At 62.2% G+C, this 56,783-nt stretch carries 53 protein-coding genes and 8 tRNA genes (1 of these 61 running past the window's edge); 16 read left to right on the top strand and 45 right to left on the bottom strand.

The window, feature by feature from the left end; translation table 11 throughout:
- The first annotated feature begins 80 nt into the window (after positions 1–80).
- Positions 81–1,505, top strand: a complete 1,425-nt coding sequence (gene dbpA, locus CBW66_RS14940; RefSeq protein WP_086138845.1) for an ATP-dependent RNA helicase DbpA — start codon at positions 81–83, stop codon at positions 1,503–1,505.
- Here dbpA and CBW66_RS14935 read toward each other — a convergent pair.
- The 4 genes from CBW66_RS14935 to CBW66_RS14920 all read right to left on the bottom strand — a co-directional run bounded on the left by CBW66_RS14935 (position 1,492) and on the right by CBW66_RS14920 (position 5,413).
- On the bottom strand, positions 1,492–2,043 hold the full coding sequence (locus CBW66_RS14935; protein ID WP_086138846.1) for a hypothetical protein: 552 nt from the start codon (positions 2,041–2,043) through the stop codon (positions 1,492–1,494). The two genes, dbpA and CBW66_RS14935, sit on opposite strands and share 14 nt — an antisense overlap.
- Positions 2,036–2,605: a hypothetical protein gene (locus CBW66_RS14930; protein ID WP_139841679.1), complete on the bottom strand. Its 570-nt coding sequence runs from the start codon at positions 2,603–2,605 to the stop codon at positions 2,036–2,038. The genes CBW66_RS14935 and CBW66_RS14930 overlap by 8 nt, the downstream gene beginning before the upstream one ends.
- A 42-nt stretch (positions 2,606–2,647) precedes the next feature.
- Positions 2,648–4,024, bottom strand: coding sequence for a cysteine--tRNA ligase (gene cysS, locus CBW66_RS14925; protein ID WP_086138906.1), 1,377 nt, complete (start codon positions 4,022–4,024; stop codon positions 2,648–2,650).
- A gap of 237 nt (positions 4,025–4,261) precedes the next feature.
- Positions 4,262–5,413, bottom strand: a complete 1,152-nt coding sequence (locus CBW66_RS14920; protein WP_205701158.1) for an MFS transporter — start codon at positions 5,411–5,413, stop codon at positions 4,262–4,264.
- Positions 5,414–5,641: 228 nt separating this feature from the next.
- Here CBW66_RS14920 and CBW66_RS14915 point away from each other — a divergent pair, with 228 nt between their 5' ends.
- Positions 5,642–6,469, top strand: coding sequence for a helix-turn-helix domain-containing protein (locus CBW66_RS14915; RefSeq protein ID WP_086138849.1), 828 nt, complete (start codon positions 5,642–5,644; stop codon positions 6,467–6,469).
- Between the two features lie 85 nt (positions 6,470–6,554).
- Here CBW66_RS14915 and aqpZ read toward each other — a convergent pair whose 3' ends face one another.
- The 12 genes from aqpZ to lhgO form a co-directional block, all read right to left on the bottom strand.
- Entirely contained in the window at positions 6,555–7,244 is a 690-nt protein-coding gene (aqpZ, locus tag CBW66_RS14910; protein WP_070223703.1) for an aquaporin Z, read from the bottom strand.
- Positions 7,245–7,464: 220 nt separating this feature from the next.
- Positions 7,465–7,875, bottom strand: a complete 411-nt coding sequence (locus CBW66_RS14905; RefSeq protein ID WP_086138850.1) for a GNAT family N-acetyltransferase — start codon at positions 7,873–7,875, stop codon at positions 7,465–7,467.
- Positions 7,875–8,333 carry an Ivy family c-type lysozyme inhibitor gene (locus tag CBW66_RS14900; protein WP_205701159.1) on the bottom strand — a complete coding sequence of 153 codons (459 nt, stop codon included), beginning with the start codon at positions 8,331–8,333 and terminating at the stop codon, positions 7,875–7,877. The genes CBW66_RS14905 and CBW66_RS14900 overlap by 1 nt, the downstream gene beginning before the upstream one ends.
- Before the next feature lie 65 nt (positions 8,334–8,398).
- Positions 8,399–8,809 carry a hypothetical protein gene (locus CBW66_RS14895; RefSeq protein WP_139841680.1) on the bottom strand — a complete coding sequence of 137 codons (411 nt, stop codon included), beginning with the start codon at positions 8,807–8,809 and terminating at the stop codon, positions 8,399–8,401.
- A gap of 35 nt (positions 8,810–8,844) precedes the next feature.
- Positions 8,845–9,984 carry an amidase family protein gene (locus tag CBW66_RS14890; protein ID WP_086138853.1) on the bottom strand — a complete coding sequence of 380 codons (1,140 nt, stop codon included), beginning with the start codon at positions 9,982–9,984 and terminating at the stop codon, positions 8,845–8,847.
- A gap of 159 nt (positions 9,985–10,143) precedes the next feature.
- Positions 10,144–10,719: an elongation factor P gene (locus CBW66_RS14885; RefSeq protein ID WP_070223695.1), complete on the bottom strand. Its 576-nt coding sequence runs from the start codon at positions 10,717–10,719 to the stop codon at positions 10,144–10,146.
- A gap of 135 nt (positions 10,720–10,854) precedes the next feature.
- Entirely contained in the window at positions 10,855–12,024 is a 1,170-nt protein-coding gene (gene earP, locus CBW66_RS14880) for an elongation factor P maturation arginine rhamnosyltransferase EarP (RefSeq protein ID WP_086138854.1), read from the bottom strand.
- A 95-nt stretch (positions 12,025–12,119) separates the two neighbouring features.
- Positions 12,120–12,195: transfer RNA gene (locus tag CBW66_RS14875), tRNA-Glu, on the bottom strand.
- Between the two features lie 70 nt (positions 12,196–12,265).
- Positions 12,266–12,341: transfer RNA gene (locus tag CBW66_RS14870), tRNA-Glu, on the bottom strand.
- Positions 12,342–12,465: 124 nt separating this feature from the next.
- Positions 12,466–12,541 (bottom strand) — tRNA-Glu (locus CBW66_RS14865).
- A 297-nt stretch (positions 12,542–12,838) separates the two neighbouring features.
- Positions 12,839–14,152 (bottom strand): MFS transporter, encoded by a 1,314-nt coding sequence (locus CBW66_RS14860; RefSeq protein WP_230492199.1) that lies wholly within the window; start codon positions 14,150–14,152, stop codon positions 12,839–12,841.
- Positions 14,153–14,255: 103 nt separating this feature from the next.
- On the bottom strand, positions 14,256–15,461 hold the full coding sequence (gene lhgO, locus CBW66_RS14855) for an L-2-hydroxyglutarate oxidase (protein WP_086138856.1): 1,206 nt from the start codon (positions 15,459–15,461) through the stop codon (positions 14,256–14,258).
- Positions 15,462–15,665: 204 nt separating this feature from the next.
- Between lhgO and CBW66_RS14850 the strand changes: the two genes are divergently transcribed.
- A complete protein-coding gene (locus CBW66_RS14850; RefSeq protein ID WP_086138907.1) occupies positions 15,666–16,601 on the top strand; it encodes a LysR family transcriptional regulator in 936 nt (311 codons plus the stop codon).
- A gap of 484 nt (positions 16,602–17,085) precedes the next feature.
- Here the strand turns inward: CBW66_RS14850 and CBW66_RS14845 are convergent.
- The 7 genes from CBW66_RS14845 to CBW66_RS14815 form a co-directional block, all read right to left on the bottom strand.
- Positions 17,086–17,161: transfer RNA gene (locus tag CBW66_RS14845), tRNA-Ala, on the bottom strand.
- A gap of 53 nt (positions 17,162–17,214) precedes the next feature.
- Positions 17,215–17,290 (bottom strand) — tRNA-Glu (locus CBW66_RS14840).
- A 36-nt stretch (positions 17,291–17,326) separates the two neighbouring features.
- Positions 17,327–17,402: transfer RNA gene (locus CBW66_RS14835), tRNA-Ala, on the bottom strand.
- Positions 17,403–17,536: 134 nt separating this feature from the next.
- Positions 17,537–17,612 (bottom strand) — tRNA-Glu (locus CBW66_RS14830).
- A gap of 54 nt (positions 17,613–17,666) precedes the next feature.
- Positions 17,667–17,742 (bottom strand) — tRNA-Ala (locus tag CBW66_RS14825).
- Positions 17,743–17,878: 136 nt separating this feature from the next.
- A complete protein-coding gene (gltX, locus tag CBW66_RS14820; RefSeq protein WP_086138857.1) occupies positions 17,879–19,285 on the bottom strand; it encodes a glutamate--tRNA ligase in 1,407 nt (468 codons plus the stop codon).
- A gap of 70 nt (positions 19,286–19,355) precedes the next feature.
- Entirely contained in the window at positions 19,356–20,267 is a 912-nt protein-coding gene (locus CBW66_RS14815) for a LysR family transcriptional regulator (protein WP_086138858.1), read from the bottom strand.
- Between the two features lie 158 nt (positions 20,268–20,425).
- Between CBW66_RS14815 and lysA the strand changes: the two genes are divergently transcribed.
- Positions 20,426–21,676 carry a diaminopimelate decarboxylase gene (gene lysA / locus CBW66_RS14810; RefSeq protein WP_086138859.1) on the top strand — a complete coding sequence of 417 codons (1,251 nt, stop codon included), beginning with the start codon at positions 20,426–20,428 and terminating at the stop codon, positions 21,674–21,676.
- A 62-nt stretch (positions 21,677–21,738) separates the two neighbouring features.
- Positions 21,739–23,310: a phospholipase D family protein gene (locus CBW66_RS14805; RefSeq protein WP_086138860.1), complete on the top strand. Its 1,572-nt coding sequence runs from the start codon at positions 21,739–21,741 to the stop codon at positions 23,308–23,310.
- Between the two features lie 96 nt (positions 23,311–23,406).
- Here the strand turns inward: CBW66_RS14805 and CBW66_RS14800 are convergent, their stop codons facing one another.
- From CBW66_RS14800 to apbC, 3 genes are all read right to left on the bottom strand, one after another.
- A complete protein-coding gene (locus CBW66_RS14800; protein WP_086138861.1) occupies positions 23,407–25,086 on the bottom strand; it encodes an alkaline phosphatase family protein in 1,680 nt (559 codons plus the stop codon).
- A 138-nt stretch (positions 25,087–25,224) separates the two neighbouring features.
- Positions 25,225–25,632 (bottom strand): DUF4399 domain-containing protein, encoded by a 408-nt coding sequence (locus CBW66_RS14795; protein ID WP_086138862.1) that lies wholly within the window; start codon positions 25,630–25,632, stop codon positions 25,225–25,227.
- A 145-nt stretch (positions 25,633–25,777) separates the two neighbouring features.
- Positions 25,778–26,866 (bottom strand): iron-sulfur cluster carrier protein ApbC, encoded by a 1,089-nt coding sequence (apbC, locus tag CBW66_RS14790; RefSeq protein WP_086138863.1) that lies wholly within the window; start codon positions 26,864–26,866, stop codon positions 25,778–25,780.
- Between the two features lie 160 nt (positions 26,867–27,026).
- Here apbC and metG point away from each other — a divergent pair, with 160 nt between their 5' ends.
- The 5 genes from metG to panC all read left to right on the top strand — a co-directional run bounded on the left by metG (position 27,027) and on the right by panC (position 31,843).
- On the top strand, positions 27,027–29,183 hold the full coding sequence (gene metG / locus CBW66_RS14785; RefSeq protein WP_086138864.1) for a methionine--tRNA ligase: 2,157 nt from the start codon (positions 27,027–27,029) through the stop codon (positions 29,181–29,183).
- A gap of 19 nt (positions 29,184–29,202) precedes the next feature.
- Positions 29,203–29,682: a GNAT family N-acetyltransferase gene (locus CBW66_RS14780; RefSeq protein ID WP_070219744.1), complete on the top strand. Its 480-nt coding sequence runs from the start codon at positions 29,203–29,205 to the stop codon at positions 29,680–29,682.
- 107 nt (positions 29,683–29,789) lie between these two features.
- Positions 29,790–29,999 carry a DUF3460 family protein gene (locus CBW66_RS14775; RefSeq protein WP_086138865.1) on the top strand — a complete coding sequence of 70 codons (210 nt, stop codon included), beginning with the start codon at positions 29,790–29,792 and terminating at the stop codon, positions 29,997–29,999.
- A gap of 17 nt (positions 30,000–30,016) precedes the next feature.
- On the top strand, positions 30,017–30,949 hold the full coding sequence (locus tag CBW66_RS14770) for a ScpA family protein (RefSeq protein WP_139841681.1): 933 nt from the start codon (positions 30,017–30,019) through the stop codon (positions 30,947–30,949).
- 54 nt (positions 30,950–31,003) lie between these two features.
- Entirely contained in the window at positions 31,004–31,843 is an 840-nt protein-coding gene (gene panC, locus CBW66_RS14765; protein WP_070219724.1) for a pantoate--beta-alanine ligase, read from the top strand.
- A gap of 161 nt (positions 31,844–32,004) precedes the next feature.
- Here the strand turns inward: panC and CBW66_RS14760 are convergent, their stop codons facing one another.
- The 15 genes from CBW66_RS14760 to flhD all read right to left on the bottom strand — a co-directional run bounded on the left by CBW66_RS14760 (position 32,005) and on the right by flhD (position 45,682).
- Complete coding sequence (locus CBW66_RS14760; protein WP_139841682.1) at positions 32,005–32,457, bottom strand: hypothetical protein; 453 nt, start codon at positions 32,455–32,457, stop codon at positions 32,005–32,007.
- A 237-nt stretch (positions 32,458–32,694) separates the two neighbouring features.
- On the bottom strand, positions 32,695–33,093 hold the full coding sequence (gene cheY / locus CBW66_RS14755; protein WP_026132837.1) for a chemotaxis response regulator CheY: 399 nt from the start codon (positions 33,091–33,093) through the stop codon (positions 32,695–32,697).
- A 147-nt stretch (positions 33,094–33,240) separates the two neighbouring features.
- A complete protein-coding gene (locus tag CBW66_RS14750; protein ID WP_086138867.1) occupies positions 33,241–34,311 on the bottom strand; it encodes a chemotaxis response regulator protein-glutamate methylesterase in 1,071 nt (356 codons plus the stop codon).
- 171 nt (positions 34,312–34,482) lie between these two features.
- Entirely contained in the window at positions 34,483–35,091 is a 609-nt protein-coding gene (gene cheD, locus CBW66_RS14745; RefSeq protein ID WP_034758343.1) for a chemoreceptor glutamine deamidase CheD, read from the bottom strand.
- 9 nt (positions 35,092–35,100) lie between these two features.
- Complete coding sequence (locus tag CBW66_RS14740) at positions 35,101–35,973, bottom strand: CheR family methyltransferase (RefSeq protein ID WP_086138868.1); 873 nt, start codon at positions 35,971–35,973, stop codon at positions 35,101–35,103.
- 71 nt (positions 35,974–36,044) lie between these two features.
- Positions 36,045–37,766: a methyl-accepting chemotaxis protein gene (locus CBW66_RS14735; RefSeq protein ID WP_086138869.1), complete on the bottom strand. Its 1,722-nt coding sequence runs from the start codon at positions 37,764–37,766 to the stop codon at positions 36,045–36,047.
- Positions 37,767–37,953: 187 nt separating this feature from the next.
- The gene (locus tag CBW66_RS14730; RefSeq protein ID WP_034758356.1) at positions 37,954–38,460 is read right to left on the bottom strand and encodes a chemotaxis protein CheW; all 507 of its coding nucleotides are present in this window, start codon (positions 38,458–38,460) and stop codon (positions 37,954–37,956) included.
- Positions 38,461–38,490: 30 nt separating this feature from the next.
- On the bottom strand, positions 38,491–40,692 hold the full coding sequence (gene cheA, locus CBW66_RS14725; protein ID WP_086138870.1) for a chemotaxis protein CheA: 2,202 nt from the start codon (positions 40,690–40,692) through the stop codon (positions 38,491–38,493).
- Positions 40,693–40,735: 43 nt separating this feature from the next.
- Entirely contained in the window at positions 40,736–41,101 is a 366-nt protein-coding gene (locus tag CBW66_RS14720; RefSeq protein ID WP_034758362.1) for a response regulator, read from the bottom strand.
- 83 nt (positions 41,102–41,184) lie between these two features.
- Positions 41,185–41,733, bottom strand: coding sequence for a hypothetical protein (locus CBW66_RS14715; protein ID WP_034758366.1), 549 nt, complete (start codon positions 41,731–41,733; stop codon positions 41,185–41,187).
- A gap of 46 nt (positions 41,734–41,779) precedes the next feature.
- Positions 41,780–42,757, bottom strand: a complete 978-nt coding sequence (gene motB / locus CBW66_RS14710) for a flagellar motor protein MotB (protein WP_086138871.1) — start codon at positions 42,755–42,757, stop codon at positions 41,780–41,782.
- Between the two features lie 58 nt (positions 42,758–42,815).
- Positions 42,816–43,676 (bottom strand): flagellar motor stator protein MotA, encoded by an 861-nt coding sequence (gene motA / locus CBW66_RS14705; RefSeq protein ID WP_070219712.1) that lies wholly within the window; start codon positions 43,674–43,676, stop codon positions 42,816–42,818.
- Positions 43,677–43,894: 218 nt separating this feature from the next.
- Positions 43,895–44,656 (bottom strand): class I SAM-dependent methyltransferase, encoded by a 762-nt coding sequence (locus CBW66_RS14700; RefSeq protein WP_086138872.1) that lies wholly within the window; start codon positions 44,654–44,656, stop codon positions 43,895–43,897.
- 106 nt (positions 44,657–44,762) lie between these two features.
- Positions 44,763–45,323: a flagellar transcriptional regulator FlhC gene (flhC, locus tag CBW66_RS14695; protein ID WP_070288862.1), complete on the bottom strand. Its 561-nt coding sequence runs from the start codon at positions 45,321–45,323 to the stop codon at positions 44,763–44,765.
- A gap of 41 nt (positions 45,324–45,364) precedes the next feature.
- Positions 45,365–45,682 (bottom strand): flagellar transcriptional regulator FlhD, encoded by a 318-nt coding sequence (gene flhD, locus CBW66_RS14690; RefSeq protein WP_010396649.1) that lies wholly within the window; start codon positions 45,680–45,682, stop codon positions 45,365–45,367.
- Positions 45,683–46,288: 606 nt separating this feature from the next.
- Between flhD and kynU the strand changes: the two genes are divergently transcribed.
- The 5 genes from kynU to CBW66_RS14665 all read left to right on the top strand — a co-directional run bounded on the left by kynU (position 46,289) and on the right by CBW66_RS14665 (position 52,320).
- Positions 46,289–47,539, top strand: coding sequence for a kynureninase (gene kynU, locus CBW66_RS14685; protein ID WP_086138909.1), 1,251 nt, complete (start codon positions 46,289–46,291; stop codon positions 47,537–47,539).
- 53 nt (positions 47,540–47,592) lie between these two features.
- Positions 47,593–48,435: a tryptophan 2,3-dioxygenase gene (gene kynA, locus CBW66_RS14680; protein ID WP_086138910.1), complete on the top strand. Its 843-nt coding sequence runs from the start codon at positions 47,593–47,595 to the stop codon at positions 48,433–48,435.
- A 136-nt stretch (positions 48,436–48,571) separates the two neighbouring features.
- On the top strand, positions 48,572–49,117 hold the full coding sequence (locus tag CBW66_RS14675; RefSeq protein WP_086138873.1) for an alpha/beta hydrolase: 546 nt from the start codon (positions 48,572–48,574) through the stop codon (positions 49,115–49,117).
- Positions 49,118–49,186: 69 nt separating this feature from the next.
- On the top strand, positions 49,187–51,292 hold the full coding sequence (locus CBW66_RS14670) for a toxin-antitoxin system YwqK family antitoxin (RefSeq protein WP_086142879.1): 2,106 nt from the start codon (positions 49,187–49,189) through the stop codon (positions 51,290–51,292).
- A 2-nt stretch (positions 51,293–51,294) separates the two neighbouring features.
- Positions 51,295–52,320, top strand: coding sequence for a hypothetical protein (locus CBW66_RS14665; RefSeq protein WP_086138875.1), 1,026 nt, complete (start codon positions 51,295–51,297; stop codon positions 52,318–52,320).
- Between the two features lie 15 nt (positions 52,321–52,335).
- On the opposite strand, the gene CBW66_RS14660 is transcribed toward CBW66_RS14665, so the two are convergent.
- The gene (locus CBW66_RS14660; protein WP_086138876.1) at positions 52,336–53,373 is read right to left on the bottom strand and encodes a hypothetical protein; all 1,038 of its coding nucleotides are present in this window, start codon (positions 53,371–53,373) and stop codon (positions 52,336–52,338) included.
- A 143-nt stretch (positions 53,374–53,516) separates the two neighbouring features.
- Between CBW66_RS14660 and CBW66_RS14655 the strand changes: the two genes are divergently transcribed.
- The gene (locus CBW66_RS14655; RefSeq protein ID WP_086138877.1) at positions 53,517–54,248 is read left to right on the top strand and encodes an alpha/beta fold hydrolase; all 732 of its coding nucleotides are present in this window, start codon (positions 53,517–53,519) and stop codon (positions 54,246–54,248) included.
- Here CBW66_RS14655 and CBW66_RS14650 read toward each other — a convergent pair.
- From CBW66_RS14650 to CBW66_RS14640, 3 genes are all read right to left on the bottom strand, one after another.
- Entirely contained in the window at positions 54,213–54,590 is a 378-nt protein-coding gene (locus CBW66_RS14650; RefSeq protein ID WP_086138878.1) for a hypothetical protein, read from the bottom strand. The two genes, CBW66_RS14655 and CBW66_RS14650, sit on opposite strands and share 36 nt — an antisense overlap.
- Positions 54,591–54,713: 123 nt before the next feature.
- Positions 54,714–56,633, bottom strand: coding sequence for a molecular chaperone HtpG (gene htpG / locus CBW66_RS14645; protein ID WP_076570740.1), 1,920 nt, complete (start codon positions 56,631–56,633; stop codon positions 54,714–54,716).
- 89 nt (positions 56,634–56,722) lie between these two features.
- Positions 56,723–56,783: the 3' portion of a PLP-dependent aminotransferase family protein gene (locus tag CBW66_RS14640; protein ID WP_230492198.1), read on the bottom strand. Its footprint extends 1,358 nt past the window's final position; the window shows 61 of its 1,419 coding nt (coding positions 1,359–1,419); the start codon falls outside the window, past its right edge; the stop codon is at positions 56,723–56,725.

Below are 56,783 nucleotides of genomic sequence, written 5' to 3'. Positions count from 1 at the left end.
TCCACACCACCATCCGCACAAGGGCGTAGAACGCCTGTAGACTGTGCCCATCCACCCGCTTTTTACCGGCTCCGCCCTTTATGAACACCACCTCCGCCACCACTTCCTTTTCCAGCCTGCCGCTGACGCCCGCCTTTTTGGCCAACCTGGATTCGCTCGGCTACCACGAGATGACCACCATCCAGGCGCAAAGCCTGCCGGCGGTGCTCGATGGCCGCGACCTGATCGCGCAAGCGAAAACGGGCAGCGGCAAGACCGCCGCCTTCGGCATCGGCATCCTGCACAAGCTCAATCCGGCCTGGTTTGCCGTGCAAGGCCTGGTGCTGTGCCCCACGCGCGAACTGGCCGACCAGGTGGCCAATGAATTGCGCCGCCTGGCCCGCGCGGCCGGCAACATCAAGATCCTGACCCTGACGGGCGGCGCGCCGATGCGTCCGCAAATCGCCTCGCTGGAACACGGCGCCCACATCGTCGTCGGCACGCCGGGCCGTTTGCGCGACCACCTGGGCCGCGGCACCATCAACCTCAATCACGTGCAGACGCTGGTGCTCGATGAAGCGGACCGCATGACGGACATGGGCTTTTACGAGGAAATCGCCGGCATCGTCAGCGCCTGCCCGGCGCGCCGCCAGACCCTGCTGTTCTCGGCCACGTACCCGGAAGATATCCGCCGCGCCACGGCATCGTTCCTTGTCAATCCGCTGGAAGTGACGGTCGAAGCGCAGCATGACAACGACAAGATCGAGCAGCGTTTCTACGAAATCGGCTTCGACGAGCGCAACAGCGCCGTCGGCAAGCTGCTCAAGCACTTCAAGCCGGAATCCACGCTCGCCTTCTGCAACACCAAGGTGCATTGCCGCGAACTGGCCGAAGAATTGCGCCAGCAAGGCTTTTCCGCGCTGGCCCTGTACGGCGAACTGGAACAGCGCGAGCGCGATGAAATCCTCGTGCTATTCGCCAACCGCAGCTGCTCCGTGCTGGTGGCCACCGACGTCGCCGCGCGCGGCCTCGATATTTCGGACCTGGGCGCCGTGATCAACGTCGACGTCTCGAAAGACACGGAAGTGCACATCCACCGCATCGGCCGCACGGGCCGCGGCAGCAAGAAGGGCCTGGCCCTGTCGCTGTGCGCGCCGAACGAGAAGAAATGGGTCAAGCTGATCGAGCAGTACCAGAACAGCGCCGCCGAATGGCACGACCTGAAGGAACTGGACGAGGACGATGGCGCCGAGGCGCTGCCGGCGCCGATGGTCACCCTGTGCATCATGGGCGGCAAGAAGGACAAGCTGCGCCCGGGCGACTTGCTGGGCGCACTGACGGGCGACGCGGGCCTCGCCAAGGAACAGGTGGGCAAGATCAACGTGTTCGAGTTCATGACCTACGTGGCGCTCGACCGCAAGGTAGCCGAAGCGGCCTTCAAGCGCCTGAACGCGGGCAATACCCTGGGCCGCGACTTCGGCAACATCAAGGGCCGCAGCTTCAAGATGCGCTTTATCGAGGCGTAAGCTGCTGTAATGCACGCAGGGCCGCCATGGTCCTGCGTCCCGGATAGTCCGCCCACACGGGGTATTGTTCGCGGTAGTAGCAGCTCCAGTAACTGATGCTGCGCCGCTCCAGCGTCGCCACATACGCCGGGTTCTCGCGCAGGTAGCGCGCCAGCGCATCGGCATTCCAGGCCGGCAGCGCCGCGCCAATGACCTCGATAATCTCCAGCACGTATTCGCCGCACAGGTGCACGACGAAGGGCACCGTCCACGCCCGCTGCTGCAGCAACAGCTGCTTTGCACACGCTTCGCGCAGATGGCCGTCGTGGTGGCGCGTGCCCAGGCACAGGGCGATCACGCCCGCGTCGCCTGCTAGCTGCGTACAGGCCAGCAGCCGCTCGCTGTCGTAATAGGTGCGCGAAGGGATCCGCAAGGCCTCGCCATCCTGGCACACCGAAAACGGCCACACGGGCGCATGCGACTGGCCATCTGCCAACACAGGCAGCAGCTGCGCCACGGTGCCGGCCAATGCGGCCGGAAAGGCATCCGCTTCAGCCATCGCGCCCCTCCCGGCACACCTTGCGCACGCCCAGCGCAGGCTTATCCATCTTTTCAAAGATCACATTCGAATACCATTCCACAGGGTCGCCTTCGGTGGGCTTGCCCAGCGAGATATAGTAGCCGCCACCGGTGAACAGGGCCGTGGTTTCCTTGCCCGGCCTGGCGGCTTGCAGGAAGACCGGCCAGGCCGCCTTGTCGACTTGATTGAAACGCGCGGCCAGCAGCGCCAGCAAACGCGCGTGCGTGGCCGGCGCATACGGGAACAGATACAGGTATTCGACCAGTTCGCCGCCATCGGCCAGGCGCGTGACGGCCGCCGTGGCCGCATCGACCTCGCCGCCAAAACGGCACAGGGTGCCGCCGCTGTAGGCGAAGTCGATGATGGTCGCCGGCGCGCACGCCTGCCGTTCGCGGTCGACGCCGACGGGCGGCAGCGCGCGCACTTGCGCCAGCAGCGCTTCGCCGGATGCGGCCAGCACGGGAAAGCCCGGACACTCGCTGGCCGCCCGCGCGGCAGAAAAAATCAGGCAACAACTCAATAGCAGCACACGTCGCTTCACGGCATCTCCAGTGTCATCAGGCGGCCATTATGCCGGACATCTTCACAAAGGCCGCGCCTGTTGCCCCTGCGGCGTATCGTCGATGTCGTAGCCGGCCGCGCGCGCCAGTTCGCGCAAGCGGTCCGCCTCGGCCCACTGGCGCTGCGCGCGGGCGCTGGCCCGCTGCGCCAGCCACGCCTGCACCGGCTGCGGCACGGCCACCTGCGCCGGCTGCCAGGCCAGCAGATCGAGCCCCAGCGCCATATCGAAGCGGGCCATGGTGGCCTTCTTCGCGCCATCGGGCAGCGCGCTTTTCAGCAGCTCCCAGGCCACGGCCAGCGCGCGCGGAAAGTTCAGGTCATCGTTGACCTGCGCCGCGAAACGCGCCAGCCATGCGGGATCGGCCTCGCCATCCGCCTGGCCCAGACCATGTACGCTGACGCGCAGGCGTGCCAGGCCGCTGCTGGCGGCGCGCAAGGCTTCATCCGTGAAATTGAGACTGCTGCGATAGTGCGCGCCCAGGCACAGGTAGCGGTAGGCCAGCGGATCGAAGCCCTGCTCCGCCAGACTTTGCAGACGCAGGAAGTCGCCCGAGGATTTCGACATCTTCGCCTCCTGCGTTTTCAGGAAGGCGCCGTGCAGCCAGAAGTTGGCCAGGCGCGTGCCGTGGCGCGCTTCCGTTTGCGCGATCTCGTTGCTATGGTGGACGGCCACATGGTCTTCGCCGCCGCAATGGATGTCGAAATACGCGCCCAGGTGCTTTTCCGCCATGGCCGAGCATTCGATATGCCAGCCGGGGAAGCCCAGGCCCCACGGGCTGTCCCACTCCATCTGCCGCTGGCCCGGCACGCCGCTGAACTTCCACAGCGCGAAGTCGCAGATATCGCGCTTGTCGCCCAGCTCCACGCGTTTGCCCGCCTGCAGGCCGTCGCGGTTCAGGCGCGCCAGCTTGCCGTAGCTGCTTTGCCGCGTGGTGTCAAAGTAAATGCCGTCGTCCGTGCGGTAGGTATAGCCCTTCGCTTCCAGGTCGGCGATGAAGGCGATCTGTTCCGCGATGTGGTCGGTGGCGCGGCACCAGACGGTGGGCGGCAGGATATTCAACGCACGCAAATCGCTTTCGAATGCGCGCGTGAATTCCGAAGCGATATCCCAGGCCGACTTGCCGCTGCGGGCACTGCGCGCCTCGATCTTGTCGTCGCCGCTGTCCGCGTCCGACGTCAAATGGCCCACGTCCGTGATGTTCATCACGTGGCGCACCTGCAAGCCGTTGAATGCGAGCGCGCGGCGCAAGCCGTCGACGAACAGGTAGGTGCGCAGGTTGCCGATGTGCGCGTAATCGTAGACGGTGGGGCCGCAGGCGTACAGGCCCGCCTGGCCCGGGGCGATGGGTTCAAACGGGCGCAGGCTGCGCGCATAGGTATCGTACAGATGAAGAGTCATGCCGAGGCTTTCATTAACGCTGCGGAAAAAGAAAATGGCCACAGGTTTTTCAACACTGTGGCCATCGAATGAGGAGTAAAACGCTAGCGGCGCGTAGCCGCATCCTCACGGGGCCAGGCGCACGGACACAGCGCAGCAGCGGCGCCGGATGCAGAAACTGGAGGGAGGATGAAAGTGATCATGGGACGACTATCGCATGTACGCGGGCGGGCCGTCAAGCCCTCCCGCGTTACCCGCTTATTTTTTCGCCTGCTCGATATGCGGCAGCAGCACCGTCAGGATGCCCAGCAGCGGCAGGTAGGAGCAGATTTTGTACACATAGGCGATGCCGGAGATATCGGCCAGGTGGCCCATGGCGGCGGCCGCGATGCCGGAGACGCCGAACATCAGACCAAAGAAGATGCCCGCGATCATGCCCACCTTGCCGGGCACCAGTTCCTGCGCGAAGACGACGATGGCGGAAAACGCGGACGAAATCACGAAGCCGATGATCACCGTCAAGACGGCCGTCCAGAACAGGTCGACATATGGCAGCAGCAAAGTAAATGGCGCGGCGCCCAGGATGGAAATCCAGATCACGCGCTTGCGGCCGATGCGGTCGCCGATGGGGCCGCCCATGAAGGTACCGGCCGCCACGGCGGCGAGGAAGAGGAACAGGTACAGCTGGGCATCGCCGAGCGACAGGTGGAATTTGTCGATCAGGTAAAACGTGTAATAGCTCGACAGGCTGGCCATGTAGATGTACTTCGAGAACACCAGCAGCGCCAGCACGCCCAGCGCCCCTATCACCTTGTTGCGCGACAAGTTCGGGCCATGGCCGCCCGCCTTCGGCTTGAAGCTGGCCAGGTGGCCGCTATACCAGTGGCTGACCTTGTACAGCACGCCGATGGCCAGCACGGCCAGCAAGCTGAACCAGGCGACGTTGCCGTGGCCACGGTTCACGATGACGGCCGCCGCCAGCAGCGGCCCCAGCGCGGAACCCACGTTGCCCCCCACCTGGAACAGGGACTGGGCAAAGCCGTAGCGCCCGCCCGAAGCCATGCGCGCCACGCGCGACGCTTCCGGGTGGAAAGTCGAGGAACCGACGCCGATCAGGCCGGCGGCGAGCAGCAGGGTCGGGAAGGTGGTGACGACGGACAGCATCAATACGCCGGCCAGGGTAAAGCACATGCCCACCGGCAACAGGAAGGGCAGCGGACGGCGGTCCGTGTACAAGCCGATCCAGGGCTGCAGCAACGATGCCGTGCACTGGAACGTCAGGGTTATAAGGCCGACCTGGGTAAAACTGAGTGAAAACTCGGCTTTCAGCATCGGATAAATCGACGGCAATAATGCCTGGATCAAGTCATTGAGCAAATGCACGAAGGCGACGGCGCCCAGGATGTGCATGGCCAGACCGGATTGTTGTTGGGAACTATGAAGCGAGGGAGCCGCCGGCACGGACTTGGCCAATGCCGGGGCAGTTGTGGTTGTGTGCATGTGTCATCCGCAATAATCGGGCTCGGCGGGCGGCCCGTCAAAGAAGCCAGTATAGTATGGTCACTGAACTGATAACTTCCAATAATCGTCGCTTAAGTGACAACCGAATGACAATCAGCTGATAATCCAACGGCCCCTATGTACACCCACCACCCCGCCCAGACCCACCCCGATGGCGTGCCCTTCAGCCGCAGCACCAGCTCGCACGATTACCAGCATGTGCCGCGCCCCGTGACGGCCATGTCCAGGCAATACGCAGCCGGCGACTACACGGCGCCGCACAGCCACGTGCGGGCGCAACTGCTGTATGCGACGGAAGGCGTGATGCGCGTCTCCACCGGGCACGGCGTGTGGATCTTGCCGCCCCGGCGCGCCCTGCTGATCCCCGTGGGCGTCGTGCATGAAGTCCATATCTTGAGCGAACTGAGCATGCGCACCGTGTACATCGATGCGCAAGTGGCGGCCCCGTATGGCGCCGATTGCAAGGTGCTGGAAGTGAGCCGGCTGTTGCGCGAGCTGATCCTGGCCTTGCTGGCCGAGCCGATCGAATATGCGCTGGCGGGGCGCGGCGACTGGCTGGCGCATTTGATCCTGTCGGAACTGGCGGCGGCCGATACCGTGCCCCTGGCCATCCCCTGGCCACGCGACCGCCGCCTGGTGGCCGTGTGCTCGGCCATCATGGACGCGCCCGGCAGCCGGCGCAGCATCGAGGATTGGGCGCAGGATGCGGGCGCCAGCGCGCGCACCCTGATCCGCTTATTCCCGAAGGAAACGGGCTTGCACTACCGCCAATGGCTGCAGCAAGTCCACCTGGCCGAGGCCTTCTGCCGCCTGGACCGGGGCGAAGGCGTGGCCGCCATCGCCTATGCGCTGGGCTACGCCAGCCCCAGCGCCTTCAGCGCCATGTTCCGCCGCATCCTGGGCCGCACGCCGCAGCATTACCTGAGCGAGTGGCGCGCGGCGTAGGTCGGCTTGGCGTGGCAAGGCCGCGCGTAAGCCGACAAGCTGCGCTGCCGGCAGCGTCGGCTTACGTCCTGCGGGCTAAGCCGACCTACTCTTTTTCGCCCGCGATCAGGCGGTATGCCAGCGCGCCCAGCAAGGCGCCGATGATCGGGGCCAGCCAGAACAGCCACAACTGGCTGGTCGCCCAGTCGCCCACGTACAACGCCACGCCCGTGCTGCGGGCCGGGTTGACGGAGGTATTGGTGACGGGGATGCTGATCAGGTGGATCAGGGTCAGCGCCAGGCCGATCGGCAGCGGGGCGAAGCCGGCCGGCGCGCGCTTGTCGGTGGCGCCCAGGATGACGATCAGGAAGAACATCGTCAGCACGATTTCAATCACCAGCGCCGACAGCATCGAATAGCCGCCCGGCGAATGGGCGCCGAAGCCGTTCGAGGCAAAGCCCTTGCTGACGTCGAAACCGGCCTGGCCGCTGGCGATCACGTACAGCACGCCGCCGGCCACGATGGCGCCCAGCACTTGCGCGATGATGTAAGGCAGTAACTGGCTGGCGGGAAAGCGGCCGCCGGCCCACAGGCCGATCGACACGGCGGGATTCAAGTGGCAACCCGAGATGTGGCCAATGGCGTAAGCCATGGTCAGCACCGTCAGGCCAAACGCCAGCGCGACGCCGGCAAAGCCGATGCCGAGGCCGGGAAAGGCGGCGGCCAGCACGGCGCTGCCGCAACCGCCCAGCACCAGCCAGAATGTGCCGAGAAATTCGGCGCCATATTGTTTCATGATGTATTCCTTTAAAGTAAAGAGACCACGTGCCAGGGACGACCAATCGGACCGCTCACCACCTTTGTCCACGCCCGGAGGCGACGACAAAGCACAACACCAGCAACGCACTGCACGCTGCAAAGCGCGCATAATGACACGACGTCATTATCAATGCAACATTATTGCGTACAATAATGCTAATAGTTCTCTTGACACTCAAAGGTTGTTTTGATAATTCTCATGGCGCGGGGCGGCGCATGTACTTTTCCGGCGCCTCCAGCGGCGCAAAGCCAAAGCCCGCATACAGACCATGCGCGTCATCGGTGCCCAGCATCCAGGCGACATCGCGCAAGCGCGCATCGCCAAGCACGGCGGCGACCATCTGCCTGCCATAGCCGCGCCCCTGGTACAGCGGCAGCACGAACACGTCGCGCAGGTAGGCAAAATCCGTGTAGTCGGTGATGACCCTGGCGAACGCTACTTGCTGGCCGTCCACATAGCCGCCGAAACACAGTGCGTTGGCAATCCCCTTGCGCACCGTTTCGATCGCCACGCCGCGCTTCCAATATGACTGCTCGCTCAGGTAGCGGTGGATCATGGGCACGTCCAGCTCGCCGCGTTCGCTGGAAATGCGTAGCGGCGCGTGCATCAGTTCTTGTACAGCAAGTCGGCTTCGGCGATGCTGGGCTCGCCGAAATACACGGCACGCAAGCCGCCCTTGGCATCGCTGCCCATGTACACGCCCGTCATGCTGCGCGCGACGGGGTCGTACAAAATGGAATAGTGGTGGCCGCAATTGTGCGGTTCGCAGACGCTGCTCAGCAGGCGTGCCTTGCCGTCGATCTCGACGGGCTTGAGCGGGCTGGCCACACCATTCGGCACCCAGCGCTGGCGCTTCAGGCCCGCCTTTTTCAAGCCCACATTGAAGGCCTGGCGAAAAGCGTAGTCCGCCTTGTAGACATCGGGGAAATACGGGCAGGTATGACCGCCATCGCAGCTTTGCGCCTGCTCGATCAGCGACAGTTTGGGCGTACGCGCTTGTGCCGGCACGGCGGCCAGCGTCACAGCGGCGCCCAGGAACACGGGTAAAAGCAACCGTACAGACATGCAATCTCCTAAAAGCATAGTGTAATGCCGGAAGCATAGCAGATTGGCATGCTGGTGCGCGTGCCTCAGGGAGAACAGCGGATGCCGACCACGCCGTTGACCTTGCCTTCCGGCCAGCCCGTCTCGCGCCAGCGGTACACGCCGGGCGCGACGATGATCAACTGCCATTCCACCAGTTTTCCTGCGGCATTGAGGCGGGTTTCATTGTCATAGCGCAAAGTCAGGCTGTGTTCCGTTTCCGCCACCACCGTCGCGGCAAAGCGGTTGGTTTCGCCCAGCTTGCTTTTCCACGTACGGTCGTTGAAGATCGCCAGTCTTTGACGATCGTCAGACAGCTGCATGCGCGTAAAGTGCCGCGCTTCTTCGCACACACTATTCGTATTCACGCTGTCGGACCAGCTGCCGGACAGTTGCTCGGCATCGAAAGGAGTCGGGGTGGCGGCCACGGCCGCGCTCAACAGCAAGTTTGCAAGCATAGTTTATCGATGGGAAACGAAAAGTATCATCATGGTCAACGCAGCGCCAGGGTGATGCTCGATGGCAGTGCGGGCGTGCGCCGGTGCAAGGTTGCCTGCTCGTAGGCATACGCCATCGCAATGAGCGGCATGTCGCCGTGGGCAGGGCCGATGAAGGACAAGCCGACCGGCAAGCCCCCGACCATGCCGGCAGGCACCGTAATATGCGGCAAGTCGGACTGCGGCGATACGCCATGGCAGGTCGGCCCCACCAGCGCATCGAGCGCATGCGAACGCAGCAGCGTTTCAATGCCGCCAGACCCGGACGCGGGCGGCTGCTCGATCAGTTCGGCGCCCTGTTCGCGCAACACCAGCAGCGCCTGCTCGATCACGGCATCGGTCCCGGCGCACAGGCCGAACAGGCTGCGCGCCACGCCGATGCGGCGCCCCTGCAAGCCGGCGAGGTCGAGCGTCAAGCCATCGGCCAGGCGCTCGCCCGTCAGGGCGGCGAGCAGCCAGGCAGCCTCGCGCACGCTGGGCGCCATCGGTCCTGCCGTGGCTGGCTCACCGCCCTGCCCGCCAGCGGCCCTGCCGGTGGGCTTGATGGCGACCAGGCCGCAATTTGAAGCAGGCGCGACGATGGAACCGTCCGCCGCGCTGTCGACGGCCAGGATGGTCAGGCCAGCCCAGCTGGCACTGGCATGCGGCACGCTGACGGCGGCCCACTGGCGCAAATTGCTTTTGCCGATGATGACGGCGCCGGCCGCGCGCAAGCGCGCCGCCACAAAGGAATCGCAGCTGGCATGCGTGGCCAGGGGTGCCTGCGTGCGCGTCTTCATGCGGTCGCCCGTGGCGATATTGTCGCGCAAGACGATGGGGATGCCATGCAAGGGGCCACGCACTTTGTACACCTGCCGCTCGCGGTCCATTTCCAGGGCAATTTTCAGCGCGTCGGGATTGATTTCAATGCCGGCATAGGCCCGCGCGCCGATGCTGCACAGGGAGCGGATACGCGCCAGGTACTGCGACGTCAGCGCATGCGAACTGAGTTTGCCTGCCTGCATCATCTGCTGTTGCGGCAAGACTCCTGCGTCGAGCAAATGGGCCATGGGACTGGCGGGCGCCGTGGCACGGGCCAGTACGGGGCGCGACACGCCCCGGGACGCGCCACTGCGTAACATCTGACTGCGCTGCATCGTATCTCCAGGAAACCTCAGTGTTTCTAACGCAATAATGTGCTAGCCGTAGCATAGCAGTCCTTGCAACACAATTGTTGTTGAAAGGAATTATTTTTCAAGCAAAAAAAAAACGCCGCCCGAAGGCAGCGTTTCTTGATGGTCAAGCACTGGCGCAAATCAGTTGCGCACGACACGCTTGTATTCGTTGGTACGGGTGTCGATTTCGATGACGTCGTCCTGTGCCACGAACAGCGGCACTTGCACGGTGTGGCGGTGCGCGTCGATGGCGTTTTCGATCTTGGCTTCTTTCAGGACGTTGCCCGAGGTGTTGCCCTTGACCGCAGGCTCCGAGTACACCACTTGACGGGCGATGGTCGTAGGCAGTTCAACGGAGATAGCTTTGCCGTCGTAGAAAATGGCTTCGCATTCCATGCCATCCTTCAGGTAATGCAGTGCATCGCCCAGGTTTTCTTCTTCGATTTCGTACTGGTTGTACTCGGTGTCCATGAAAACGAACAGCGGGTCGGCGAAGTACGAATACGTCACTGGCTTTTTATCCAGAACAACCACGTCGAACTTGTCGTCGCCGCGGAACACGTTTTCCATCGGGGTGTTCGTCAGAAGATTTTTCATCTTCCATTTGTAGGTGAAGCCCGTGCGGCTCGAACCGTTGACATCAGAACGCAACACGATCATTGGCTTGCTGTCGACCATGATGATATTGCCAACACGAATTTCTTTTGCGGGTTTCATAGGAATGTACGTAAAAAGTGGGTTGCATGAAGACCATCTGCCGCCTGTGCGCCATCAGCGCCGCAAGCTTGCGTTTGATCGGTTAAAAATACGTTAGAAATAACCGGGCATTTTACCTTAATTTTGGGCAAGCGCCTATCTCGTCGCGCCGGCGAACGCCAGCAAGTTACTTGCCAGATCGCCATTGGCCTGCATCTGCCGCTGCCATGCCTGCGCGCGCGCGCGGATGCGCGGCAGATCGGCCTGCAAGGCGGACCACAGCTGCGACCACGGCAAGGTGTCCGCACTGGCGCCATTCCAGGCCAGCGCCGCCTGCACCAGGCTGTCAATGGTGCCGTCCGCGTCCACAGCATAGCGCTGCAGGAAGGCGCGCAATTTCACGTGATGCAGGTTTTCATCCTGCAAGTAGATATGCCAGAGAAACGGCTGGCCCGCCCATTGCGCGCGCACGAAGGAATCCTCGCCGCGCACGAGATTGACGTCGCAAGCCCACAGCAGGCGGTCGTAATCGTCCTGCGGCACGAAGGGCAGCACGCGCACGGTGAGCGCGCCGCGCGTGCGCGCCGCACCAGACGCCGCCGCATCGTCGCCGATAAACGCTTGAACGGCGTCGAACGCGACGCCTTCCGGCACCAGGCAGGTCACCGGCCCATCGCCTGACTGCCAGGCGGCGAACAGCTCGGCGACGGGAGCCGATGGATAGCAGAACAGCGACACCTTCAAGGCCGGCATCTCCGCCGCCGTCACGCCGAATTGCCCGAGGAATGCCGCCATGGCGGGCGCATCGGCCTGAAACGCCAGGCGCCGCTCGTCGAGTGCCGCTTCGCGCAGCAGGCCGCCCGTTTTATTCGTAAAACCGGGAAAGAAGAAATGCTTGATCATGCCGTGGCGCGGCGACGTCAGCGCGTGGCAGCCCTCGACCCACTCTTCCGCCGTCAGTCCCTCCAGATTCAGCCACACGGGCTGCGGCGAACACTGCGCCATGGCGGCGATATAGCCAGGAGGAATGTCGCAGGCAAAAAACTCGATGACGATGTCGGCGACGTCGGCGGGCGCAAACGCGCCATCCTCGCCACGCCAGTGGCGCACCGCAACGCCGGACACCTGCTGGGCCTCGGCCGCCACGTCGATTTCAGGGCAGATGCGCCGGAAACTGGGCAAATCGTCGACCCACAGGGTGACGGCCACGCCATGCTCGCCGCTCAACTGCCGCGCGAGGCGCCAGCAAATACCGATATCGCCGTAGTTGTCGACGACTTTGCAGAAGATGGCAAGAGATGGCGCGCGATCGGTAGGTAATGGCATAGTCAACGGGAAGAGAAAAACGTGGGCATGGCGGCCAATAACAAAAAAGCCGCGCTGTTACCAGGCGGCTTTGTTGTTGGCTGATTCAGCCGGTCTGGCGTCCCCAAGGGGATTCGAACCCCTGTACTCACCGTGAAAGGGTGATGTCCTAGGCCTCTAGACGATGGGGACAGAAAATCTGTCCTGGATGCGTTGCTTTGCATCCCGACCTGTTACTTTACTTGCTCACTGCTTGCGAATCTGGCGTCCCCAAGGGGATTCGAACCCCTGTACTCACCGTGAAAGGGTGATGTCCTAGGCCTCTAGACGATGGGGACAGAAATCTGTCCTGAATGCACTACTTTGCATCCTGACCCGGTACTGCAGCAATATCGCAGAAACAAAAAAAGCCTGACTCGTCAGGCCCGTTCAGCACTGCACTCTTACTTTACAACGAAATGCTGGCGTCCCCAAGGGGATTCGAACCCCTGTACTCACCGTGAAAGGGTGATGTCCTAGGCCTCTAGACGATGGGGACCTGTGCTGGCTTTACTCTCAGCGGACTCTTCGTTGAAGGCTTTGCTTAGCCCCTCAAAAAAGCGTGCGCGAAGTATAGCATGGGGTGATTCACGAAATCAACTGCCGGGAGTTTTATTTTCCATCTTATGCCACTTCCCTCTTCCCATGAAAAAGAGCGCAGGAAAGCCATGTAGAAAACCGTTCCCGGCGGTGATTGTGCAATGTGCAATCGATCGGCCGCGCGGGCGAGGTGAGGCTCTCAGCAACAGCAGCCAGACTAGCAAAAGGAAAGCCTCATGCCCCGCCGCCTTGAGCATCAGTTCTTGTAATGGCTGAAGCGATAACCTTGATCGAAGTATGCCGCCAATGCGACGATCACTCCGGAGCACGTGAGCATCAAGGCCACTGCGCTCGTATCACGAGTCGCAGACTGGGCAACCATTGATAACGCCCACAACGGGGCAATACCGCCGGCGATGGCAGTGCCGATTTCACGCCCCGAACCGACCCCCGTCGAGCGGTTTTGCACGGCAAACTGGCGACTGAGGAAAGAGCCTTGTGGGGCGAACATCATCGGCGCCAGCACCCCGGTGCCGATGATCAGCGCCAGGTAAATCAGCCTGTTCTCGCCGCTGTCCAGCAACTGCATGAACGGGTAAGCGAACAATGCTGACAGCAGGCCGCCGGCGATCAGCAGTTTCTTGCTGCTGAACTTGTCGCACAGATAGCCGAAAAGCGGGACGGTAAAGATTGCGACCAGACTGGCCAGTGTCACCGATAGCGATGTCACGCTGGCCGAAATACCTTTGAACTGGGTCAGGTAGGCCAGCGAGAAGGTCTTGAAGACATAGCTCAGTGCGTTGTAACCGATGGCGACAAAGAAGACGACGCCCAGGCCCTTCAGATTGGTTTTCCACAATTCGCGGAACGGCCGCTTCTGGCGATGACTTTCCTCGCAGTGGTGATACTCTGGCGTTTCCGGCAGACTCCCACGCACCCAGAGCCCAACCAGTACCAGCACGAAACTGAGGATGAAGGGAATGCGCCAACCGCCGGCAAGCAAAAACTTGTCGCCGTTGATGGTCAGCAGATAAACGGTCAGCGACGATAGCAACAGGCCAAGGTTCAGCCCCAATGCAGGCCACGCACCTTGTCGCCCCTTCTTGTTGTCGGCCGCATGTTCGTAGGAAGTTACCGCCGCCCCCGCCAGTTCAGCACCGGCGCCCAGGCCCTGCACAATGCGGATCAGCACCAGGCACAGGGGGGCCCAGACGCCGATGCTGGCGTAGGACGGGACCAGGCCAATGGCGGTCGTGCACAAGCCCATCATACAGAAAGTCACGAACAACATTTTCTTGCGCCCGTAGCGGTCGCCGAAGTAGCCGAAGAACAGGCCGCCGATCGGTCGCGCCACAAAGCCGATGGCAAAGGTGGCAAAGGCTTGCAGCGATGCAGTCGCCGGGTCCGAGGTATCGAAGAAGACCTTGCTGAAGACAATCGACGCCATCGTCGCGTAAAGATAAAAGTCATACCACTCCAGCATTGAGCCGACGATGGTCGCTGCCGCCACTTTGCGCAAACGACTTTTTGTCTGTGCCGGGGTTTCCTGTTCCGTTTTTTGAATGTTCAAAATGTCTCCTTCATGAATTAATTTTTTTCTTTTTCGCCTAGAGCGTTCGAGTTGGGGCCGACTGGGGAGCGACAGACAACCGCACGTTGTCCGCCACGCAAACTTAGCGCCTCATCACTTCACGCACGATGTATTCGGCAATGGCTAGCGACGATGTCGCCCCTGGTGACGGTGCATTGCGGATGTGGGTAATGTTGCCGTGTTGGCGAATCACGAAATCGTCAACCAGCGCACCATTGGCCTCCATTGCCTGGGCACGGATCCCACGAACCGCCGGAACAATACCGACCGAGGCAAGCGTCGGCACATAGCGCGCCGCCTCGCGGACAAAGCTCGCCTCGCTGACCACAGTCTTCAGCTCCCGAAGCGTCGCCGGCAGGTTACGGGCAGCAAACTTCCAAAAGCCGGGGTAGCTGGCAAAATTGAAGATGTCGGCCAGGTTCATGCTGCGGCCGTCATAGTTCTCGCGACCGAAGGATATGAAGGCATTCGGGCCGATCGTCATCTGTCCGTCGATGCGCTTTGTGAAATGCACCCCGAGGAAAGGAAAGCGCGGGTCCGGCACCGGGTAGATCAAGCCTTTGACATGCGACTTGAAAGCCTCGTCGATCACGTAATACTGGCCGAAGAACGGTACGATGCGTGGCGTGTCCTGATCGCCCGAACGCTCCGCCAGGCGATCCGACTGCAAACCCGCGCAGGCAATTGCCTGATCGAATACCGTATCGAAGACCTCTCCGTCTGCAAGTTCGACCCGTACTTCGCCGCCTTGCTCAAGCAGGCGCCCAACCGGCGAATTCAGACAAATGCGCCCGCCACGTTCCCTGATTTCATCGGCGATTCGGGCCGCGATTTGACCGTAACTGACAATCGCCGTTTTCGGTGAATGCAAGGCGCCCAGGCCGATGCAGTTGGGTTCGATTTCGCGCAGCTCATTCGAGCCGATCAGCCGCACGCCAGGCACACCGTTGGCCTGCGCTTTCCGGTAAATCGCTTGCAGGCGAGGCAACTCTTCCTCTTGTAGCGCGACGACAACTTTGCCGCACTCGTCGTAGGGAATCGCATTGTCGCGGCAATAGTTGCCAATCAATTCGCCCCCGCGCCTGCAAAGCCGCGCCTTGAGCCCGCCCGGCTCATAGTACAGACCGGCATGGACCACACCCGAATTGTGGCTGGACTGATGACTGGCGACACTCGCCTCCTTTTCGAACAGCACCACCGTGGCTTCGGGAAAATCCAACAATAACTGACGTGCGACTGCGAGGCCATTAATCCCCCCGCCGATAACTGCATAACGCTTCTTGTTCATTGCGCCTCTCAAAAAATAGCAAACTCGTCATTTCACTGCTACCAGCATCACTTTGGCGAAGGACGAGGGCCTGCATAAGCCGCCCCACCCAGCGCCTGGCACCGACGCGATTTGCCCTGTCAAGCATTTTTGATCAAGCGCAATTTAGATAAAAGCGAAAAATTATGTACAATTAAGTTCGAAAAAAGAGAACAAGTGATGTCGATGACTTTAAAGCAGCTCGAAGCGTTCTACTGGGCCGCCACCTGCGCCAACTTTGCGATCGCCGCCGAACGCCTGCATTTGTCCGTATCGTCTCTCTCCAAGCGCATTTCAGAACTGGAGGAAGCGCTTGGCATCAATCTGTTCGACCGGAGTGGCCACCGCGCCGTACTCAGCGATGCAGGCCAGGCATTGCTGCCGCGCGCGCTGGCGCTGCTCGATGACGCCGCCGCAATACGTACCGCCTTCGCACCTTCTGCCGGGCTCGTTGGCCGCTGCACTTTTGGTGTTGGCGAACTCAGCGCGCTGACCTGGCTACCGCAGTTCATTGCGCAAGTGCGGGCACTGCACCCCAAATTGACGCTCGAACCCTATGTCGACGTGGGGTCGGTTCTGGAAAGCCGTGTCACCAAGGGCGAGCTCGATTTTGCGATCATTGCCGGACGCTCATCGCACCACGGCATCCTGTCGCAACCAGTCAGCCAAGCGCAATTCATCTGGCTTGCCGCGCCGACCCTGGCTGTATCTGACAGCCCGCCTGGCCTGCGTGGTGCCGCCGATTTACTTGGCGCTGGACAGCCTATCGTTGCCTTGCCGCCGTCAGCTGGCACCACGCGACTGATTGATGACTGGCTACTGGCTCACGGCATCGCTGCCGTTGAGCGCATAAGTTGCAATAATTGGGGGGCCATTGCCGGCATGCTGATTGCCTCTGTCGGGATCGGCATACTGCCCACTGGCTGGAGTCAAAAGCTGGTTGATCAGGGTCTGCTGCTCCCGCTCGCCGCCGCCGAACTGCCAGCGCCGGTAATCTATTCTTTTCAGTGGCGGCGCGGCGACAACCGTCCACTGCTCGACCAGCTACGCGGGCTTTCCAGCCAATATGTCGACTTCACTGCCGATCTGTCGCGACCGCTGGGCAGCATAAGAGAACGCTGACAGATGCCGGCCATGCGCCGCCCGCTGTCCACCTCGACTTCCAGCAACCCCTGCATGGACATCAGCGCGAGCCAAGCGCTGACGTCTTGCATGCCATGCCAGCGCGCTCACAGCTTGGCCACACTTCCCGAGGAGTATGGCGAAAAGCAACCCACAAATAAAAAAAGCCGCTCGAGGCGACTTTGATGAGCACGTGATTTCTGCGCTGTTGGTGGAGGCGGCATGGATACGGATGCTGGCTTCAGAAGATGGTGCTGTCGGATTACGCTACGCTAATCCGACCTACGCCACACTCCCCTGTCGGGTATGGCGATAGGTACCCCGGAAGTAAAAAAGCCGCTCGAGGCGACTTTGATTTATTCACTGCCTGTTTCTGCGCTGTTGGTGGAGGTTTGCGGGAGCTAACCCCTGGCGAAGAAAGCGCTGACGCAAATAAAAAAAGCCGCCCAAGGCGACTTTGATCATCACGTGATTTCTGCGCTGTTGGTGGAGGTAAGCGGGATCGAACCGCTGACCTCTTGCATGCCATGCAAGCGCTCTCCCAGCTGAGCTATACCCCCCGGGCGCAGAAACACTGCTACTACTTTTTACTACTCACAACACCAGCCGAAACTGGCGTCCCCAAGGGGATTCGAACCCCTGTACTCACCGTGAAAGGGTGATGTCCTAGGCCTCTAGACGATGGGGACCTTGGCACTGCATTTACTTCTTTACCTCTGCGCTGTTGGTGGAGGTAAGCGGGATCGAACCGCTGACCTCTTGCATGCCATGCAAGCGCTCTCCCAGCTGAGCTATACCCCCCCGGGCGCAGAAATAATAAAAGCCGCACTTGGCGACTTTGTTCCACTACTTGCTTTCCATTCAGATTCCGTTTTTACGGGCCTGAACTTACAACAATCAGTACAAACAACTGCCACTACTATACCACAACTACCTGGCGTCCCCAAGGGGATTCGAACCCCTGTACTCACCGTGAAAGGGTGATGTCCTAGGCCTCTAGACGATGGGGACCGCAGAACTTCCTAACAACATCTGCACCACTTCAACAAGCAACATCGTTGCTGCTGGTGGAGGTAAGCGGGATCGAACCGCTGACCTCTTGCATGCCATGCAAGCGCTCTCCCAGCTGAGCTATACCCCCGTTGGTGCAGAAACAAGAGTATAGCAAAGAAGTTTCACTCTGCAAATACCCTTTTTCGTCTATGAGCAACTTTTCATAGGAGCGGTTTCCGCACGCTATTTTTACGGCTATTCCAGCGCGTATTTCAGAGCAGCGATTACAGCCACTTTGCCAGGCGCGCCAGCACGGTTTCGCGGCCGAAGATCACCACCACCTGGTCGATGGCCGGCGTCTGCAACTGGCCCGTCAGAATCAGGCGCAAAGGCATGGCCAGCAGCGGCATCTTGATGGTGTTGGCGGCCAGCACTTCCTTGATCATGGCGGCTACGGCTTCCTTGCTCCACTCCACCGTGGCGATGCGCTCGGCGAACTGCGCCAGCACGGGCTTGATGGCATCCGTGATGTGCTGCGCCGCCAGTTCCGCCTCCGGCTGCGGCTCGCGGAAGAACAGCATCGAAGCGGCAGCCAGCTCATTGACCGTGTTTGCGCGCTCTTTCATCATGCCCAGCACTTGCGCCAGGTCCGGCGCGCCTTCGAAGACGGCGCCGGCGGCGACCATTTGCGGGCGCGCCAGGTCGGCCAGGCGCGTATTGTCGGCCTGCTTGATATAGTGGTTATTCAGCCAGGCCAGTTTTTCATTGTTGAACTGGGCCGCCGATTTCGACAGGTGGTTCAGGTTGAACCACTCGCAGAACTGCTCGGTCGAGAACACTTCATCGTCGCCATGGCTCCAGCCCAGGCGCGCCAGGTAGTTCAGCATCGCTTCCGGCAGGAAGCCCTGCGCCGGGTAATCCATCACGCTGACGGCGCCATGGCGCTTCGACAGCTTCTCGCCGTCCGCACCGAGGATCATCGGCAGGTGACCGTACAGCGGCAGCGGCGCGCCGATGGCGCGCAGGATGTTGATCTGGCGCGGGGTGTTGTTGACGTGGTCATCGCCGCGGATCACGTGGGTGATCTGCATGTCCCAGTCGTCGACGGCGACGCAGAAGTTGTAGGTTGGCGTACCGTCCGGGCGCGCGATCACCAGGTCGTCCAATTCGCGGTTCGAGATCGTGATCGTGCCCTTGACCACGTCGTCCCACGTCACGTCGCCATCGAGCGGATTCTTGAAGCGCACGACGGGCTTGCGGTCCGCTGGCACGGCAGGCAGGGTCTTGCCCGGTTCCGGACGCCAGGTGCCGTCGTAGCGCGGTTTTTCACCGGCGGCGCGCATACGCTCGCGCATCGCTTCGACTTCTTCCGGCGACGAGTAGCAATGGTATGCCGTGCCTTCGGCCAGCATCTGCGCCACCACTTCGCGGTAGCGTTCCATGCGCTGCATCTGGTAGAACGGGCCTTCGTCGTGGTCCAGGCCCAGCCACTTCATGCCTTCGATGATGGCTTGCACGGCTTCCGGCGTGGAGCGCTCCACGTCCGTGTCTTCGATGCGCAGCACGAAAGTGCCGCCGAAGTGACGGGCATACGCCCAGCTGTATAAAGCGGTGCGGGCGCCGCCCAGGTGCAGGTAGCCGGTCGGGCTGGGAGCGAAACGGGTGCGGACGGGAGTAGCGGTTGTGGTCATCGAAGTAATCAGGCCTGAATAAGTAAAACGCCATTTTACTCTGTTGACCGCCGCCGCTCCACATGCGCCGTCACAGCTGCAGCAAGCGCCTTTTCACCTCGTCCGCCTGCGCATGCAGCGCCTGCTCGAACAGGGTCACCAGCTGCGACAAGGGCCGGTGCAAGGGTTTCACGAGATTCACCGTGAACGGCAGGGACACGGCAAAGCGGCGGATCTGCAAGCCCTGCCCCGCATAATCGAGGGCCGTGAGCGGATTGACGATGGCCAGGCCCACGCCTTCGCGCACCATGGCGCAGACGGAGGCGGCGCTGTGCGTGTCGAGCGCCATGCGCCGTTCCACACCCGCTTGCGCGAAAATGGCGTCGATCTGCTGGCGGTAAGGGTCGACGGCGGCCAGGCTGATGAAAGACTGGCCCGCGAAATCGGCCGGCTGCAGCGCCGCCTTGCCGGCGAGCGCATGACCGTCGGGCAGCACGCAGACTTCATCGACGGACATCAAGGTGGCCAGCGCGGTGCCCGGCGGCGCATTGCCCACTTCCGTCAGGCCGATATCGTGGCGCTGCGCCGACAGCCATTCTTCCAGCAGCGGCGACTCCTGCGGCGTGATGCTGATGCTCACCTTCGGAAAATCGCCGACGAAGCGCTTGCACGCCTGCGGCAGCAAGGATTGGGAAAACACGGGCAGGCAGGCGATCGACAACTGCCCCTGGTCGAACTGGCGCAGGGCCGCGGCCGTGCTGACGATGCGCTCCAGGCCGAAATACGCGCGCTGCACCTCCTCGAACAGCTGCAACGCCTGGGCCGTCGGGCGCAGCCGCCCCCGTTCGCGCTCGAACAGGGTCAGGCCCGTCAAGTGCTCGAGGCGTGCCAGCTCGCGGCTGACGGTGGGCTGCGAGGTGTGCAACATGGCGGCGGCAGCCGTCACGCTGCCCGTCGTCATGATGGCCCGAAAAACCTCGATGTGGCGCAATGAGATGGTCATACCCATATCATAAATGAATAAGGTCAGCTTAAATGGATATTTTATGTTTACAAAGAAAACCCGCATCATACTCGGCACGCAGGTTGGATTAGCGGGCAAAGCCCGCGTAATCCGACACCACCGCCGACACCACCCATCACATAATAAAGACCACCACCATGAAACCAGTGCCAGACGCCACCCTCGCCCAACTCGCCCAGGAACACGGCACACCTTTGTGGGTGTATGACGCCGCCACCATCCGCGCGCGCATCGGGCAGCTGGCGCAATTCGACACCGTGCGTTTCGCGCAAAAAGCCAATTCGAACATCCATCTGCTCGCACTGATGCGCGAAGCGGGCGTGCACGTGGACGCCGTCTCGCTGGGCGAGATCGAGCGCGCGCTGCAGGCTGGCTTTACGCCGGCGCAGACGAATGGCGCCGCCGGCGTGGTCTTCACCTGCGACCTGTTCGACCGCGCCACACTGGCGCGCGTGGCGGCGGCAAAAATTGAAGTCAACTGCGGCTCCGTCGACATGCTGCGCCAGCTGGGCCCCGTTTCGCCCGGCCACCGCGTCTGGCTGCGCATCAATCCCGGCTATGGCCATGGCCACAGCAACAAGACCAATACGGGTGGCGAAAACAGCAAGCACGGCATCTGGCATGAAGAGCTGCCCGAAGCGCTGGCCGTCATCCGCGCGCATGGCCTGCACCTGGTGGGCCTGCACATGCACATCGGCTCGGGTGTCGACTACAGCCACCTGGAAACCGTCTGCGGCACCATGGTCGACCTGGTGAAAAACATGGGCCACGACCTGGAAGCCATTTCCACCGGCGGCGGCCTGTCCGTGCCTTACCGCGAAGGCGAGCAGCCCGTCGACACGGACCACTATTTCCAGCTGTGGGATGCGGCGCGCAAGCAGATTGAGGCGCACCTGGGCCACCCCGTGCACCTGGAAATCGAACCGGGCCGCTTCCTCGTGGCCGACGCGGGCCTGCTGGTGGCCGAAGTGCGCGCCACCAAGCAAATGGGCGGCAACCACTTCACCTTGCTCGATACGGGCTTCAATGAACTGATGCGCCCCGCCATGTACGGCAGCTACCATGAAATGTCGGTGATCGCACACGACGGCCGCGCGCTCGATGAGCAGCGCGCCACCGTCGTCGGCGGCCCCCTGTGCGAATCGGGCGACGTGTTTACCCAGCGCGATGGCGGCGTGGTGGAAACCCGGCAGCTGCCGGCAGCGCAGGTGGGCGACTACGTCGTCTTCGAAGGCGCGGGCGCGTATGGCGCGTCGATGTCGTCGAACTACAACAGCCGTCCGCATGCGGCCGAATACCTGGTCGATGGCGCCGATGATCAACACCCGTCGCGCCTGATCCGCCGCCGCCAGACCGTGGCCGAACTGATCGCGCTGGAACAACTCTAAAACCGCGCCGCGTGCGGGCATGCGCATCTGCTAACATCGGGGCAACTCGATGAAAGCCCGCCATGCCCGCCCAAGTACTTCCCTTCCGCAGCGCCACCCGGCTGCTGCCGCTCCTGCCGCTGCTGCTGTCCGCCGCCCTCGCCGGCTGCGCTTCCCTGCCCTCGCTGGACGGCCGCATCCCCTCCAGCGTCATCGCCGACACAAAGCACACCCAATTGGCCACGGCCATCGCGCCCATGGTGGCGCAGCACCCCGGCGTATCCGGCATTTACCCGCTGGTCGACGGGCGCGATGCCTTTGCCGCACGCGCCCTGCTGGCCGCCGCCGCCCAACGCAGCCTGGACGTGCAGTACTACATCTGGCACAAGGACATTACGGGCACACTGCTGTTCGACGCCCTGCGCCAAGCGGCCGAACGGGGCGTGCGCGTGCGCCTGCTGCTCGACGATAACAACACGGCGGGCCTGGACCAGACCCTGTCCATGCTGGGCAAGCAGCGGAATCTGGAAATCCGCCTGTTCAATCCCTTCGTGCCCCGCGCCCCGCGCGCGCTGGCCTTTGCCGCCGATTTTTCGCGCCTGAACCGGCGCATGCACAATAAATCGTTCACGGCCGACAACCAGGCCATGATCGTCGGCGGGCGCAATGTGGGCGATGAATACTTCGGCGCGGCCGGCGACGTGCTGTTTGCCGACCTGGACGTGCTGGCCATCGGCCCCGTCGTCGGCGAGGTCTCGCACGATTTCGACCGCTACTGGAACAGCGCCTCGGCCTACCCGGCCGCACTGCTGCTGACCAGCCCTGTCGAGGGCGACGCGGCCACCATCGCCGCCGAGGCGGACCGCATCGACGACACCAAGGCGGCCGAAGAATACGTGCAGGCGCTGCGCACCTCGCCCTTCGTCAAACAGATGATGGAACGCACCCTGCCCTTCGAATGGGCGCGCACGCGCATGGTCAGCGACGACCCGGCCAAGGTGCTGGACCAGGCACGGCCAGGCACGGGCGTGGCGGAAAACCTGCAAAACCTGCTGGGCGTGCCGGAAAAGGAAGTGGATCTGGTGTCGCCGTATTTCGTGCCCGGCAAGGCCGGCACGCAAGCCTTTGCCGACCTGGCGAAAAAAGGCGTGGGCGTGCGCATCCTGACGAATGCGCTGGAAGCGACCGACGTGGCGGCCGTGCATGCGGGCTACGCAAAGTGGAGGAAACCGCTGCTGGAAGCGGGCGTGCTGCTGTACGAGTCGCGCCGCTCATGGGAGGCCGGCGACGCGCGCGAGCAGACGGGCCGCTTCGGCAGCTCCGCATCGAGCCTGCATGCGAAGACCTTTGCCGTCGACGACCAGCGCATCTTTGTCGGCTCGTTCAACTTCGACCCGCGCTCGATCGAATTGAATACGGAAATGGGCCTCGTCATCGACAGTCCCGCGCTGGCCAGCCAGCTGGGGCAAGCCATGCGCACCACCATCCCGCAGCGCGCCTATCAGGTGCTGCTGGGCGACGACGGCGCGCTGTACTGGATTGCCCGCGATGCCAGCGGCGCCACCACGCGCTACGACACGGAACCTGGCGCCAGCATGTGGAAGCGCATGGGGGTGGCGATTCTGTCGCTGCTGCCGATAGACTGGCTGCTGTAAGCGGTTTTGCCAGCGATGGTGTCGGATTACGCGGGGCTGTGCCCCGCTAATCCGACCTACACTCTTCGTAAGCCGACAACACCACAGACAGGATCGTTACCGCACCGCTTCCATCAAAATACGCCCTTCCGACGCGGACGGCTGGCGGATGCGCAGCAGATGCGCCAGGGTCGGCGCGATGTCGACCACTTCCGCGTACTGGCCATAGGCGCCCGGCTTGATCCAGCGGGGGCCGAACACCATCAGCGGCACGTTGGTGTCATACGTGTACGGCGTGCCGTGCGAGGTGCCGCCGACGCCCTTGCCGAAGTACCAGGCCGGTTTTGTGACGACCATCAGGTCGCCCGACAGCTGGCGGTTCCAGGCGCGGCGCATCAGGGTATCCATGCGCGTGGCGACGGCCCCCGTTTCCATCTGCGTGCGCGTATAGACTTGCGCCAGGCCGTCCTGCTGCTGCAGGAAGCGGGCCGCCGCGTCTTCCAGTGCGGCGCGATGGACGCCGCCCTTTTCCGCCAGCGCGTAATCGAGGTAGATATTCGGCAGCGACGACGTCGTCACCAGCTTATCGATGCCCAGGCTTGTGGCCAGGTGCTGGTTCAGGCTTGCGACCAGCTTGTCGCCGTCGATGCGTTTGGCCGTAAAGCCGCCGCGCGCTTCCGTAAATTCCGGCACGTTGGCAAAGCCATGGTCGGCCGTCAGCACCACCAGTACATTGTCCATGCCGACTTTTTTATCGAGATCGGCAAAGAAGCCGGCCAGCATGCGGTCCAGGCGCTGCAGGTGGTCGTGCGACATCTTGCTTTCCGGGCCGTAGGCATGGTTCACATAGTCGTGCGCGGACAGACTCACGCCGAGAATATCGGGCACGCCGGCCGGATTGCGGCCCAGGTGCTCGCCGTCGATGGCGGCACGGGCAAATTCCAGGGTCAGTTCATCGAGGAAGGGACCGGACTTCAAGCGGCTGTAGTACTCGCCATCGAGCTTGCCGCTGTCGCTGTAATAGGCGAACGGGAAGGTGTTGCGCGTGCCCGGCTTGGCCGCCACCAGATCATCACGCGCATCGTTGACATAAGCCCCGTCGGCCAGCAGCGGCGTCCAGCTCTTGCCGTAATAACGGTCCTGCGGCTTGGCCGCCTGGTAGCGCTGCACCCATTGCGGATGCTGCTGCATGTAATAGGTGCTGCTGGCGAAATTGCCCGTCTTTTCCATGTACATATAGGCCGTGCCCGTTTTCCCGGCCAGCAGGATGGCGCCACGGTCCTTGCCCGACACGGTGACGACCTTGGCCTGGTCGCCCGTGGAGTAGCGCAGCTCGTCGCCGAGGGTGCTCACGCGCAGCCTGGTCGGCGCGGTGCCGTCGTCCGGCTTCGTCTCTTCGCCGATGTAATGGAAATTGCCGTCCTCGGTGCAGTACACGGACTTTTTCGTGACGGGATCGATCCAGTTATTGCCGATCACGCCATGCTGGTAAGGATAGGCGCCCGACAGCACGGCCGAGTGGCCGATGGCGGTAACCGTGATGCCATGCGCCTGGTGCGCATCGCTGAACCAAGCGCCCTGCTCCAGCAGGCGCCGGAATCCGCCCTGGCCGAACTGCTCGCGATAGCGCGTTACCTGCTCTTGCGGCAAGCCATCGACCACCAGCACCACGACCAGCTTCGGCTGCGCCGCAGTCGTGGGTACCGCCTTGGCCGCATATGCCTGGCAAGCCGCCACGCTAGTCACCAGCAGCAACGCATGCGCCAGTTGCCGGGAAAGGGAGAAATGTTTCGTCATATCCACTCATCAAAAGTTAGGCCACCGGGCAGCATACGCCGACTATATGTCACAACTATGACAAGAAGCAACAATATGAAAAGGCCGGGCTCCATCGCTGGAACCCGGCCTGTGCCGAAACTGGGGACTATGTCTGCCCTACTTGACCGTCACCTTGATGCTTTTGCTCAGTTCCGGCCCATACGACTGGTGCGCGCCATTGGCGAACTGCATGGTGAGCGTGTACTGGCCCGGCGGCAAGGTGACGTCCGTTTCCGTTTGCCCTTTGCCAAAATGCAAATGCTTGTCATCCATGGGGATCATCTCGCCCGCTGTCATCGGCCCCGTATTGATGAGCAGATGATGGTGGCCCGTCTTGGCCGTCATGTCGCCGGCAGGCTTGACGTCCATGCCGCTGACGGCAAATTTCACTTTGAACGGGCTCGTCACCGTCGCGCCATCGACTGGTTCGACGAAGGACACGGATTGGGCGAAGGCACTGGCGGCCAGCAGGCTGCCGGCGAGCACGGCGATACTACGGCGCAGGAATACGGTGGTCAATTGCATGATGTCTCCTCTTGTTAATTAACAACACGGACTGCATGAAACCATATTCCTGGCGGTCGTGGCGCCGGGGAAGAGTTAAACCAATGGATAAATCCAATGGTGCCATGGTGGCCTTGAAAACCAGGTTTGCAAGGCCACCCAGCCACTAGTCGTTTTTGATGACGATGCTCGGGAACTTGCTGGTCATATCCTTCGCCTTTTCCGCCACCTTGATCGCGATGGTGCGGGCGATCTGCTTGTAGATCACGGCGACGGGGCCTTGCGGCTCGGCCACGACGGTGGGCGTGCCCGAATCCGTCTGCTGGCGAATCGCCATGGTCAGCGGCAAGGCGCCGAGGAATTCCACGCCGAAGTCCGCGCACATCTTCGCGCCGCCGCCGGCGCCGAAGATTTCTTCCGCATGGCCGCAGTTCGAGCAGATGTGGGTGCTCATATTTTCCACCACGCCGAGGATCGGGATACCGACCTTCTCGAACATTTTCAGACCCTTGCGCGCGTCGAGCAAGGCGATGTCCTGCGGCGTCGTGACGATGACGGCGCCCGTGACGGGCACTTTCTGCGACAGGGTCAGCTGAATGTCGCCCGTGCCTGGCGGCATGTCGACGATCAGGTAATCGAGGTCGCGCCAGTTGGTCTGGTCCAGCAGTTGCTGCAAGGCTTGCGTAACCATGGGGCCGCGCCACACCATCGGCTCGTCCGGATCGATCATGAAGCCGATCGACGACACTTGCAGGCCGTGGTTTTCCATCGGCTCCATGCTTTTGCCGTCGAGCGTCTTCGGCTGGCCGCTGATGCCCAGCATCATCGGCTGCGACGGGCCATAGATATCGGCGTCCAGCATGCCGACGGTGGCGCCTTCGGCGGCCAGGGCCAGGGCCAGGTTGACGGCCGTGGTCGATTTGCCAACGCCGCCCTTGCCGGAAGCGACGGCGATGATGTTTTTCACATTGCTCATCGGCTTCAAGCCGCGCTGCACCGTGTGCGAAATGATTTTCGACGACACGCCCACGCTGACGTTGCCCACGCCCGGCAGCACGCGCAGGGCGGCCAGCACGGACTTGCGGATCAGGTCGATCTGGCTCTTGGCGGGGTAACCGAGTTCGATGTCGAGCGAAATGTCGCTGCCATCGACCTTCAGATTCTTGACGGTTTTACTGGAAACGAAATCTTTATGTGTATTTGGATCAATAACCTGGGCCAGCGCGGCCTTGACGTCTTCTACTGTGATGCTCATGTAAATCTCCGTGTGTACTACATATGTGCAATACGCGCAGTCTAGCGCAAATTTGCATGGTGCGATGGCGGCAAAAGCATCACTTGCAGGCGCTGCATCTGCTCATATTGCCTTTCCGCTGTTAAAATGTCCTATTATCCATCCCAAAAGTGCATCAATCATGACTCGCAAGCTGTTCGTCACCACTGCCCTGCCTTACGCAAACGCCGCTTTTCACATTGGCCACATCATGGAATACATCCAGGCCGATATCTGGGTCCGGTTCCAGCGAATGCAACGCGATGGCGACGCCGGGCGTGAAGTGCACTTTGTGGGCGCCGACGATACGCATGGCACGCCCATCATGATCGCCGCCGAAAAGGAAGGCATCACGCCGCAGCAATTCGTCGCCAACATCGCCGCCGGCCGCGCCCAGTACCTCGACGGCTTCCATATCGCCTTCGACAACTGGTATTCGACCGATTCGCCGGAAAACGTCGACCTGTCGCAATCGATCTACCGCAAGCTGCGCGATACGGGCCTGATCGTCACGAAAACCGTCGACCGCTTCTTCGATCCGGTCAAGGGCATGTTCCTGGCCGACCGCAACATCAAGGGCGAATGCCCGAAATGCGGCGCCAAGAACCAGTATGGCGACAATTGCGAAGTGTGCGGCGCGGCCTACCAGCCGACCGACCTGGTCAACCCGTTCTCCGTGTTCACCAACGCGACGCCCGTGATGAAGCCGTCGGAACAGTATTTCTTCAAGCTGTCCGACCCGCGCTGCTTCGAATTCCTCAAGGATTGGCTCAACACGCCGGGCCGCTTGCAGCCTGAAATGGTCAACAAGGTCAGCGAATGGCTGGGCGAAGCCGGTGAAAAGCTGGCCGACTGGGATATCTCGCGCGACGCACCCTACTTCGGCATCCCGATTCCCGATGCGCCGGGCAAGTTCTTCTATGTGTGGATGGATGCGCCCGTCGGCTACCTGGCCAGCCTGAAAAACTATTGCGACAAGAAAGGCATCGATTTCGACGCCTTCCTGAACGACCCGACGACGGAACAGATCCATTTCATCGGCAAGGACATCGTTTCCTTCCATTTGCTGTTCTGGCCCGCCATGCTGAAATTTGCCAATCACCCGGTGATCGACAAACTGAAAGTCAATGTGCACGGCTTCCTGACGGTCAACAACGAAAAGATGTCGAAGTCGCGCGGCACGGGCATTTCGCCGCTGCGCTACCTGGACCTGGGCATGAACCCGGAATGGCTGCGCTACTACATCGCCTTCAAGCTGAACTCGAAAGTGGAAGACCTGGACTTCAACGGCGAAGATTTCGTCGCCCGCGTGAACAGCGACCTGATCGGCAAGTACGTGAACATCGCCAGCCGCTGCGCCGGCTTCATCGCCAAGCGTTTCGACGGCAAGCTGGCATCGACGCTGTCGGAAGGCGCGCAAAGCTGGATCAACCGCGCCCTGACGGTGGACGTCAACGGCGTCATCGTCGAGCGCCAGGCCAGCATCGCCGCGCACTTCGAGAACCGCGAATTCGGCAAGGCCTTGCGCGAAATCATGGAAATCGCCGACATCACCAACCAGTATGTCGATGAAAACAAGCCGTGGATCCTCGCCAAGGATGCGGACAAGACGGCCGAGCTGCACGACGTGTGCACCACGGCCCTGATCCTGTTCCGCCAGCTGACCATCTTGTTGTCGCCAGTATTGCCAGGCGTGGCCAAGAACGTGGCCGGCTTCCTCAACGATGCCGAGTTCACCTGGGCCGACACGCAGGTGTTCGGCGACGCCGTCTCGAACAGCATGCTGGGCCGCACCATCGGCGCCTACAGCCACCTGATGACGCGCATGGATGCGAAGATGATCGAAGCGCTGTTCGATGCGCCGCAAGCGGCCGCCGCCATCGCCGCACCGGCCGGCGACGCCGCCAATGACGCCGCCGCGCCAGCCGCTGCCGCTGCCGCCATCGAGGAACTGGCGCCCGAAATCAAGATCGACGACTTCCTCAAGGTCGACCTGCGCATCGCGAAGATCGTCAACTGCGAACTGGTCGACGGTTCCGACAAGCTGCTGCGCCTGACCCTGGACGCGGGCGAAGGCCGCTTGCGCAACGTGTTCTCGGGCATCCGCTCGGCTTACCAGCCGGAAGAGCTGGTCGGCAAGCTGACGGTGCTGGTGGCCAACCTGGCGCCGCGCAAGATGAAGTTCGGCATTTCCGAAGGCATGGTCATGGCCGCCTCCGCCGCCGACGAGAAGGCCAATCCGGGCATCTACATCCTGAACCCGTGGCCGGGCGCCGAACCTGGCATGCGCATCCGTTAAGCCACCACAAGGACCGATAATGAATATCGTGGTGCGCGAGGCAACAAATGCAGATGCACAACTGATGGCCGAGCTGACCCGCGCCGCGTGGGCCGGCAAGGTGGCGGCCTCGTCCAGTGGGCACCACGAGACGGCGCAGCAGGTGGAAGCGCAATTGCGCCACGGCGGCGGTTTTCTGTTGCTGATCGACGACATTCCAGCCGGCTCGCTGCGCTGGATGCCGCTCGACAGCGATCCCGCCATCTGGAAGATTTCGCGCATGGGCGTGCTGCCCGCCTACCGGGGCAGCCACGTCTCCCAGCACTTGCTTGAAGCCATCATTCATCACGGCCTGTCGTGCCAGGCCGAGGAATTGCGCCTGGCCGTGCGACGCGACCAGCGCAAGCTGATCGATTTTTATGCGGCCTTCGAATTCGAGCTGGCCGAAGAATTGGAATATTCGCACGCCAACCCCGCCGAACCGGCGCCGATGGTGATGCGGCGCCTGCTGCGTTATTGATTTTTAGCAATTTCGTCCCGGTCTTGCCGATACAACAACCCGCCAAGCCGCACGGCGCGGTAGAATACGGCCGGCTGACCTTACCCATAAGACACTCAGAAGAGAATATGAAACTGCCTGCAAAACACACCAACTACGTATCCGACCACACCTTGTTCATCGCCGAACTGAAGGCCAAGAATCCTGGCATGGAAGCGGGCCAGCAAGCGGGCCGCGCCCTGCTGTGGGACAAGCCGGCCATCAGCATCGATGAGCAGGAACGCCAGCTGGCGTCGGCCGTCAAGCAACAGGCTTACGTTTACCAGAACAAGAACTAAGACCTGGAACCGGCACGATGTTGCCTGAAGAGTCTGCAGTCACGCCGGAAGCCGACGCTTCCGGTGCCGGCGCAGTCATCGAGTCGCCCGCAGCTGTCGCCGACGGCGACGGCAGCGGCGACCCTGCGGCATCTGCAACAACGGACGCGGCCCCCGCCGCCGACGCCATCGAAGCGGGCATCGCCCGCCTGTACGGCGAACCCCTGCTGCGCATGCCGACGGATCTGTACATTCCGCCGGACGCGCTGGAAATCTTCCTCGAAGCCTTCGAAGGCCCGCTCGACTTGCTGCTCTACCTGATCCGCAAGCAAAACTTCAACATTCTCGATATTCCGATGGCGCAGGTCACCCTGCAATATCTGAAATATGTCGACCAGATCCGCGTGCGCAACCTGGAACTGGCCGCCGAGTACCTGCTGATGGCGGCCATGCTGATCGAGATCAAGTCGCGCATGCTCTTGCCTTCGCGCAAGAGCGACGTCGAGGAAGATGGCGGCGACCCCCGTGCCGAACTGGTGCGCCGCCTGCTCGAGTACGAGCAGATCAAGCTGGCCGCCTACGACCTGAACGCCATCCCCCAGTTCGAGCGCGATTTCGTGCGCACGCAGATTTTCATCGAGCAAAGCCTGACGCCCACCTGGCCCGACGTGGAACCGGTGGACTTGCAGCAGGCCTGGCTCGACGTGCTGAAACGCGCCAAGCTGACCCAGCATCACCGCATCAGCCGCCAGGAACTGTCCGTGCGCGAGCACATGTCGAGCATCCTGCGCCACTTGCAGTCGTCGCGCTTCGTCGAGTTCAGCGAACTGTTCGACATTGCCGGCGGCGTGCCCGTGGTGGTGGTCAACTTCGTGGCCCTGCTGGAACTGGCCAAGGAAACCCTGATCGAAATCACGCAGGCAGAACCGTTTGCCCCCATCTACGTCCGGCTGGCGTATTCGCCCGCCTGACCCCTTCCCTTTGTCACTGACCACCGTACAACGGGGTTTTAGCGAAAGCAATCCATGAAAATTATTTCCGACATTGAAGAATTGCGCGACCAGCTCAGCGGACAGCTGCGCACGGCGTTCGTCCCCACCATGGGCAACCTGCACGAAGGCCATCTGTCGCTGATGCGCCTGGCGCGCAAGCATGGCGATCCTGTCGTCGCCTCGATCTTCGTGAACCGTTTGCAATTCGGGCCGAATGAAGACTTCGAGAAATATCCGCGCACCATGGCGGCCGACATCGCCAAGCTGGAAAAGGAAGGCGTGTACGTGCTGTTCGCGCCGACGGAAAAGGAACTGTACCCGGAGCCGCAGGAATACCGCGTGCGCCCGCCTGACGATCTGGGCAATACCCTGGAAGGCGAATTTCGCCCCGGCTTCTTCGAAGGCGTGTGCACGGTCGTCACCAAGCTGTTCTCGTGCGTGGGTCCGCGAGTGGCCGTGTTCGGCAAGAAGGATTACCAGCAACTGATGATCATCCGCAACATGGCGCGCCAGTTCGCGCTGCCGACGGAAATCATCGCCGCCGAAACCTACCGCGCCGACGACGGCCTGGCCCTGTCCTCGCGCAATATGTACCTGTCGGAAAGCGAACGCGCGGAAGCGCCGGAACTGTTCAAAGGGCTGAATTTCGTGGCCGAGGAAGTGCGCAAGGGCAATCTGGCCGTGGGTGAACTGGAGCAGGCCAGCATGCAGCTGTTGAACAGCCGCGGCTGGAAATCGGACTACATCGCCGTGCGCAAGCGCGCCAACCTGCAAGCACCGAGCGCGGCAGAACTGGCCGCGGGCGAACCGCTGGTGGTGCTGGCCGCCGCCAAGCTGGGGCAGACTCGACTCATCGACAACCTGGAAATTTAACATACGACAAAACCTGCTGCGCGTCGCGATTTGCGGCCTGCGATGCGCACTGTGCTAAAGCACAGCTCCGCTTCTCGGCCACAACCCCCTGCCGCTCGCTACGGTGTTGTTAGATGCCTTAAACGCAGTCACAGCGGGGCCATTCGGCCCCGTTTCTTGCCTTACTTTTCCATCCCTACCAGCTTGAGCTCGGCAAACAGCGGCTTGTTATTGCCGCGTGCCGCTTGCAACAGGTCATAGCTTGCCGCGTCGAGCACGATTTCCTCGCCCGCCCACAGCTTGCGCTGGTTCGCAGGCAGCCTCAGGCTGCGCAGGATGGCCCTGACCTGGGCCGGATCGGCCGCCAGCAGGCGGATGGCGCGCGCATGGCGCTGCGTGCCCGTGAGGATCGGCAAGCCGCCCTCGGAGCCGTGCTGGCTCAGGCTGACATAATCCTGGCCGCCCACACGGTGCAGATAGGCGTGCCGGCCGTCGCCTTCGGCAGGCGACTGCGCGGGCGGCTCCTGCATCTCGACGGACGCGACAGGCGCAACGGCGGTTTGCTCAAGGCTCACGCCACAGGCCGCCAACAGAGCCGTGCTCAGGGCAAAAAATAATACGGGTGCTCGGCGCATCGTGCGCTCCTTCTTGTCGGGGTCGGGGACAAAGGGGGAATACTGCAGCGATCATGGGCCAAATCATTTGACGTGTAAAGTTAACTATGGGAAATATTTCATTCCATTGCGCAATTTTATCCGGTCAGGGGGGGGGGACACGTGGGATGAGCTTGCTGTAAGCAAGGCGCAAGCCGACGAAAAAAACGCCGCCGGTTTGCACGGGCAGCGTTTTTCTTGATCGGTATCAAGCCGTGGTCAGGCGCCGGCTTTTTCCAGCTTCTCGAAAATCTTGTTCAGCTTTTCATCGAGGGTCGCTGCCGTGAACGGCTTGACGACATAACCGCTGGCGCCAGCTTGCGCGGCGGCGATGATGTTTTCCTTCTTCGCTTCGGCGGTGACCATCAGCACGGGCAGCTTGGCCAGTGCGGGATCGGCGCGGATATGCTGCAGCATCGTCAGGCCATCCATATTGGGCATGTTCCAGTCCGACACGACGAAATCGAACGATTCCGCGCGCAGCTTGGCCAGGCCCATCACGCCGTCTTCCGCCTCATCGACGTTGGCATAACCCAGTTCCTTCAACAGATTCCGGACAATGCGGCGCATCGTCGAAAAATCGTCAACGACTAAAAATTTCATCTTTGGATCAGCCATGAATAACTCCGTTGTTTCTGTAGCGGTTTGTTAATAATATCGACATGAATGCCGACATTATGGTCGACACTACGGCAGCAAGTTGTAGGATAGCATTTTCGTTGCTTTTAGGCGAACAAACTTGCCTCGGATCATATAAAACGTGGCTTACACGCGCAAAGCACGCATGCCATGCGCCGCCAGGTGTCCCAGCACCATGCCAGGCAGCGCCGTCAGAGCACCGACCTCATGCGTAGCGCCGACAGCGATCGCCTCGCGCGGCATGCCAAACACCACGCAACTGGCTTCGTCCTGCGCAAAATTATACGCTCCTGCGGCCTTCATCTCCAACATGCCTTGTGCGCCGTCCTTGCCCATGCCGGTGAGGATCACGCCGACGGCATTTTTACCGGCCGATTGCGCGGCCGAACGGAACAGCACGTCGACCGACGGGCGGTGGCGGTTCACCGGTTCGCCCTGGTCAATCTTGGTCATGTAGTTGGCGCCGCTGCGCGTCAGTGTCAGGTGCGAATGGCCGGGCGCGATATAGGCATGGCCGGGCAGCACGCGTTCGCCGCCTGCCGCTTCCTGCACCGAGATCTTGCACAGCGAATCGAGGCGGCGCGCGAACGAACGCGTAAAGCCTTCCGGCATGTGCTGCGTGATCAGGATGCCGGGACAATCGGACGGCATCTGCATGAGAAATTCGCGGATCGCTTCCGTGCCGCCGGTCGAGGCGCCCACGATGATCAGCTTTTCGCTCGACGTCAATGGGCTGCGCAGCGCAGGCAGCGGTGCGGCCACCTTGTCGCCGGCCGCCGGCAGAGTGCGCGCGCGGATACGCGCCTTCGAGGCGGCGCGGATCTTGTCGGCGATCATGTCCGTGTACTCGCGCATGCCGCTCTGGATGGAAATCTTCGGCTTGGTGACGAAATCGACGGCGCCCAGTTCCAGCGCGCGCATGGTGATTTCCGAACCGCGCTCGGTCAGCGACGACACCATCAGCACCGGCATCGGGCGCAGGCGCATCAGCTTTTCCAGGAAGTCCAGACCGTCCATCTTCGGCATCTCGACATCGAGGGTCAGCACGTCGGGGTTGGTCTGCTTGATCATCTCGCGCGCCACCAGCGGATCGGGCGCCGCGCCCACCACTTCCATGTCGGGCTGGCTGTTTACGATTTCCGTCATGACGCTGCGGATCAAGGCCGAATCGTCCACGATCAATACTTTGATCTTCATATATTTTCCTTTGGGCCTACCGGCCCATTAAAGCACCTGGTCCCACCTACTGCGCGTCGCGATTTGCGGCCTCCGATGCTCACTGTGCTAAAGCACAGCTGCGCGTCTCGACCACAACTCCCATCCGCTCGCTACGGTGTGATCAGGTATTGTTATCTATATCTCACGCTATTAAAACAACTCGACTTCGCCGCCGACTGGCGCGACTTTCAAGCGGCTGGCGTAATCGAGTTCGCGGCGCACCAGCGTGTCGTTATGCGTCTGCATCAGCTTTTTCACCAGCACCTTGCCGCTGCGGGGGAAAAAATACACCTTGCGCGGGTGGATGTCGTTGAGGTCTTCCGCCACCACGCGCATCTTTTCCGCCTTCAGATAATTGATGACGAAAGCCGCGTTGCGTTCACCGACGTTGATCGCCGTGAAGCCGCGCAGTACGGCGCCGCCGCCGAACACTTTCGCTTCCATGTTCTCGCGCCGCGCGCCCGCCTTCAGCAAATCGTTGATCAGGATTTCCATGGCGTAGGTGCCATAGCGCATCGACGCGGAAATCGGGCTGTTCGGATCGCTGCCGCCATCGGGCAGCATGAAGTGGTTCATGCCGCCCAGGCCCGTGACGCGGTCGCGGATGCAGGCCGAGACGCAGGAGCCGAGCACGGTGACGATCAGCATGTCCTTGTTGGTGAAGTAATACTCACCAGGCAAGATCTTGGCGGCGTCACAATTGAACGTCCTGTCGTAATAGACGTTAGTGGCGAATTGCTCTTTGGATTCCAGGCTCATATTTCACTCTCATGTACGCTGCGACGATGCCTTGGGTGCGCTGCCCCGGGGCTGATCGAGCTCATAGACTGTTTTACCGCGCAGCTTCAATGAATCCGACACGTACAGAAAATTCTCCGAATGGCCTGCGAACAGCAGGGCATCGGGCTTCATCAACGGCACAAAGCGCGACAGGATCTTGCGCTGCGTCGCCTTGTCAAAATAAATCATCACGTTGCGGCAAAAGATGACGTCGAACTGCCCCGTCACCGGCCAGCTGTCGGCCAGCAGGTTGAGCGGCTTGAAGGTGATCATCTGGCGCAGTTCCGGGCGCACCCGCACCTGCCCCTCGCGGTCGCCCTTGCCGCGCAAGAAAAAGCGCCGCGCACGGTCGGCCGGCATCTTGTCGAGCCGGTCCAGGTTGTAGACGCCGTTGGCGGCCGTGGCCAGCACGTTCGTGTCGATGTCCGTGGCGATGATGGTGACCGGCGGCGTGAGCGTATTGAACGCCTCGCACACCGTCATGGCGATCGAATACGGCTCTTCGCCGGTGGAACTGGCCGAACACCAGATGGTGATCGGCCCACTCAGTTTTTTCACATGCTCGGCCAGCAGCGGGAAGTGATGCGCCTCGCGGAAGAACGACGTCAGGTTGGTCGTCAGCGCATTCGTGAAGGCTTCCCACTCGTCGCCCATGCGGCCCGCTTCCAGGTCGTCCAGATAGCGGACGAACGAGGAGATGCCGGTCGCGCGCAGGCGCCTGGCCAGGCGGCTGTAGACCATCTCCTGCTTGCTGTCGGCCAGCGCGATGCCGGCCCGCTTGTAAATCATGGCGCGGACCCGTTCGAAGTCCTTGCCAGTGAAATCAAATTCCTTGACCGAATCCGTTTTAGTTTGCGGCATTTTGTTTTTACCTCTCTATGACAACTCTGACCAATGCCTTTGCAAGTATAACTAGCGGGACCGGGTTGGCGTCAGAACTCTTCCCAATCGTCGCCGCCGGCCGCCGCCAGCTTTTTCGCGGGCGCTGGCGTGACGGCCTGCGCCGCCGTTGCCACCCGCCGTGCAGTTCCCGCCACACTCGGTGCCGGCCGTGCCGCCGCCTTGACTACGGACGCGGACGCGGGCATGACTGCCTGCGCCGCGCTCTCGCCGTCCAGCTTGAAGATGCTGACGGCGGCGGCCAGTTTCTGCGCCTGCTCCTGCATGCTTTCGGCGGCCGCCGCCGCTTCCTCGACCAGCGCCGCATTTTGCTGCGTCATCTGGTCCATCTGCGCGATGGCCTGGTTCACTTCCTCGATGCCGTGGCTCTGTTCCTGCGTCGCCGCCGTGATCTCGCCCATGATGTCGGCCACCTGCCGGATCGACGTAACGATCAGGCCCATGGTCTGCCCCGCCTCGTCCACCAGGCGGCTGCCGGCATCGACCTTGTCGACCGAGTCGCCGATCAAGCCCTTGATTTCCTTCGCCGCGCCGGCCGATCGTTGCGCCAGATTGCGCACTTCCGACGCCACCACCGCAAAACCGCGTCCCTGCTCACCTGCGCGCGCCGCTTCGACGGCCGCATTCAATGCCAGGATATTCGTCTGGAACGCAATGCCGTCGATGACGCCGATGATGTCGACGATCTTGCGCGAACTGTCCTTGATGGAACCCATGGTATCGACCACTTGCGACACGACCTTGCCGCCCTGCTCCGCCACCGACGACGCCGACACTGCCAGCTGGTTGGCCTGGCGCGCGTTGTCCGCGTTCTGCTTCACGGTCGACGTCAGCTCTTCCATCGACGACGCCGTCTCTTCGAGCGAACTGGCCTGCGTTTCCGTGCGCGCCGACAGGTCCGCATTGCCGCTGGCGATCTCGCGCGACGCCACGGTGATGGTGTCCGTCCCGGTGCGCACGTCGCTGACCGTCTGCACCAGGCTCTCGTTCATGTCCTTGAGCGCCTGCTGCAGCGCGCTCGTTTCATCCTTGCCTTCGACCACCACGCGCGAGGTCAGCTCGCCGGCCGCCACCTTCTGCGCCACGGCCACTGCGCCGGACAATGGCACCGTGATCGAGCGCGTGATGAAGATGGCGCACCAGGCGCCGATCGCCACGGCCGCGCCGCCCAGGATGAACAGTACCATCATCAGGCGCGCATCGGCCGCCAGCGAGTCGTCCATGAAGCTTTGCTGCGCCACGTGCTGCAAGTCGAGCAGCTTGTTGATATCGGCCAGGGTCGTCTTGTTCAAGGGATCGATGCGGGTGGCGATCACCTTCGCCGCACCCTCGCTGTTAAACGCCAGCACCTGTCCCATCGCTTCCTTGAAGGCGGCATCGACTTCGCCGTCGACCTTGGCGATATTGGCCAGCAGCGCCTTCTCGCCATCGGACAGGCCCAAGGTGGCCAGCTTGCCGCGGGCGCCGTCGTACAGCTTGCGCTGCTCGCGCACCTTGCCCTCTTCCGCCTGCATCAGGCTCACATCGCCCTGCAGGCCGATATTGCGCATGGCGATACCGGTTTCCAGCATCGCGCTTTTCATCAGCGACGCCTGCGTATTCTTTTCGCTTGCCAGCTCCAGCCCCGTGAGCAGCTGGGCCTTGTTACGGTAATTCAGTGCATTCGCCGAAACGATCACCACCACCAGGATGGCGAGGATGCTGCCAAAACCTATCCCCAGCCGGGTGCCTATCTTGAAATCGCGCAAACTCATTACAGTCTCCAATATTTATGTGAACGGCGCCCGTTCAACCGTACGGCGCCGTGTTGTGGCCGGGTCTCTGTCGGACCTTGCAGCCTGCCGGCGCGCCTCAGGCTGATGCCCGCGCCGGTACATGCATATCTGTAGTGATTCTTTGCGTTCTAAAACGGCGGCGCACCGGGCGCCGCCTTGCTGCCGCTTAAGCCGCCAGCTTGTCGATCAGGCCCATCTCGCTGCTCGACATCAGCTTGTCGATGTCGACCAGGATCAGCATGCGCTCGTCGATGGTGCCCAGGCCGATCATGTAGTCGGTCGAGAAGGCTGTGCCCATTTCCGGCGCCGGCTTGACCTGCTCCGGCGTCAGGGTGGTGACGTCGGAAACGCTGTCGACCACCATGCCGACGATACGGCCGCCGATGTTCAGGATGATCACCACCGTGAACTGGTCGTACACGGGCGTGCCCAGGTTGAACTTGATGCGCATGTCGACCACCGGGATGATGATGCCGCGCAGGTTGATCACGCCCTTGATGAATTCAGGCGCGTTGGCGATGCGGGTGACCGCTTCGTAACCACGGATCTCCTGGACCTTCAGGATATCGATGCCGTACTCTTCGGAGCCCAGGGTGAAGGCCAGGAATTCACGGCCGGCGATGTCCTTGCCGTCGCCCGCATTGCTTCCGGATGTTTGTTGAGTATCTGACATGGTGCGTTTTCCTATCTTTATCTATCGGTATTACGAAAAAATGGACTCGTCGGCCAGCTGGCGAGAGGAACGGATCAGGGCGGCGACATCGAGAATCAGCGACACGCCGCCATCGCCCAGGATGGTGGCGCCGGAAATGCCCACCACCTTGCGGTAATTCGATTCGAGGTTTTTCACCACGACCTGCTGCTGCCCCACCAGGTCGTCGACAAACAGGGCCGCCTTGCGCCCTTCCGTCTCAAGGATCACGCAGATGCCTTCCGAGGGACTGGTAAAGCGCGGCGCGATGTCGAACATCTGGTACAACGGAATCAAGGGCAGGTATTCGCCGCGCACTTTCACCACCTGGCCCTTGCCACTGATGTCCTTGATGTCCTCAACGGCCGGCTGCAGCGATTCGATGACAAAGCCCAGCGGCAAAATATACACTTCGTCGCCGACGCGGATCGACATGCCGTCCAGGATGGCCAGGGTCAGCGGCAGCGAAATGGAAATCGTCGTGCCGAACCCCTTGGCCGAACGGATGTCGACGACGCCGCCCATGGCGCTGATATTGCGCTTGACGACATCCATGCCCACGCCGCGGCCCGATACGTCGGTGACCGCTTCGGCGGTGGAAAAGCCGGGCGCGAATATCAGCTGCCACACCTCGGCGTCGCTCATCGACTCGGACACGTCCAGCCCCTGCTGCGCGGCCTTGGCCAGGATGCGCTCGCGGTTCAAGCCGGCGCCGTCATCGGATACTTCGATAATGATGTTGCCGCCCTGGTGGCTGGCCGAGAGGAACAAGCGTCCCGCCTCGGTCTTGCCGGCGGCCACGCGGGCGGCCGGCATTTCCACGCCATGGTCGATACTGTTGCGCACCAGGTGCGTGAGCGGATCGACGATGCGCTCGATGAGGCCCTTGTCCAGTTCCGTGGCGGCGCCATTGGTGATGAAGTCGACCTTCTTGCCCAGTTTCGTCGCCAGGTCGCGCACCATGCGCGGGAAGCGCGAGAAAACGAAATCCATCGGCATCATGCGGATCGACATCACCGCTTCCTGCAAGTCGCGCGTGTTGCGCGTCAGGTGGCTGACGCTGTCGAGCAGCTTTTCATGCAGCATCGGATCGAGCGCGCTGGCGCGCTGTTCAATCATCGCCTGCGTGATCACCAGTTCGCCCACCAGGTTGATCAGCTGGTCGACTTTCTCGATCGAGACGCGGATCGACGACGATTCGGCGCCGGCCTTGTCGCCCTCTTTCTTGGCCGGTTTCTTTTCCTGCTCCGCTTCGGCCACGGCGCTCGCCACGGCCGGCGCGGCGGCAGCGCTGGCGTTGCCCGCCTTGGCGGCGTCCGCGCGAATCTGTTCGAGGGGCTGGAAGAATCCGTAACCCTGTTCGGCGTCGCTCTGCACGCCGGCGGCGGCGCGGATATCCTCGATCGGCTGGAAGAAGCCGTAACCGGGATCGGCCGCGCCCTGCGCGCCAGGAGCGCCTGGCAGCGGGTCGAAGAAACCGTAGCCTTGTGCCTTTTCCTGCGCCGCGCGGGCCGCTTCGGCCTCGCCTGGCGCCAGCGGCGGCGCCTGCGTGATCACCATATCGTCAGGATTGAGCACGAACGAGCAGATGGCCAGGATGTCGTCCAGGCTTTCATGCGTCGTCACTTCCAGCACCTTGCGCGCGTCGGGCAGGCTCGTTACGGCGACGTCGCCCAGCAAGCCCAGTTCGGCCGCCAGCGCATCGACTTCGCGCGGCTCCATGGCCGGCAGTTCCAGGCGGATGCGGTGGCCGCCGGCATGGCTGACGGCGGCCTTTTCCGCCGTATGGAAGGCCGGAGCGACGGGCGTGAGCGCGGCCACGGGCACGTCCTGCGAGAACGACTGCAGCATCATGCGCACATTGGCCACGGCATCCTGGTCGACAGCGCTGCCCAGGCGATGGCCGTCGAGCTGCATCTTGAGGATGTCCTTGGCCGCCAAAAAGGCGTCGACGTGTTCTGCCGTCAGGGCCATCTGGCCCTGACGGATGCGGTCGAGCAGCGACTCGAGGATGTGCGTCACCTCGCTCATGTCGGAAAGGCCGAACGTCGATGCGCCGCCCTTGATCGAATGGGCGGTGCGGAAAATGGCATTCAGATCTTCGGCGTCGGGCGCCGCAATATCAACGGCCAGCAGCAGCCGTTCTTTTTCAGCCAGCAGTTCTTCGGCCTCATCGAAAAAGACCTGAAAAAACTGGCTAATATCGATGGTCATAGGGTGACTCCGTCAATTGCATCATTGCGCTGCGCGGCTGGCATCAGCCGATCACCTTCTTGACCACTTCGATCAGGCGTTGCGGATCGAACGGCTTGACCAGCCAGCCATTGGCGCCGGCGGCACGGCCTTTCGATTTCATCTCGTCCGACGACTCCGTCGTCAGCATCAGGATGGGCACCTTTTGGTAGGTCGGCAGTTCACGCAGCAGCTTGATCAGTTCCAGGCCATCCATGCGCGGCATGTTCTGGTCCGTCAATACCAGGTCTACGGTTTGCAGCTTGGCTTTTTCCAGTCCGTCCTGGCCGTCCACGGCCTCCACCACCTGGTAACCGGCGGCTTTCAGGCTGAACGCCACCATCTGGCGCAATGAGCTGGAATCGTCCACTGCAAGTATCGTTTTGGCCATCTTTGCTCCCACTTATTCCGGGCATCCTGCCCGAGTATTTGATTAATCAATCCATGCAACCACAAGCGCTCCGCACTGGCATGCTAGAACAGCTCGATGTCGCCGCTTTCCAAATGCTGTTGACTGACAGCCTTGCGCAGCACGCTGCGCAACTCCAGGCTTTGAATCGCCAGCGCCATGCTGACCCGACCCAGCAAGGCGACAATTTCTTCATTGTCGCTCTCCGGCAACATCTCCGCGCCATGCTCGCCCAGGGTCCCGAGGAACTCGCGCAAGCCCGTCACGCGCTTCAAGGTGCGCTCGATCAGCTGGCTGGTCATGTCCTGGAACTGCAGGCTGGTGATGGCGGCATTCACATAGCCCCCCACCTCATCCTGCAACGCCAGCAGTTTTTCGCGCTGCTGCTCGGCCGGAATACCGCCGTCGAGCAGCAGCGCGATAGTGTCTTGCTGCGCAGCGACGGCTGCGTGTATCGCCATGAAATTGAAGGACAGCTTCTCGATCGCCTCTTCCAGCAAGATGCCGGTCTGCACCAGGTCGGTTTCCACCTCCGTCAAGTGCTTGCGGCCATGGTCCGACACGCCAGACAGCAGGCGTTTTACATGCGAGCCAAGTATTTTCTTTCTTGTCATAAAGGTCTCATTGTTTCAATACACCACGCGTCGACAGCCTTGCGTGTTATTTTTTCGCCGCTGCCGGACCAGTAACTGGCACCGCTGCGGGCGGCGCACCGGCAGCCAGCCCTGAAGCGACAGCGGCGGAAGCGGCATCGGTCACCGGCAGCTCGATCGCCGAACCATCGCGCAGGACATTTTCCTCCGTGCGCTTGTTCATGACGATGATGCTGATGCGCCGGTTGATCGGATTGAAGGGATCGAGCTTGTCCAGGTGGGCGGCCGAACCCAGTCCCACCACGCGCAAGACTTTTTCTTCCTTCATGCCGCCGATCACCAGTTCGCGCCGCGACGCATTCGCGCGGTCGGCCGACAATTCCCAGTTGCTGTAGCCTGCATCGCTCATATAGGGCGTCGAATCCGTATGGCCGGACAGGCCGATGCGGTTCGGCACTTCATTGAGCACGGAGCCGATGGCGTGCAGGATTTCCTTGGTGTACGGTTGCAGGTTCGCATTGGCGAGCGCAAACATCGGACGGTTCTGCTCGTCAACGATCTGGATGCGCAAGCCTTCGCTGGTAATATCGAGCAGCAACTGGTTCTTGTATTTTTTCAGCAGGGGATTGGCGTCGATGGTCGCTTCGATGCGCGCCTTGAGCGCCTGCAGGCGCTTGCCTTCCTCGCGTTCGAGCGCCGCCTTGGCGGAATTGAGGTCGAACGACTTGCGCTGCTGCTCTTCCTGCGCCTTGCGCACCTGCCCATCCTGGCGCGACAGGTCCTGGCCGCCGCCCTGGATCACGGAATTGCTTTCGCCGCTGCCGGAGCCGCCCGCCATGGCCACTTTCAACGGCGTCTTGAAGAATTCGGAAATGCCGTTCAAGTCGCCCTTCGAGGTGGAGCCGAGCAGCCACATCAGCAAGAAGAAGGCCATCATGGCCGTGACAAAGTCGGCGTAGGCGATTTTCCACGCCCCGCCATGGTGCCCGCCAGCCGTCTTCTTGATACGTTTGACGATAATCGGGCGCATGCCTTCATCGGCCATGGCGTCCCCCTTCCGTGTGCTGCAAATGACTCATGGTGTCCAGGCGTAGTTTCACTGCTTACTTCGTTTTCGATTTCTTGATGTGGTCTTCCAGCTCATTGAACGTCGGGCGCTCGGTCGAGAACAGCACCTTGCGGCCGAATTCCACGGCCAGCGCCGGCGCATAGCCGTTCAGGCTGGCCAGCAGCGTCACTTTTACGCACTGGAACATCTTGCTCGACTCTTCCAGCTTCTGCTCCAGCAGGCTGGCCAGCGGACCGACGAAACCATAGGCCAGCAAGATGCCGAGGAAGGTGCCGACCAGCGCGTGCGCGATCAGCATGCCCAGCTCGGCCGGCGGTATGCCCACCGACTCCATCGTATGCACCACGCCCATCACGGCGGCGACGATACCGAACGCGGGCAAGCCGTCGCCCACCTTGGCGATCACGTGGGCCGGCACGGCGCCTTCGTGATGGTGCGTCTCGATTTCGTTGTCCATCAGGTTTTCAATCTGGAACGCATCCATATTGCCCGATACCATCAGGCGCAGGTAATCGGTCATGAATTCGACGATGTGGTGGTCGGCCAGCACCGCCGGATACTTGGAAAACAGCGGGCTTTCTTCCGGCTTGTCGATATCGCCTTCGATCGACATCAAGCCTTCCTTGCGCACCTTGCTGAGCACTTCAAACAACAGCGACATCAGTTCCATGTACAGGTCTTTGGTATAGCGCGATCCCTTGAACAGACTGGGCAAGGCGGCGATCGTTGCCTTGATGGCCTTGTTATTGTTACCAACAAGGAAGGCGCCCAGGGCGGCGCCGCCGATCATCAGCAACTCCAGCGGCTGAAACAGCGCCGCCAGATGGCCGCCGGCCATTGCGAAGCCGCCAAAGACCGAGGCGCAGACGATGATGTATCCGATTATGACTAACAAGTGCCCTGACTCCCAATAATGGCCGCGGCTGTATGCCCGGCATGTTCAAACCTGTTCCTGTCTTTTGGCGGCTGCGCCGCCGGCAAAGACCGCGGCAAAAAAGCAACCGGAAGTTAATTGAAATGTGCTGCTTTTCAATGCAAATCCGAGAAAATGCCGTGTGGAACTACAATAACGTGAGATTGCCCCACGGGCAAGCAAATAACGCAGACAATTGCTTAAAAGCACCATATGTAAAGCAAAGGACCACCCTCTGTGGCGGAGATGGTCTTATCAGGCGCGCGTGCCGCAATCCGGAATTCGTAACTAAGAAGCATGCTACCGGGCAACATTTCCTTTTCCGCCTTATTCCACAGGGCTGCCATCGCCGCCGGCGACAGGTAGGCAAACACGGCATCGTAGCGGCCAAAGTCGAGCGCTTCGTAATCGCCGCGCAGGAAGCGCGCGCGACTGCCCGCCAGCCGCGCGCGCAAGCGGCTTGCCAGCCAGGGCAGCGGCGCCAGTTCAATGCCGTAAAACTGCCCGTCGGGCCGGCGCCGCTCCAGGTCCAGCACCAGGCCGCCCAGGCCGCTGCCGATATCCACCAGGCGCACGCCGGGACGGTCCGCGATCAGTTCGGCCACCGCCTGCCACACGGCCGGCCCCGACGGATAAAACGGCACTTGCGTGCGGAACGTGGACCAGTACAGGCTGAGCAGGAAAACAAAGGCCGCCAGGAACACGGCAGGAGGCCAGTCGAGCAGGCTGGCCGCCAGCAAGGCGGGCGCAAACAGCAGCGCGATGGCACACCACCAGCGGGCCAGGCCCGCGCGCCAGGTCATCAGCGCCGCCAGGACACCCTGCACCAGCGCCACGGCCGGCAGCGACATGGCAGCGCCCGCGCGCGCCAGGCAATATACCAATAGCAACATCAAGGGAAAGGCCAGCACCTGGATCAGGATGGCCTTGAGCGCGGGCGCGCGCAGGATTTGTTGCAGCATGGAGGTAGTCAAAGATGGAAAACGCCAGTGTAAGCGATGGCGACATGAAAAAACCGGAGTGCGGTCAGGCGACCGGCTCCGGCTTATTTTCTGTCTTATGTGTGACTCAGGCAGCCGCGCCCGGCGCAACAGCGGCCGCTTCATCGCGCGCCTTCTTGGTCTTGCCGGCGCGCGAAGGCATGTGGCACAGGCCGCACACATAATCGGCATTCAGGTCGAGGCAGTTGACGACGAACTTGCCGCCGCACTTGCCGCAGGGCGCCATGTCCAGCATCTTGCTGCTGAAAAAGCGCACCAGGGTCCAGGCCCGCGTCAGCGACAGCAGGGGCTCTTCGCCCGCTTCGGGCGGCATCTGTTCCAGATACAGCTTATACGCCTTCATCACGGCTTCGATGCCCGTGGCGCCCGCGTGGTCGACGAGGAATTTATGGATGTTGATGAACAGCGAGGAATGGATATTCGGTTGCCAGGTGAGGAACCAGTCGGTGGAAAACGGCAGCATGCCCTTGGGCGGCGAGACGCCCTTCAATTCCTTGTACAGATTCAGCAGGCGCTCGCGCGACAGCGAGACTTCCGTCTCCAGCAGTTGCAGGCGTGCGCCCAGCTGTATCAATTCGATGGCCAGCTGGATTTCCTGCGCTTCCGATACGACACTTTTCTTGGCCATGCTGTGTACTCCGCTACGGACTGATACTAATTCACTGATACTTAGGCGATTTCTTCGACGCCCTGGCCGGCCATGAGGATGGCAGCGTGCGACTGGGCCAGCGAGCGGTCTTTATTATAGTTCGTCAGCATGCCCAGGATGGCGCTGTCGTCGAAGCGGAAGCGGGCCAGCATCATGTTGCCGCCAGCGAGCTTCAGGATCTGCGCATTGCTCATGCCTTCGATCAGTTCGGCGATATCGGCGGCGATGCCCAAACGGAAGATGGCCGTTACCTTGTCCGCACGAATCATTTGCTGGGCCAGCATCAGGTAGCTCAGGTTAGCGTCGCGAATCTCAGCCATCATGTCGTTAGCAGTCATTTCCATCTCCTCAATCCGTTGAATTCAGCTGGCGTTGTGTGTTGCCAGTGAGATACATTCTGCAGGAGCAACATTAAATGCAACAGAGGCGTAGCGCTGTATTTTTGGTCGGGCAATAGCGGATGGGATCGTAGGTGTTTGTCTGACAAACACTGCTCGATCATGGTCGCACGCCAGCAACGGCGCGGATGTGGGAGGTTGGCTCTGTGACGGATTTACCCGACTTTTGGCCTGTAAAAAATATCACTTTTTTACAACAACTTGATCGGAATCAAGCCTGTCTACCTAGATAACGGCTGCCTTGGCAGGAACTTTAGGGCTTTTTCGAAAAATATTTCAAAGACCCGCATTCTTTTTTGGCCGGTTTGACACCGTTCATGTAATCGTTGACGGCGGCGTCCGGCGAAACTTTAGGGCGATTTGAAAATATTTTTAAAAATCGTGATTTTTTTCGTTGACGCCCCGCAGGCAGGCTCTTTTCACGCTGCAGCCAAGGTGGAAATTCTGCTTTCCTTCGCGGATTTGCTACACTGCCTGCTCCCGCGCAATACTTTAAGCCTCAAGCAATATTGCGCCATTGAGACAAGTATCAACATGAAAGCCACCATGATTTCTCGACATGACTGCAGCGCGCGCGACCTCGACGATCCCCTGGCGCCCCTGCGCCAGCAATTCGACTTGCCGCAAGGCGTGATTTACCTCGACGGCAATTCCCTGGGCGCGCGGCCGAAAGCGGCGCTGGCGCGCGCCCAGCACGTCATCACGGCCGAATGGGGCACGGACCTGATCCGCAGCTGGAATACGGCGGGCTGGTTCGACCTGCCGAGGCGCCTGGGCGACCGTCTGGCGCCGCTGCTGGGCGCCGGCACGGGCGAAGTGGCGATCACCGACACCACCTCCGTCAACCTGTTCAAGGCCCTGGCCGCCGCCCTGCAGATGCAGGCCAGCGATCCGGCCCGCGCCGCGCGCAGGGTCATCGTCAGCGAACGCAGCAACTTCCCCACCGACCTGTACATGGCGCAAGGCCTGGCCGCCTGGCTCGACCGCGGCTACCAGCTGCGCCTGGTCGACAGTCCCGAAGAACTGGCGCAAGCCATCGATGCCGATTGCGCTGTCGCCATGCTCACGCACGTCAATTACCGCACCGGCTACCAGCACGACATGGCCGCCATCAGCAGCCATTGCCACGCGCAGGGCGCGCTGGCGCTGTGGGACCTGGCCCATTCGGCCGGCGCCGTTCCGCTGGACCTGAACGGCGCCGGCGCCGACCTGGCCGTCGGCTGCACCTATAAATACCTGAACGGGGGCCCCGGCTCGCCCGCCTTCATCTGGGTGCCGGCAAAACACCAGGCGCGCTTCCGCCAGCCCCTGTCCGGCTGGTGGGGCCACGCCACGCCGTTCGCCATGGACCCGGGCTACACGCCGGCCGACGGCATCGCCCGCGCCCTGTGCGGCACGCAGCCGATTGTCTCGCTGGCACTCGTCGAATGCGGCCTCGATATCTTTGCGCAAACGAACATGGAAGCCATCCGCCGCAAGTCGCTGGCCCTGACGGATATGTTCATCGCGCTGGTGGAACAGCGCTGCGCCAGCCATCCGCTGGGCCTCGTCACGCCGCGCGAGCATGCACGGCGCGGCAGCCAGGTCAGCTTCACGCACCCGCACGGCTATGCCGTGATGCAGGCGCTGATCGCACGCGGCGTCATCGGCGACTACCGCGAGCCGGCCATCATGCGCTTCGGCTTCACGCCCCTGTACACGGGTTTTGCCGATGTGTGGGATGCGGTGGAAATCCTGCGCGACATTCTCGACACCCAAGCCTACGACATCGCCGCCAAGCGCGATGCCGTCACCTGACCCCGGACCAAGAGAACACCATGAGCAAAGAAGAAAACAGCAGCGGCTGCCCCATGCATGCGGGCGCCCGGCAAGGCGCCGAATGGCATGGCGCGCAGATGGATTTCAAGGAGTCCATGAGCTATGGCGACTACCTGGCGCTGGACCGCATCCTGACGGCCCAGCACCCGCTGTCGCCGAACCACAACGAAATGCTGTTCATCGTGCAGCACCAGACCAGCGAATTGTGGATGAAGCTGATGCTGCACGAAATGCACGCCGTGCGCGCCAACCTGCAAAGCGGCGACCTGGCGCCCGCGTTTAAAATGCTGGCCCGCGTGGCGCGCATCATGGACCAGCTGGTCCATGCCTGGGACGTGCTGGCCACCATGACGCCGCCCGAATACACGGCCATCCGGCCCTACCTGGGCGCCTCGTCCGGCTTCCAGTCCTTCCAGTACCGCGAAATCGAGTTCATCCTGGGGAACAAGAACGCCGCCCTGCTCAACGTGCACACGACGGCGCCCGATACCTACAAGGTGCTCGATACGGCCCTGCGCACGCCGTCCGTCTACGACGAAGCCGTCAAGCTGCTGGCGCGCAGCGGCTTGCACATCACTCCCGAGCGCCTGGACGCCGACTGGACCCTGCCCACCGCCTCCGACGCGTCGGTCAAGGCGGCGTGGCTGGAAGTCTACCGCGACCCGTCGAAACACTGGGCCCTGTACGAACTGGCCGAAAAGCTGGTCGACCTGGAAACGGCCTTCCGCTTCTGGCGCTTCCGCCACGTGACGACGGTCGAGCGCATCATCGGCTTCAAGACGGGCACGGGCGGCACGGCGGGCGTCAGCTATTTGCGCAAGATGCTCGACGTGGTATTGTTCCCGGAACTGTTCGCCCTACGCACCGAACTTTAAAAATGCCAGACCAAATTGACTGCGCGGCGCGCCTTGCGGCCTGCGATGCTCACTGTGCATGCGCACAGCTGCGCGTCTCGACCGCAATCCACTGCCGCTCGCTACGATTTTGTCGGGCATTTCACAAGGAGATTTGATGTCGCCTCTCGTCCTGACCCTGGCCGGCCTGTGGAATTCCGGGCAGCAGCACTGGCAAACCCAATGGGAAGCGCGCCACCCGCAATGGTCGCGCGTGCAGCACCGGGAATGGCAGACGCCGGACAAGGACGAATGGGTGGCTGAGCTCGACCGGGCCATCGCCGCCTGCGAGCGCCCACCCGTGCTGGCGGCGCACAGCCTGGCCTGCACGCTGGTGGCGCATTGGGCGGCCAGCGGCTCGCCGCACAGGATCGCCGGCGCCTTCCTCGTCGCCCCCAGCGATGTGGAGGCGCCGTCCTACCCGTCCGGCACCACGGGTTTCTCTCCCATGCCGCTGCAAGCCTTGCCGTTTCCCAGCCTGGTGGTGGCCAGCGGCGATGATCCCTACGTCAGCTTCGCGCGGGCGCGCGCGTTTGCCGCCGCCTGGGGCAGCGACTTCACCATGATCGGCGACGCCGGCCATATCAATGGCGACGCCGGCTACGGCCCCTGGCCGGACGGCGAACAGCTGCTGCTGGACTTCTGCGCCGCGCACCAGCCCTGAACCTGGGTGCGCACGCGCGCACGATAGACGCGCCCGTATTTGCCCACAAGTAAGAACGCAGGCAGAATCGTGGCCTTTCCATTGCGGCGCCCCGGCGCCAGCCTCACGATGAAACGTCCGCTGCTGCCCCTTCTTCTGCCCTTGCTGCTTTGCTCCGCCCTCGCCCACGGCGCGCCCTTCTATGAAGGCAAGACCCTCGCCCATCCCGCCATCACCGCGTCGCAGGACAGCGGGCTGGATATCGCCTTCATCAAGGAAAAAGAAGGCGTCAACGGCTATTACTGCGAGTGCACGAGCAGCGCTTCGAAAACCTTCCTGCTTGACCAGTTCGGCAATGCCGTCATCCGCTCCGTCTTCTACGCGTCGCTGGACAAGGAATCGGACACCAGCGTGCAAACCATGCTGGTGCTGTTCCGCCAGGGTGACAAGAACGGTCTGCGCGCCTACCGCTATCACCGCAGCTCCGGCAAATACCGGCGCCTCGACGGCTTGCAGCCGGCCCTGAACCGCATCGCCGCGCAAGGCAGCGCGCCCAACGCGGGAACGGTCAAGGCGGCGCTGGCGAAACTGGCGCCGATGGATTACAGCGTCGCGCGCGGCAAGAGCGGCAATGCGGACTTCGACGCCATCGACCATACGCAAGGCACCGTCGTCGGCTACTACAGCGACGAGGGCAAGCCCGTGTCGGCCGACAGCAAGGATGCCATCACCTACAAGAAAACCTTCCTGAAAAAAGGCGAGCGTTTTCTCACCGCCAGCTACACCCTGTACAGCGACGCGGGCGCCGGCATCCTGCCCAATTACCGCCTGTGGCAAGTGACGTGGGAGACGGCGCCGCAGCGGTTCACGGGCAGCGAAGACGGTCCGTCCGTCATCTACAGCCTGGCCTGGGACGACGGCTCGGTGGTGGAGCGGGGCCAGTACGTGAAGGGCAAGCGCCAGGGCCTGTGGGTGCGCGACGGCATGCACGAAGGCAGCGAAAAAGGCCATTTCGTCAACGGGCTGCAGGAAGGCATGTGGTACTTCACTTACCCCAAACAAAGCGAGAGCGGCATGTACCGGGCCGGCAAGCGCGAAGGCCGCTGGACGGTCGTCAACTATGCCGATGAAGAGGAAGTGACGGGCTTCGACACCTACGCGGACGGCCAGCTGAACGGCCCGCATGAACGCCGCATGGGCGGCAAAGTGCGCACGCGCGGCAACTACGTCAACGGCGCGCGCCACGGCGCGTGGATCACGGAAGACGGCGACGGCAGCTTTATCGACGGCCTGCGCGACGGGCCGTGGAAGCTCAGGCTCAAGGACGGTGTCACGCAAAGCGTCACTTTCGTGAAGGGCAAAAAGCAGGGAGAGGCCCTCGACACGGATGCGCAAGGCGCGCTGCGCGTGCGCGACCACTACCAGGCGGGCGTGCTTGATGGCAGCCGCACGCGCTACATGGGTCCGGCCGGCAAGGAATACGTGGTCTACACGGCCACCTACCGCAACGGCCAGCTCGATGGTCGGGAACAGGCGTTCGACGACAGCGGCAAGATCCTGCGCCTCGATACCTTGTGGGACAACGGCAAGAAGCAGGGCCTCGATGCGCGCTACTACCCGAACGGCAAGCCGGAACGCCTGGCCGTCGTCGACCAGGGACGCCTGCTCACGCACCTGCGCGAATACTATGAAGACGGCCAGCTGTTCAACGACATCCACCGCTGCACCTTCAAGGAATACGGCAGCACGCGCGACGACGTGTGCGAGTACCACCACATGTACTACCCGGACGGCAAGCCGCAGTACTACTACGCCTTCCAGTACGGCCAGCGCCAGGAGGGATACGAGAACTACCCGAACGGCAAGCGCAAGAATGAACTGCTGGTCGACCGCGCGGCCGACACCTCCGTCTTCAACGCGTATTACGAAAGCGGCCAGCTCAAATGCACGGAGCCGCGCAGCGGCCACAGCACGCGCACGGTCAACGGCCAAACCATGATCAGTTACGCTTCGGCCGACCGCGACGGCGACAATATCTGCTACCACCCGAACGGCAAGGTGGCCAGCATCTACACCTTCCGCAAGCGCGTGCTGGTCGAGTGCGGCAAGCGCTACGACGACACGGGCAAGCAGACGTTCCCGGGACCGGAAGGCTGCCCTCCTCCCAGGCAAGTGACCTACCCCATCGGACTGTGACAATGACGGACGCCACACAACCACAACGCATCCACAATCCGCCCAGCATCGATGCGGCAGCTCTGCGCGCCGCCATCGCCGCCGACGGCAAAGTGATCGTGCAGTTTGGCGAACACTTCGCGCCGGAACCGCTGCTGGCGGACCTCGATGCGCTGGCGGCCGCCTGCGGCGCGGCGCTGGAAATCCGCTTCTATGGTTACCACTTCACGCCGTTCGACGCGGCCATCCTGCGCGACCTGCCGCATGCGGCCAACCTGTCGCTCGACTGCCATACCAGCGCCGTCAACCTGCAGACGCTGGGCGAGCTGCCGCACCTGCAGCGCTTGCAGCTGGGCGTCTACGAGATGCAGGAACACGACATCCTGGCGCTGGAGAACCTGCGCACGCTGGAGTATCTGAGCCTGGGCGAGACGCGCAAGGCGAACATCGACCTGGCGCCGCTGCGGCACTGGCCGCAACTGGCGCAGCTGCACACGACGGGACACGTGAAAAATATTGATGCCATCACGGCCCTGCCGGCGCTGACCAAGCTGTCGCTGTCGCAGGTCAAGAGCAAGGATGACGTGGATTTCATCAACGCCATGCCGGCGCTGGCGCAGCTGCGCTTCATCCTGGGCGGACGCGCGTCGATCGCCCACGTCACGGCACCGCTGCTGGAAGAACTGGAAGTGGTACGCGTACGGGGGCTGGAAGACCTGGGCGACCTTGGCCGCTTTGCCAGGCTGCGGCGCCTGTCGGTGGAAGACCAGATCAAGCTGGCGGAACTGCGGCTGGGTGAAAATCCCGCGCTGGCATCGCTGATCCTTCGCAACTGCAAGACCCTGGAACGCCTGGCGGGCATCACTACCCTGCCCACACTGAACAACCTGGCCGTGTATCTGACGCAGCTCGACATCGATGCGCTGCTGGCCGGCGGCTTGCCGGCGGCACTAAAACACCTGACCCTGGCGACGGGAAAAAGAAAGCGCGATGAAGAGATCAAGGCGCAATTGGCAGCGCTGGGCTACGCCAAGGCGCGCTTTTATTGACCGCGGTGACTGACGTCAGCGGCTGGCCGCCAGCCTGCGCTGCCACAGCGCCACGTCGATCATCACGCCGTCCGCCCCCGTGTTGCGGATGTAGACGCGGTAGCTGCCCTGCCCCATGTCGCCATCGAGGTAGGCCGTGCGCTCGTTGCGCTGCAGTCTGGCGCCCTTGGCCAGCTGGCGGTAGCGCTCGACCACCGTGTCGAAGCTGGCATAGCTGCGCAGCGCCACTTCGAGGTCGCGCGGCGGGCGGCCTTCCGCATGGTCGAGCACATTGGTCTGCTTCTTGCCCTTGAGCGTGAGCGGATAGGCAAACACGCCGGCGCCGGCCGATGTCAGCACCGTGGATTTGTCCAGCAGCAGCGGCAGCAGCGCCGGCGGATACGCGGGCGGCAGCTGGGCGCGGTTCCAGCCCGGCAGGGCCGGCTGCGCCAGCACGTATTCGACAGTGGCGATCCTTTGCCCGTCGGCGCCCGCTTCCTTGTCGCCCGCGATCAGCGCCAGCATGGGCGGCAATTGCCGGGCCCAGGCCAGCAGGGGCGCAGCGTCGCCAACCAGCATGCCCTTGCGGTGGAACACCGTCAGCACGGCATTCGGATCGGGATTGCAGACTTTCGCCAGCGGCTGGCCCTCCAGGCGGCAATGCCCGTTCACCAAACCAAAGGCGATGATGACGCCGCGTTTGTCGAGCAACATGGCGCCGCGTTCGCGGCCCTGCTTGCGGTCATTCATCGATGCCAGCAACTGGCGGCCATCGGCCAGCACGGCGCGCGTGGCGTCGCGCTTTTCGCTGATCGCTTCGAGTGCCTGCGCCAGCAGCAATTCATCGTTTTCCGTGTAGCTGCCGCGCGCGTAACCGAAGAAATCGAACAGGGCCGCGCGCACTTGCGGGTCGTCGCTCAGGCGCGGCAAGGGACCGCCGGCCAGCAGGGACGACAGGCTTTTCCCGGCCGGTGCCAAGGGCGCCGCCGTGGCACGGGCAGGCTGGGAAAGGAGGCAGGCCGCCGCCAGCAAGGCGCAGCCCAGGGTGCGGTAATTCGAAGAAATGATATGCATGATTCTGTCTGTCGGGGGATTTGGCCGCTGCCAGTGGCCACGGGCCACGCATGGCGCGCCGGCGATTCTAGCATGGCGCCAGCCCCCATGCCGTGCGGCAGGCGGACGGCAGGTGCGCCGGGGCGGCTGTTATGATGGCAGCAATGACGACACCAATCCACGCCCCGCCCCTGCTTGTCCTGCTGCCCGGCATGGATGGCACGGCCCGGCTCTTCCACCGTTTTGACGCCGCCTTGCGCGCGCAGAGCGCCATTGACACCCAGGCCATCGCCTATCCGGCCGCGCCGCTGGACTATGCGGCGCTGGAAGCGTTCGTGCGCGAGCGCTTGCCGCAAGGCCACCCCTTCGTCGTGCTGGCCGAATCGTTTTCCGGACCGCTGGGGGCGGCGTTGCGCGCCGATCCGCCGCCCGGCATGCGCGCCCTGATCCTGTGCTGTTCGTTCGTGCGCAATCCGCGCCCGATGCTCGCGCCGCTGCGCCACCTGCTCGGCATGGTGCCCTTTGGCGCCATGCCTGGCTTCGCCCTGCGCCAGGCGCTGCTGGCGCCCCACTCGACGCCGCAACTGCAGAATGAACTGGCAGCGGCGCTGGCGCAAGTGCCTCCCGGCGTGCTGCGCCAGCGCCTGCGCGCCGTGCTGGAAACCGACGCCTCGCGCAGCTTCGCGCGCGGCAGCCTGCCCGTGCTGTATCTGCGTGCCCGCCATGACCGCCTGGTGCCGCCGGCGAACGCCGTGCAGATACTGCGGCAGGCAGCGGGCGCACAACTGGTCGACATCGCCGCGCCGCACATGCTGCTGCAGGCGGCGCCGGAAGCGGCCGCCGTCGCCGTCGCCGCTTTTTTAAACGGCCTGTCGGCCGCGCAGGTATCCGCTTAAGCGCGCGCTGGCCAGCACGGCAAGCCAGCTCAAGCCGCCCGCCAGCACGCTGAAGTAGATGGCCCGCAGCGGATGCTGGGGCAGCAGATAGGCGAGCACGGCCGTGGCCAGCACGCCACATAGCACAGCTTTCCAGCGGCCGTCTGGCAGCAGCGCCAGCAGCAGATTCGTGCCCGCATACACATAAAACACGAGCAGCAGGGCCAGGCCACCGGCCACGCCGCGCGAGCCGAGGCTGCCGAACAGCTGCGTGTACAGGAAAAAACCCAGCCAGCTCAATACGATAAACAGCAGGCAGCCCAGCGCGTGCGCGCCCAGGCCGGCCATCAGGCGGATTTTCATGATGTCCCTTAAAGAAAAAGCCGACCCTTTCACATGGAAAGGGCCGGCTTCAGTACATCGGTCGTCGTGTCGGATTATGCGCGGCCTGCGGCCTCGCTAATCCGACCTGCGCACCTGGTGAAATTACTTGGCCGAATTGAGCAGCAATTCGTTCAGGCGTTTGACGAAACTGGCCGGGTCGGCCAGCGAGCCGCCTTCGGCCAGCATGGCCTGGTCGAACAGGATGTTGGCCCAGTCGCCGAACTTGCCGCCTTCCGCGTCCTCGTATTTCAGACGCGTCACCAGCGGGTGGTTCGGGTTGATTTCCAAAATCGGCTTCGATTCCGGCGCGCTCTGGCCAGCAGCTTTGAGCATGCGCAGCAGGTTGCCCGACAATTCGTTCTCGTCGGCCACCAGGCAGGCTGGCGAATCGGTCAGGCGGAACGTCACGCGCACGTCCTTGGCCTTGTCGGCCAGCACGGTCTTCATCTTGCCCACCAGGTCGGCGTACGAGGTTTCCGTTTCTTCGTGCTCTTTCTTTTCCGCTTCGTCTTCCAGCGCGCCCAGGTCCAGGCCGCCCTTGGCGACGGACACCAGTTCCTTGCCTTCGAAGTCCTGCAGGAAGGACAGCATCCATTCATCGACTCTGTCCGTCAGCAGCAGCACTTCGACGCCCTTCTTGCGGAAGATTTCCAGGTGCGGGCTGTTCTTGGCGGCGGCGTAGTTGTCGGCCGTGACGTAATAGATCTTGTCCTGGCCTTCCTTCATGCGCGCCACGTAGTCGGCGAACGAAGTGATTTGCTCGTCGCTGTCGTTGGCCGTCGAGGCAAAGCGCAGCAGCTTGGCCAGGCGTTCCTTGTTGGCCGCGTCCTCGCCGATGCCTTCTTTCAGCACCTGGCCGAATTCCTTCCAGAAGACGGCGTATTTGTCTTTCTTGTCCTGCTCGTCCGCGTTCGCCAGTTCTTCCAGCATGCCCAGCACGCGCTTGGTCGAGCCTTCGCGGATGACCTTGACGTCGCGCGACTCCTGCAGGATTTCGCGCGACACGTTCAGCGGCAGGTCGGCCGAGTCGATCACCCCGCGCACGAAGCGCAGGTAGGTCGGCATCAGCTGCTCGGCATCGTCCATGATGAAGACGCGCTTGACGTACAGCTTGATGCCGCCGCGCTTGTTGCGGTCCCACATGTCGAACGGCGCCTTGGCCGGAATGTACAGCAGCTGCGTGTATTCGCTGCGGCCTTCGACGCGGTTGTGCGTGTGCGTCAACGGCGACTGGAAGTCGTGCGACACGTGCTTGTAGAATTCGTCGTACTGTTCCGGCGTGATGTCGGCCTTGTTGCGGGCCCACAGGGCGCTGGCCTGATTGACGGTTTCGAATTCGTCTTTCAGAACGGTTTCTTTTTTCTCGTCATCCCACTCTTCCTTCTGCATCACGATCGGCAGCGAGATATGGTCCGAGTATTTGCGGATGATGGACTTGATCTTCCAGCTCGACAGCAATTCATCCTCGCCTTCGCGCAGGTGCAGGATGATGTCCGTGCCGCGCGACGGCTTGTCGATCGATTCGATGCTGTAATCGCCTTCGCCCGCCGACTCCCAGCGCACGCCTTCGGAAGCGTCCACGCCGGCGCGGCGCGTTTCGACGGTGATCTTGTCGGCGACGATGAAGCCCGAATAGAAGCCCACGCCGAACTGGCCGATCAGGGCCGCGTCCTGCTGCTGGTCGCCCGACAGCTTGCCGAAGAATTCCTTGGTGCCCGACTTGGCGATGGTGCCCAGGTGCGAGATCGCCTCGTCGCGGGTCATGCCGATGCCGTTGTCGGAAATGGTGATGGTGCGCGCATCCTTGTCGAAGCTGACCTTGATCTTCAATTCGTGATCGTTGCCGTACAGGGCGTCGTTATCGATCGCTTCAAAGCGCAATTTGTCGGCCGCGTCGGACGCGTTCGAGATCAATTCGCGCAGGAAGATTTCCTTGTTCGAGTACAGGGAGTGGATCATCAGGTGCAGCATTTGCTTCACTTCGGTCTGAAAACCCAGGGTTTGCTTTTCGGAGACAGCCATTTTTACCTCATAGTCTTGTGGATGGGACGGATTTGACGGAGTTGGGGATGGTACAGGCAATTTCAAGAGCCCCCGGCAAATGTGCAGTTTTAGCCCAGTGCGCGGCCGAAAAAATCCCAGACGCGCGCGTCCTGCACCGTGGCCAGGTTC

It is taken from the genome of Janthinobacterium sp. GW456P, assembly GCF_002127655.1.
GTDB lineage: Bacteria > Pseudomonadota > Gammaproteobacteria > Burkholderiales > Burkholderiaceae_D > Janthinobacterium.
Note: the sequence above shows the minus strand (reverse complement) of the source record. Positions and strands in the feature narration are given on the sequence as shown.

Coding starts and splice junctions, on each gene's coding strand:
- dbpA (WP_086138845.1), top strand. CDS start 81: ATGAACACCACCTCCGCCACCACTTCCTTTTCCAGCCTGCCGCTGACG.
- CBW66_RS14935 (WP_086138846.1), bottom strand. CDS start 2,043: ATGGCTGAAGCGGATGCCTTTCCGGCCGCATTGGCCGGCACCGTGGCG.
- cysS (WP_086138906.1), bottom strand. CDS start 4,024: ATGACTCTTCATCTGTACGATACCTATGCGCGCAGCCTGCGCCCGTTT.
- CBW66_RS14920 (WP_205701158.1), bottom strand. CDS start 5,413: ATGCACATCCTGGGCGCCGTCGCCTTCGTGCATTTGCTCAATGACTTG.
- CBW66_RS14915 (WP_086138849.1), top strand. CDS start 5,642: ATGTACACCCACCACCCCGCCCAGACCCACCCCGATGGCGTGCCCTTC.
- aqpZ (WP_070223703.1), bottom strand. CDS start 7,244: ATGAAACAATATGGCGCCGAATTTCTCGGCACATTCTGGCTGGTGCTG.
- CBW66_RS14905 (WP_086138850.1), bottom strand. CDS start 7,875: ATGCACGCGCCGCTACGCATTTCCAGCGAACGCGGCGAGCTGGACGTG.
- CBW66_RS14900 (WP_205701159.1), bottom strand. CDS start 8,333: ATGTCTGTACGGTTGCTTTTACCCGTGTTCCTGGGCGCCGCTGTGACG.
- CBW66_RS14895 (WP_139841680.1), bottom strand. CDS start 8,809: ATGCTTGCAAACTTGCTGTTGAGCGCGGCCGTGGCCGCCACCCCGACT.
- CBW66_RS14890 (WP_086138853.1), bottom strand. CDS start 9,984: ATGCAGCGCAGTCAGATGTTACGCAGTGGCGCGTCCCGGGGCGTGTCG.
- CBW66_RS14885 (WP_070223695.1), bottom strand. CDS start 10,719: ATGAAACCCGCAAAAGAAATTCGTGTTGGCAATATCATCATGGTCGAC.
- earP (WP_086138854.1), bottom strand. CDS start 12,024: ATGCCATTACCTACCGATCGCGCGCCATCTCTTGCCATCTTCTGCAAA.
- lhgO (WP_086138856.1), bottom strand. CDS start 15,461: ATGAACAAGAAGCGTTATGCAGTTATCGGCGGGGGGATTAATGGCCTC.
- CBW66_RS14850 (WP_086138907.1), top strand. CDS start 15,666: ATGACTTTAAAGCAGCTCGAAGCGTTCTACTGGGCCGCCACCTGCGCC.
- gltX (WP_086138857.1), bottom strand. CDS start 19,285: ATGACCACAACCGCTACTCCCGTCCGCACCCGTTTCGCTCCCAGCCCG.
- CBW66_RS14815 (WP_086138858.1), bottom strand. CDS start 20,267: ATGACCATCTCATTGCGCCACATCGAGGTTTTTCGGGCCATCATGACG.
- lysA (WP_086138859.1), top strand. CDS start 20,426: ATGAAACCAGTGCCAGACGCCACCCTCGCCCAACTCGCCCAGGAACAC.
- CBW66_RS14805 (WP_086138860.1), top strand. CDS start 21,739: ATGCCCGCCCAAGTACTTCCCTTCCGCAGCGCCACCCGGCTGCTGCCG.
- CBW66_RS14800 (WP_086138861.1), bottom strand. CDS start 25,086: ATGACGAAACATTTCTCCCTTTCCCGGCAACTGGCGCATGCGTTGCTG.
- CBW66_RS14795 (WP_086138862.1), bottom strand. CDS start 25,632: ATGCAATTGACCACCGTATTCCTGCGCCGTAGTATCGCCGTGCTCGCC.
- apbC (WP_086138863.1), bottom strand. CDS start 26,866: ATGAGCATCACAGTAGAAGACGTCAAGGCCGCGCTGGCCCAGGTTATT.
- metG (WP_086138864.1), top strand. CDS start 27,027: ATGACTCGCAAGCTGTTCGTCACCACTGCCCTGCCTTACGCAAACGCC.
- CBW66_RS14780 (WP_070219744.1), top strand. CDS start 29,203: ATGAATATCGTGGTGCGCGAGGCAACAAATGCAGATGCACAACTGATG.
- CBW66_RS14775 (WP_086138865.1), top strand. CDS start 29,790: ATGAAACTGCCTGCAAAACACACCAACTACGTATCCGACCACACCTTG.
- CBW66_RS14770 (WP_139841681.1), top strand. CDS start 30,017: ATGTTGCCTGAAGAGTCTGCAGTCACGCCGGAAGCCGACGCTTCCGGT.
- panC (WP_070219724.1), top strand. CDS start 31,004: ATGAAAATTATTTCCGACATTGAAGAATTGCGCGACCAGCTCAGCGGA.
- CBW66_RS14760 (WP_139841682.1), bottom strand. CDS start 32,457: ATGCGCCGAGCACCCGTATTATTTTTTGCCCTGAGCACGGCTCTGTTG.
- cheY (WP_026132837.1), bottom strand. CDS start 33,093: ATGGCTGATCCAAAGATGAAATTTTTAGTCGTTGACGATTTTTCGACG.
- CBW66_RS14750 (WP_086138867.1), bottom strand. CDS start 34,311: ATGAAGATCAAAGTATTGATCGTGGACGATTCGGCCTTGATCCGCAGC.
- cheD (WP_034758343.1), bottom strand. CDS start 35,091: ATGAGCCTGGAATCCAAAGAGCAATTCGCCACTAACGTCTATTACGAC.
- CBW66_RS14740 (WP_086138868.1), bottom strand. CDS start 35,973: ATGCCGCAAACTAAAACGGATTCGGTCAAGGAATTTGATTTCACTGGC.
- CBW66_RS14735 (WP_086138869.1), bottom strand. CDS start 37,766: ATGAGTTTGCGCGATTTCAAGATAGGCACCCGGCTGGGGATAGGTTTT.
- CBW66_RS14730 (WP_034758356.1), bottom strand. CDS start 38,460: ATGTCAGATACTCAACAAACATCCGGAAGCAATGCGGGCGACGGCAAG.
- cheA (WP_086138870.1), bottom strand. CDS start 40,692: ATGACCATCGATATTAGCCAGTTTTTTCAGGTCTTTTTCGATGAGGCC.
- CBW66_RS14720 (WP_034758362.1), bottom strand. CDS start 41,101: ATGGCCAAAACGATACTTGCAGTGGACGATTCCAGCTCATTGCGCCAG.
- CBW66_RS14715 (WP_034758366.1), bottom strand. CDS start 41,733: ATGACAAGAAAGAAAATACTTGGCTCGCATGTAAAACGCCTGCTGTCT.
- motB (WP_086138871.1), bottom strand. CDS start 42,757: ATGGCCGATGAAGGCATGCGCCCGATTATCGTCAAACGTATCAAGAAG.
- CBW66_RS14700 (WP_086138872.1), bottom strand. CDS start 44,656: ATGCTGCAACAAATCCTGCGCGCGCCCGCGCTCAAGGCCATCCTGATC.
- flhC (WP_070288862.1), bottom strand. CDS start 45,323: ATGGCCAAGAAAAGTGTCGTATCGGAAGCGCAGGAAATCCAGCTGGCC.
- flhD (WP_010396649.1), bottom strand. CDS start 45,682: ATGACTGCTAACGACATGATGGCTGAGATTCGCGACGCTAACCTGAGC.
- kynU (WP_086138909.1), top strand. CDS start 46,289: ATGATTTCTCGACATGACTGCAGCGCGCGCGACCTCGACGATCCCCTG.
- kynA (WP_086138910.1), top strand. CDS start 47,593: ATGCATGCGGGCGCCCGGCAAGGCGCCGAATGGCATGGCGCGCAGATG.
- CBW66_RS14675 (WP_086138873.1), top strand. CDS start 48,572: ATGTCGCCTCTCGTCCTGACCCTGGCCGGCCTGTGGAATTCCGGGCAG.
- CBW66_RS14665 (WP_086138875.1), top strand. CDS start 51,295: ATGACGGACGCCACACAACCACAACGCATCCACAATCCGCCCAGCATC.
- CBW66_RS14660 (WP_086138876.1), bottom strand. CDS start 53,373: ATGCATATCATTTCTTCGAATTACCGCACCCTGGGCTGCGCCTTGCTG.
- CBW66_RS14655 (WP_086138877.1), top strand. CDS start 53,517: ATGACGACACCAATCCACGCCCCGCCCCTGCTTGTCCTGCTGCCCGGC.
- CBW66_RS14650 (WP_086138878.1), bottom strand. CDS start 54,590: ATGAAAATCCGCCTGATGGCCGGCCTGGGCGCGCACGCGCTGGGCTGC.
- htpG (WP_076570740.1), bottom strand. CDS start 56,633: ATGGCTGTCTCCGAAAAGCAAACCCTGGGTTTTCAGACCGAAGTGAAG.